The organism is Gilliamella sp. X-57, assembly GCF_057063565.1.
This window is the reverse complement of sequence record NZ_JBXSQI010000004.1, coordinates 57,672-115,342: the sequence shown is the minus strand read 5'-3', so window position 1 is coordinate 115,342 and position 57,671 is coordinate 57,672. Positions and strand designations below refer to the sequence as shown.

Below are 57,671 nucleotides of genomic sequence, written 5' to 3'. Positions count from 1 at the left end.
CACGAATGGGACAACTGGTTGGTAAAGAAGCTTCTGAACGTTTAGGTGTTAAATTTGGCATTGTCGATTTATCGTTAGCGCCAACGCCAGCCATTGGTGACTCGGTTGCCCATATTTTAGAAGAAATGGGGTTAGAAGCAGTGGGCACGCATGGCACAACGGCGGCACTAGCCATGCTTAATGATGCTGTTAAAAAAGGTGGCGTAATGGCATGTGGTCATGTTGGTGGGTTAAGTGGTGCATTTATTCCTGTTTCTGAAGATGCAGGTATGATTGATGCTGTCAATAACGGTGCACTAAATCTTGAAAAACTTGAAGCGATGACCTGTGTATGCTCTGTTGGGCTTGATATGATTGCTATTCCAGGCGATACGCCAGCTGAAACTATTTCAGCGATTATTGCTGATGAGGCTGCAATAGGGGTGATTAACCATAAAACAACCGCGATACGCATTATTCCTGCGGTGGGGTTAAAAGTTGGCGATAATATCGAATTTGGTGGCTTACTAGGTCATGCACCAGTCATGCCGGTAAGCAAATTTGGCTCATATGATTTCATCAATCGTGGTGGGCGAATTCCTGCTCCCATTCATTCATTTAAAAATTAATGTATCAATTTTTTATAATTTAGTGACTTTTCTTATTCCGTCTACACATAAAGTAGGCGGTATATCAAAAAGGTTATATTGCTTGAGGTATAAAATAATCTCAATTAATACATTATTTTATATCATAGTTCTTTTGTTCATTAACAATGATGTGATGCCAAATATGGAAGATAATATACTTTACCACTTTTTTAACAATAAACCCTCATTGATAGACTATAATGATGAATTAAAACTTATCGATATGATGATGAATTTACCTATAAGTTGGATTATTAAAAATAAAGATGAGTTCCTTTATGCACTAAACATATTATCTGACTCTTACACTATTGGTCATGGTTTTTTGCTGCAAACTAAAAAAGATGATTTGATTTTTAATCATTTTTGACAATGGTTAACTGAGGTAAATAATAAAACCGATATATCCTTATTAGGATATATTGATGATTTTTCCCCAGATGCACTAAAATTGGATGAATTTAGAAAAAATAATAAATTTGAATAAAAAATTATTTAGGAGAGATATATGGCTGAATGGTCTGGAGTTATGTATGGATTTTATACTAATAAATCCATAGATGATGTGTTTTCTGCATGGTTCAAAAAATTAGCATCAATGAATTATCAATGTGAGCGAAGTCGTTTTCGAAATGATGAATTTCTATTTTGTTATAAAAATGATGAGATGCAAAATCATCACCTTGAGTATGGCTACAATTTAGATATTAATGGTGAGGGCTGTTTTTGCATTGAGGCAAAAAGTACAAAGCTACATGGAACTGCGACTTTGTTTAAGTTTGATAATGATTCAGATTTTGAGCCTTATGATATAAATTTACATTTTCAGCATGTATTTTATTATGTGCTTGTATTGCCTGATTTAATTGAAAATTCAAGGTTTTGTCAGAATATACATCGTTTATTTACTAATATTCTTAATGAGAAAAAATAGAAAATTAACAGGTAATAAATTAAATTTTCTTATAGCACATTAAATATCCTTAACGTGTAGAAAAAGGCCGAGTTGTTGACACTTCATGATTAAAATAATTCTCTAAAAACGCATAAGACGCCTTTCAAGAAATCGTTTTATGTTGTTTACCGTATGATAATATTGAATAAATAATTTTCTATCTTGTGAATCTAACAAATGGAATACAGCTAAATCTCAATTAATCACCAAACGGTATAGAATCCTGAATATTTTTTACAAAAAATACAGCCTAAAAAGTAAATATTCCGCTTGTCGTCTTAACTTATTGTCGATATATTTTCAAATTTAACCAAAGGTTTAATGCTGTAACAGATAGTTTTATAACGTTCCATCTGACTGGTATAATGTCGATAAAAATTATATGATTATTTTGGCGCTAAAATTTCATAATAGCTTTCTTAATACCAGTAACGCATTCATTTTTATTCATGAAAATATTAGGAGTTAACATGTTTAAATCAAAATACAATGTTCCAAAAGACATTGATAAACGTATTTCAAAGTTAAAGTTAAAAATAGATTCAAATAATACTTATATTGATTTCTTGAAAAAATATAATGTAGTTGTTTTTAATACTGAGGTTAATTTTGACTACTGTATTGATTGTGATGGAGAATCATTACCCTTAGAGGTCATTTTGGGTTTTTCAAAGAAATATTATGAAGATCTCATTGAGATTAATGATACTTATTTAGATAGAATACCCGAAAATTATTTTGCCATAGCCACGCTTAATTATGGTGATCTACTTTGCTTAAGCCCAAATGGCGAAGTTTATTATTGGGATCATGAAGTTAATGATCTCTATTTTGACATGTCTGTAAAAAATGGTTATCTAGAACAAAATACTAATTTAAAGCTTGTCGCAAATTCCTTTGATGCATTTTTATCAATGATTACCAGAACAGAAATTGAAGATGATTATAATCCTGATGAAGATGAATATAATAATCCTAATATTCCTTTCCCTGATGAAGCATTAGATTCTTTCATAAAGTATCCAAAAAGTATATCAATGGCTTCACAAAACAGGCTTATTATTTATTTAAAAAAACTGGAGTTATCTGAAAAAGGGCGCGAAGTACTTGCTAAATTGAAAGAGGAAGGTTTTCTGTAACAATGACCAAGCTAGCTACATCAATCTTAGTCAAAAAAGTGGACAAGTAAAAGAATCTGAAATAGCAAACCTGAAAATAGTCGTGAATGTAACTAGGTAATATATTGAAAGTAATAAGTTGTTACTTTTATCGATAAGCTTAGGGTGTAGCTATTTCCTAAAAATTTGTATGAGTTAGTGTATTTTATCTAAGTTAGAATATAGTATTACAAAATGAAAATTACTTTAAACGGTAAAATAGGCGAACATTTAGTCACATTCGAATCTGATTTAGGTCATGGTGCTGCTCATTGGCAAGATAATAAACTATTATCTAATACTTCTTATCATATTGAATTAGAAATCAATGATTTTTTTGAGTGGGATAAAAATATAGTCCTTGCAGAAAAACATAATTGTAGTATCAATTTAATTGATAACCACATAGTTTTTAATGTAAAAGTGATATCTTGTGAGGAACAAGGTATTTTAGTTTTGTCACTTGGAAAAGATATTATTTTTATAGAAGCATCTGACAGCTGTGAAATAGGTAGCTATGTATCATTTTTTACTACTCCAGATAATGTTATGTTATACCCTATAGAACTATAATTTTTAAATAAAAGAATAACTAGATCCGTCTATTTGTCTCAGATGACTTGAGCTTGCCTATCGGATTATACCTTGCTTATAACTTGTTGCAGTTATCTGTATAAAGTAGTTATGTTGTTTATAATCTGCTATCAAATATTTTTGATTTATTTTTATATTGTGGTTGAGCATGATAGATAAATGATTATATAATTGTAGCCCCGATTTAACCGATTACGAATTAAGTAATCATGAATACATGCTTGAGGATTTCTCGTGCCTGATATGAAGCTTTTTGCTGGTAATGCCACACCCGAACTAGCAAAACGTATAGCTAATCGTCTTTATACTTCTCTTGGTGACATTGTTGTAAGCCGTTTTAGTGATGGTGAAGTTAATGTCCAAATCAATGAAAATGTCCGTGGTGAAGATGTTTTTATTATTCAATCAACTTGTGCTCCAACCAATGACAATTTAATGGAATTGCTCGTCATGATCGATGCAATGCGTCGCGCATCTGCTGGTCGTATTACTGCGGTTATTCCTTATTTTGGTTATGCAAGGCAAGATCGTCGAGTTCGTTCGGCTCGTGTGCCTATTACCGCTAAAGTTGTCGCTGATTTTTTATCAACTGTTGGTGTTGATAGGGTATTAACCGTTGATCTTCATGCAGAACAAATTCAAGGTTTTTTTGATGTGCCTGTGGATAACGTATTTGCTAGCCCAGTTATTTTAGAAGATATGTTACAACGTCAGTTTGAACGTCCAATTGTGGTATCTCCAGATATTGGTGGTGTGGTGCGTGCTCGCGCGATAGCTAAACTACTTAATGATACTGATATGGCGATTATTGATAAACGCCGTCAACGTGCAAATGAAGCTGAAGTGATGAATATTATTGGTGATGTTGCAGATAGAGATTGTATCTTAGTTGATGATATGATTGATACAGCAGGAACACTTTGTAAAGCAGCCGACGCTTTAAAAGCACGAGGAGCAAAAAGAGTGTTTGCTTATGCAACGCATCCAATTTTTTCAGGTAAAGCAGTGAGTAACATTAAAAGCAGTGCTATTGATGAAATTGTTGTTTGCGATACAATTCCATTAACGGCTGAAGTAAAAGCATTGAAAAATGTTCGCCAATTAACATTGTCAGGTATGCTTGCTGAAGCAATTCGTCGAATCAGTAATGAAGAATCGATTTCAGCTATGTTCCATCAATAATCTATTTTTTCATTGAGTTAAATGCCCCTTTTGGGGCATTTTTCACAATAAAATCAGTGACAATAAAAATATTATGACAACAATAAAACTGATAGTAGGACTTGCCAATCCCGGCAATGAATATGCAGCAACAAGGCACAACGCAGGCGCATGGTTTGTTGAACAATTGGCTCAGCGTTATAATCAATCATTAAAAAATGAACCAAAATTTTTTGGTTACACATCACGAATCAATATTTCTGGTCATGATGTGCGTTTATTAGTTCCAACTACATTTATGAATTTAAGTGGTAAGGCGGTGCAAGCTATGGCGTCATTTTACCAAATAAAACCAGAAGAAATATTAGTTGCCCATGATGAACTCGACTTGAATCCAGGTATAGCTAAACTTAAGTTTGGTGGTAGTCATGGTGGGCATAATGGGCTAAAAGATATTGCCAGCAAATTGGGTAATAATTTAAATTTTCATCGATTAAGGATTGGTATAGGTCATCCTGGTGATAAAAATAAAGTGGTAGGCTACGTTCTTAACAAACCCTCTAAACCTGAACAAGCATTGATTGATCAAGCTATTGATGAATCAGTGCGCTGTACGGATATTTTATTATCTCAAGGTGTTAATGCTGCGATGAATCAATTACACGCTTTTAAGGCTTAGTTTATTGATTTAATAACAAATGGTTAATGAATAGCTGATCGAATATTATAAAAAATCCACCCAAGATTGGGTGGATCGTCATTATCTTAGATTGTTCGATTAAGAAAAGAGATGAGTAATGTTACCGCCTTTTTCAGCGATTTTCTTCATGACTTCTTTAATTAACCATGTATTCATTGCTGCAGTATCATCAGTACTGCCAGTATAATTTAGCTCTTGTGCTAATTTTTTACGTGCATCTAAGCTACTATCTATACCGAGTAATTTTAATAAATCGACGATAGACGTTTTCCAGTTGAGTGCTTCAGGATGCTTTTTAGCTAAATTATCAAGAATCGAGGTGACATCAACATTAGTTGCGGATGTGCCTTGCTCGACCTTATCTTGAATTTGTTTTGAGCCATCTGATACTGTGTCTTTGACAGATGCTGTGATGTTTCCGACTTTATCTTTCACAGCATCAACTGCATTTTCTACTGTTGCTTGAGCGTTAGGAAATACTTTAGAAAAAATGTTATTTAAGATACCCATATTACACCTCTTAAGTTTAAACTGCTTATAAAAAACTGCTTAACTGCTTAATGATATAGATGTAGAAAATATCAAAAAACAATATAACGCTTAATAGGATAGAATGTCAAAAGAGTTATGCTTTAATAGCATTTTATGTATTACGATACAATGCTTACCAAGATGTTAATTAATGATTTTAAATATTATTCTAATATTAAGCGAATTAATTACAATCAAAAAAAGGATTATCCATCTGCAGATTTATAAAACTTTTATGAAAAAATGCCTTTAAATTGCAGTTAATCTTTTTAGTATTTCTGATAAATTTCAATCCATTATCAGTTATCTATTTTTTTTAACTGAAGTTTTGAACATCATATTAGTAAAGAAATTTTTATAAAACAGTAAATAAATTTTTTCAATAAGACTTTTGACGATAAATAGGGTAAATTATTAAACTAATACTTATTTTTAGCTTTTAGGCGAAACTTTTTTTATTGATTAAGAAAGGAGAGGAAGTCAAGATATGCGTTTTAATGAGCCACAAGTATTGACGTCAATAATAACTCAAGCCTCTTGTTTTTCTAAGATCCAAGAAAGAACTAATGCATTAAAAACATTGGCTAAAGAGGTTAACGATTTATTGCCATCCCCATTGAATCAACAATGTCGAGTGGCTAATTATCGCGAAGGCGTATTGATTTTAGAGGTAAGCACTGCTGGCTGGTTAACGAGACTGAAATATGAACAAAGTAATTTAATGTCAGAGATACGAAAAAATATCTTACCGTCTCTATCGTCTATCCAATATCAGATTAATCCGGATATTTCGGTCAAGTTGTCACATCGCCATTCTCAGACTGTTAAGTCCTCTTTAGTATCGAGTGTGATGACAGCTAAAAGTGCCATGTTTTTATATGCATTAGCGGAAAATGCACCAGATAAGTTAAAAAAACAATTGATAAAACTTGCTAACCATGCAAAATAAGTGCTGATAATTGGATTTCAATTTTATAAAATGATATATCTTGAAGATATAAGGAGTGAATAATGGATAAAGATATGCTTACTTATCTTATAATTGGATTAGTAATTGGTTTTATTATTGGTTTTATTTTTGTAAGCGTTATTAGCCCTAAGGCTCGTAAATATACCAAAGTTAAACATGAGCTAGAACAAACAAAAGATGAATTAATAGCGCAAAAACAAATGATTGCTAAACATTTTTCTCATAGTGCTGAGATATTGGATAGTATGGCTAAAGATTTTCGCCGCCTTTATCAACATATGGCTGAAAATTCTAGTCAATTTATTGATGGCGATAAAGCCGCATCTTTGGATTTTGATTCCAACTCTGATTCAGATGAAACAAAAGAAATGATACTTGATAAGCAGCCTAGAGATTATTCCGATAATTCTTCTGGTTTATTTAAAGCGGATGAACACAAATCTTAACTACTATGGTTTTATTCGCCGTTTCCTAATGGTCAAGCAATTTTATAGAGATTAAATTTTTGTGAAAGCGAGAGTTATAAGATGATTAATTCATTAAAACAACAAAAAAAATTATTAAGTATTATGGCGTTAAGTATAGGATTAAGTTTAGCATCACATCCCGATGCTTATGCTTCTTTTCCTCCTACCTCAACCGACAGTAATACACAGCAGCCAAGTTTGGCACCTATGCTCGAAACGGTATTACCATCAGTTGTTAGTATTAAGGTTGAGGGTACTACGCAAATGCAAAATAATATGCCAGAAGAATTTAGACGTTTTTTTGGTTACCCTGATAGTCAATCAAGAGTGTTTACAGGTCTAGGCTCTGGTGTGATTATTGATGCTGAAAAAGGTTATGTTGTGACGAATAATCATGTTATTGATAGTGCCGATAAAATCACGGTTGCTCTTAATGATGGACATGAATATAAAGCAAAGCTAATCGGTAAAGATCCACAAAGTGATATAGCATTGCTTAAACTTGATGATGCAAAAAAATTAACGGCGATTAAATTGGCTGATTCTGATAATTTGCGGGTTGGTGATTATACTGTTGCTATTGGTAACCCATTTGGTATTGGTCAGACTGTTACTTCGGGGATTATTTCAGCTTTGGCTCGCAGTGGGCTTAATATGAATGGTTTTGAAAATTTTATTCAAACAGATGCTTCAATTAACCAAGGAAACTCTGGTGGAGCACTTGTTAATTTAAATGGTGAACTCGTTGGTATTAATACTGCGATTATTGCGCCAAATGGTGGTAATGTTGGGATTGGCTTTGCAATTCCTAGTAATATGGTAAAAAGTTTAACATCGCAGCTTATTGAGTTTGGTGAGGTCAAACGTGGTGTGCTTGGCATCAAAGGTAATGAACTGACATCGGATATAGCGAAAGCATTTGATGTTGATGTTCAAAAAGGTGCTTTCGTTAGTGAAGTGATTGAAAATTCAGCCGCACAAGCTGCAGGAATTAAATCTGGCGATATTATTATTTCAATGGACGGTAAACCCGTTGATAGTTTTGCTGAATTACGTGCAAAAATTGCCACAACTGGTGCTGGGCGAACTGTAAAATTAGGCTTAATTCGAGATGGTAAACAAATGTCTGTTGAGGTAAAACTCAAAAATAGCGATGAGGCAGTAACCGAAGCAAAATCATTGCATACTGCTCTTGATGGTGCAACACTTAGTAATGGTGAAATAAAAGGTCAAAAAGGTGTTTTAATTGAAAAGATTGCTAAAAATTCACCTGCTTCTCGACTTAGCTTACAAGAGGGAGATCTGATTACTGGCGTTAACAAAGGACGAGTAACTAATATTGCAGAACTTCGCAAAATCATTGATAGTAATCCGTCTGTTATTGCGCTTAATATAGTACGAGGAGATAGCCGAATTTATCTCATTTTAAGATAATTTTTTTCAAACTAGAAGATAATTTAACTCTATTTCGTCGATGCTTTGGCGTCGGCGAAAAACAGTGATTTTAACACTTTTGTATATATGCTAAAATCGTTGCTATATCTAATTACTATCATCTGACGGCAATGCTTAAAAAATTTTTATGGCCAATATTAATCGGTGTAGTTTTAGCCGTTGCGTTATTAATTATTTTTCCTTCATTACGAAACGGAAAGCAATTGCATTTTTTTGTTTCTATTTTCAGTAACGAACCTTTAAGTTATTCTGATGCCGTAAAAACTGCAGCGCCCGCAGTAGTTAATATTTATAGTCGCTCAATTAATTCTGTTTCTCAAGAATCACAAGATAGTCCAATTACTCCACTTGGTTCAGGGGTAATAATGAGTGAACAGGGATATATTGTTACTAATTATCACGTTGTTGAAGATGCAGAGCAAATTATTGTTGCACTGCAAGATGGACGAATTTTTGAGGCTTTATCGGTAGGCTCTGATAAACTTGTTGATCTTGCCGTATTAAAAATAGAAGCCTCTAATATTCCAACTATTACCATTAATCCTCAGCGTGAACCGAAGATTGGTGATGTGGTTTTAGCGATAGGTAATCCTTACAATATAGGGCAAACTATCACACAAGGTATTATTAGTGCTACAGGTCGCGATGGGCTAAGTCCATATAGAAGACAGAATTTTATTCAAACTGATGCATCAATAAATCACGGTAATTCTGGAGGAGCACTAGTTAATACTAAAGGTGAATTAATGGGAATTAATACTCTCACCTTTGCAAAAAATTTGGGTAATGATGTTCCGGAAGGGATTGGATTTGCAATTCCGACTTCTTTAGCTGTAAAGATCATGAATAAGTTGATTCAGGATGGAAAAATTATTCGTGGTTATATCGGTATTGATGGATTAGAATTTGCGCCCACTCAAAATCCAAATGATATGCCAGTGGTATTAGGTATTTTAGTCACCAATGTTGAAGGACCTTCTTTACAAGCGGGTATACAAGCTAATGATATCTTGATTATGGTAGATAATAAGCCTGTTAAATCCATTGTTGAAACCATGGATCAAATTGCCGAGTTGAAACCGGGTATGATTGTCCCCATTATTGTATTGCGGAATGGTGAAAAGGTTGAATTACAAGTGACAATAGGGCAATTACCCGTTTAATTTGTCTTTTTATGGCTTGATTATTTAACTTTTAAGGCATATAATTTGCAACCTTATCATGTTTTTTAACACTCGTATGGTGTATAGATTTTGCTTTTAGCCATTTATATAGCGATACGAACAAACTTTAGAGGTTTATTATGAAAGAAGGTATCCATCCAGAATATACTGCAATTAATGCAACATGCTCTTGTGGTAATGTTATTAAAACTCATTCTACTATTGGTCATGATATTCATCTTGATGTATGTGGTGAGTGTCACCCATTCTATACTGGTAAACAACGTGATGTTGCAACTGGTGGACGTGTAGATAAGTTCAAACAACGTTTTGCTATGGTTGGCGGTAAAAAATAATTTTCCGAAAAACCGTATCTGAAAACCAATAGTAGTTGAAAAGGCGCATTGTGCGCCTTTTTGCTTTTTGAAAATTAATACTTTTAGTTAATAATCAATCGAATTCTGGGGTGATGCCTAAATCTTGCATCATTTTTTGAGCTTGTTTGGGAATACCGTCTTCACGATCTCTTTGTAAATCATCATCACAAGGTAAAGGTTGACCAGTATAAGCATGAAGAAAAGCTTCACACAATAATTCACTATTTGTTGCGTGACGTAAATTATTAACTTGTCTGCGAGTACGCTCATCAGTCAATATTTTTAACACTTTTAACGGAATTGATACTGTAATTTTTTTTACTTGCTCACTTTTTTTACCATGTTCAGCATAAGGGCTTATATATTCGCCATTCCATTCCATCATATTTTCACCAAATTACATCACAAATAATGTGGGCAATTCTAACGTTTTTTTTATCTTTCTGCAATCTATACACCAAGATAGTTAGACATCTAGACATGTTGACGTCTATATTCAGTGTGTTATTCTTATACAATCTATTCTTGAAGTAAGCAAAACATTATTTAGAGGAATGTTATTATGACTAGTCAAGCTAACAATTTAAACCAAGGAACAATTGCTGTTCGTGGTGGGCTCAATACTGATGATCAATATGGCAGTGTCGTACCTGTTATCACTCCATCTACATGTTATCGTTATGAAGAATTTGCTAAACCCAGGAAATTTGATTATGCGCGAAAAGCAAATCCAAGTCGGCGATTGGTGGAAGAAACAGTTGCAAAATTAGAAGGTGGTGCCGATGCTATTTTAACTAACTGTGGCATGTCAGCAATTCACCTTATTAGTGTTGCCTTATTAGCGCCAAATGACTTAGTTGTTGCCCCCCATGATTGTTATGGTGGTAGCTATCGTTTGTTTAATAGTTTGAGCGAGAAAGGTTATTTTAAGGTAAAATTTGTGGATCAGTCTGACTTGGTCGCATTACAAGAAGCATTAAGCTTACATCCCAAATTAGTTTTGATTGAGACACCAAGTAATCCATTACTGCGTGTTGTTGATATAAAAAAAATTGCGCAACAAGCGCATGATGTAGGTGCTTTGGTTTTAGTCGATAATACATTTATGACGCCTATTTTACAAAAACCATTGGAGCTTGGTGCTGATATTGTTACCCACTCTTGTACTAAATTTTTAAACGGACATTCGGATTTATTAGCAGGAATTTTAGTTTTTAAGGACCAACAACTTGCTACAGATGTTTTATGGTGGGCTAATAATATTGGTACGCTGACTTCATCATTTGATAGTTATCTTTTATTACGTGGATTACGAACCCTTGCGGCGCGTGTAAATTTACAACAAGACAATGCGCAAAAAGTTGTTGGGTTTCTTGCTAATCATCCTAAAATAGCTAAAGTATTTCATCCCTCTTTACCAACTAATCTTGGACATGATATTGCTAAAAAACAGCAGAAAGGCTTTGGTTCGTTACTCAGTTTTGAATTAGTTGGCAATGCCGATGTTATGCCGAAATTTTTAAAAGCGCTTAATATTTTTACATTGGCTCAATCACTTGGTGGAGTGGAAAGTCTTGTGTGCCATCCAGCAACAATGACTCATTCAGGTATTAGTGCCGAAGCACGAAAAACGGCTGGGATTTCAGATCAATTATTACGTATTTCGGTGGGGTTAGAAGATATTACTGATTTACTGGCTGATTTACAGCAAGCACTTGAAACAGTATAACTGATTTTTTAGATTATAATTAGGGTTGATGATATATCATGTATGTAGTTATGCTATTTTATTAATCCGTTATTAGCAATGAGTATTATCGCTATTATTTTTCTGAAATTTTGCTATCTTGTTTTCAATCGCTGTAAAAATTTCATCAATTGAATGACGTTTTGCTCTACCGCAAAGTTTTGCCGTTTCATGACAGACTAAGCATTGTCTTGGTTGGTTGTCGAATTGTGATCGTGACAGGCTTTTTTGTGTAACAATGTCAATAACATCAATATCCCATAAACGTCCTAATGGGTGATTATTTTCAATATCAATACAGTATTTTTTAAGGGAATTAGCTGAACATTTTATTGCTATAATAGCTTCTGAACCGGTGATGTAGTGATAATGATCTTCATTGATTATTGCGATGTCATTTTGAAAAAAACAGTGATGTAATGCTTTGATTGCTTCGTCAAAAAGATAACGAGCACCGCTACTATTTTTTATAGCACCTGGAATAACTAGGCTTAAGGATATGATTGGATATTTATAACATATCATTGCCTGTTTTTGGTTTTCTACTCGCTGTTCCTTGGCTAATAGCATCTGCTCAAGGTTAATTGGAGTGCCATCATCAAATTTAATTAGCATTTTTTCCACTGGATAAAATCAGTAATAGCATAACACTTTTACATGTCAGGCTATTACTTTATTAATTAAAACTAAAATTAGTCTTTAACTTCACGCACGACATCAATAACTGAACCGTCGCGGAAATGGACAATACCAACAATTTTATCTTTAAACTCGATTGGTTTTGGCTCACCAGTTAAAGATACAGCACGTTGATAAAGCTCTTCAATGCTCATAATTGGTAAATTAGCTGCTTTTAAACGTTCAGCAATTTCTGGACGGTTAGGATTAACCGCAATACCATGGTCAGTTACTAGCACATCAACGCTTTCACCAGGAGTGACTAGTGTTGTTACCTTTTTAATTACCGTTGGAATACGGCTACGAATCAGTGGTGCAACAACGATTGTTAAGTTTGCACCAGCAGCAGTATCACAGTGACCGCCAGACGCACCACGCATAACGCCGTCAGAACCAGTTAATACATTAACATTGTAATCAAGGTCAATTTCTAAAGCACTTAAAATAACAATATCAAGTTCATCAACGCTTGCACCTTTTGATGCTGGGTTCGCATAAACGTTGGTTGATACTTCAATATGATCTTTATTTTTACCTAAAGATTGTCCAGCTGTGCCATCAAAGCTTTGAGTGTCTAATAAACGTTTAACTAATCCTTTTTCATGAAGATCAACAATACTTGCTGTAATACCACCTAATGCAAATGATGCAGTGATATTTTTTGCACGCATACGATTTTCAAGGAAGCGAGTTGCCGCAGTTGACGATGCACCCGAACCAGTTTGAATTGAAAAACCATCTTTGAAATAGCCTGAATGTTCAATAACATCAGCTGCATAACGCGCGATCATCAGTTCGCGTGGATTGCTAGTGATACGTGCTGCCCCCACACTGATTTTAGTTGGATCACCCACCTCATCAACTTTAACGATATAGTCAACTTGATCTTGGCGAATACTTGCCGGATGGTTAGGATATCCAACGATATCTTCAGTTAGTAGTACCACTTTTTTAGCAAATTGCGCATCGACCATAGCATAACCGAGTGCACCACATTGTGATTTACCCGATACCCCATTAGCGTTACCTTGTTCATCAGCGGTTGATACAGCTAAAAATGCGATATCAATATTAATTTCACCACTTTGGATAAGTTTTACTCGACCACCATGAGAATGGATATGAACAGGGTTTTCCATTAAACCGTGTGAAATTGCATCGGCTAATTTACCACGTAGACCAGAAGTATAAATTTTAGTAATGACCCCTGATTCGATATGAGGTATTAAAGCCGAATTACAGCTTAATAATGAACTTGAAGCTAACGTTAAGTTTTTAATGCCTAACTTACTGATCGTTTCAACAACTTTGTTGATAACCTTATCACCTTCACGGAATGCATGGTGAAAAGAGATAGTCATACCATCACGTAATTCACATTTTTTAATTGCCTGTTCAATAGAATCACACAATTTACGCGTGTATTTAGACTCATCTTTTAAATATGGTGTTGTTGCGTTAGCATCAACAAAAGGCGTAATATTCTTGAGGTCAGGGTGCTGTTTAAGCAAATCATCAATTTTTTTGTTTATAGAAGTAGTCATTTTTCAATCCTATCAAATTTCTTTACGTACACCAGAATATTTAGCCAACTCGATAACTTTTCTAGCACGAGCAATAATCGGTGCATCAATCATTTTGCCGTTTAAGGAAATAACGCCAAGGCCTTTTCTTTCACCTTCTTCTGCTGCTTCAACTACTTTTTGAGCATGATCAACTTCAGCTGCTGTTGGAGCATACGCATTATGTAATAGTTCAATTTGTCTTGGATTGATCAGTGATTTACCGTTATATCCGAGTTTTTTGATTAGGCTAACTTCTTTTAAGAAACCTTCATCATCATTAACATTCGAATACACCACATCAAAGGCATCAATGCCAGCTACACGTGCTGCATGTAATACTGCGCAGCGAGCATAAAATAACTCAGTACCGTCGCCACGCTCAGTTTGCATATCAACAAGATAGTCAAATGCAGCTAGTGCAATACCGATTAAACGTGGAGAAGATTGAGCAATAGAAACGGCATTAACAACGCCTTGAGCAGATTCAATCGCAGCCATTAATTTAGTGCTGCCCACTTCACGCCCACACTCTTTTTCAATTCTTTCAACATGTGCTTCTAACTCATGAATATCTTCAGCGCAGTTAGTCATCGGTAAACGTACTACGTCAACACCAGCTCTTACCACTGCTTCAAGGTCTTTTAAACCAAATGGAGTATCAAGGGCGTTGATTCGTACTACTGTTTCAATTCCATGCTCTTTATAAACAGGAAGAAGCAATGTTTGTGCCACTAATAAACGTGCTGAATCTTTTTCTTTAATTGAAACCGCATCTTCAAGATCGAACATGATTGAATCAGGTTTATAAACAAATGAAGTCGATAACATTGCGGCGTTTGCACCTGGAAGAAATAGCATACTTCGACGTAATTTTTTCATAGTAATTTGCTCCAATCTAAGTTTTCTTCTTCTGCGCCACGTAATACTGCACATTGAACTCTAGCTTTAATAGCACAATCAAGTGCTCCTTTATCATCAATAATGATTAAACCGTCAGTTACATTAAGCTCATTTAAAGTTTGCTCAACAACTGCACGGATTTGATCGCCAAATTGTTTATTAACATCACTATTAATAACAATTTCAATTCCCGCGTTTGGCATGACTTTGACTAACAAATCGCTTGATTCAAGAGTCCCTGCCATGGCTTCTTTTTGTATTTTCATTTTTTACCTTTTAAAACGTATTAAATTTTAAATTTATCCAAATTAGCTGAAAGGTAATCCCATGTAGTAGATGGAACTAGCTTTTTTACCTCGTCATATCGCCCAGAGGCCAATAATTTTCTCACTAGTGAGGCCGATACTATAGTATCGCCTTCAGTTATCCGTGGAACTTCAACAACCGTGATCGCGGATTGTTTACTGACAGTGTTATCTTCAAGCCAATAAGACATGGCTTCATTATAAGCTTTAGTGACTTCATCATAAGGTTCCGTGCCAACAAATCGATAAGCGATATTTAGTGTTGGTGCAATATAATTTCGGAATATAAGCAGATCGATACCCATATAGGCTTGATCAATTTTTGCCTTATCTTTTAGAAAATAAGTCGGAAATGTTGCTCTTGAAATAATATAAGGCGAGCTAGCATGCACAGTAACATTTTTTATGTGTTTAGTACCATCTTGAACTAATTTTAAACGTGTATCAAATGAAAATTGTGATGCATTTTCATTGACGACAAAAACATGTAACCAATCACATTGGCTGGCTGCATATTGTACAAGATATTGATGACCTTTAGTAAAAGGATTGGCATTCATAACAATACTGCCAATCTTTTTTCCGTCTTTTTGTTGTGTGTGCAGTTGCTTACAATACTGTTTAATGCCAACAGGATTATTTTCCATTAAGACAGCAAGATCGGTTATTTCAACAATAGGGTAAAAGCCACATCCTTTAAAAAAATCTATATTTTCAGGCTTTGTATATAAAAAAAGGTGAAAATAGCCGCTTTCGTTAGCATATTTTATGGTGTGATCCATTAAAGTAAGATTTAGTTGATTGCCACGATAATCAGGATCAATAGCAACGCACTTTATAATATCACGATCAATCCCTGCACAAGCTACAATTTTAGCGTCAATTTTTATGACCATAAAAATGGTAACTTGTGAATCTAAATTGAGATCAGAGCGAGATAATAGTTGCTCAATTTCTTGATAATCTTGTTTTGATTTGGATATATCAACAACAGTGTAATCAGCTAAATCATACATAATGTTACCCTTTTTCTGCTACAACAGAGTTAGTTAAACGCCCAATCTTGGTAATTTCAACTTCAATAATATCCCCATCTTGCATAAACACAGGAGGGTGACGTTTTTTACCCACTCCACCAGGTGAACCAGTAAGAATGACATCTCCAGGCGATAAATGAGTAAATGTACTGATATATGAAATTAATTCAGGCACAGTATGCACAAGATTTTTGATAGAATCATGTTGCATTTGCTCGCCATTTAAATAAGTGGTTAAAGATAATTCTTTTGGATCAGGAATCTCATCACTTGTTGTAATACATGGGCCAAATGCGCCAGTGCTTGGCCAATTTTTACCAGCGGTAAACCATGTATACTGCCAGTCGCGAATAGAACCATCCATATAACAGCTATAACCTGCTACATATGATAACGCATCTTCTTGCTTAATACGAAAACCTGTTTTACCAATAATAATTGCTAATTCGCCCTCATAATCTAATTCATTAGTAATGGCTGGTTTTATAATATTGGTTTTGTGACCTGTTTGTGAGTCAGGAAAACGAACGAAAAGCGTCGGTGCGGAGCTGGTTTCATTAAATTCTGCTCGTTTTTCGGCATAGTTCATACCAACACATAAAATTTTGTTTGGATTTGGAATGACGGGTAAAAAAGTAATGTCTTGTTCATCAATGTCACTTGGGGCATCAAGATAGGTTTTGGCAATAGATAATCCTTCTTTGTCGGCAAGTAGTGATTTTAAATCGGCATATTTATCACCTAATTTTTGCTTTAAATCAACAATACCGTTGTGAGTAAGAAGACCAAAACTTGCTCTACCAGAAACAAGATAACTGACAAGCTTCATGAAAACTCCTTAAAAGCTATTTGTGTTAATTGTAAATATAAAATAAAAATAAACAACCTTAGTATAAACTAAGGTTGTTTTTTAATATGTTAAATCTATACTAAGAAATTGCCGAGAATAAGTAATGATACTGACACATTAATTGCACCACCAATACGAGTTGCAATTTGTGCAAATGGCATTAGCTCCATACGTTCTGCAGCAGTTAAGATTGCCACGTCACCAGTTCCCCCTTGGCCACTTTGACAACAAGAAATAACAGCAGCATCAACAGGATACATACCAAGTGCTTTTGACACAAAGAAACCAGTGGTCACTAAGCTCACTACTGTACAAACAATAACAATTAAGTTAGTAATAGTGAAAGCATCAACAATTCTTTCCCATGGAGTAATTGCCACACCTACTGCAAATAGAATTGGGTAAGTTACTGATGTTTGGAAAAATTTATAAACAACTTGTGAGCCACTTAATACTTTTGGTGAAACACCTGATACTAATTTAACAAAAACTGCTGCAAATAACATACCCACTGGAGCAGGAAGACCGATTAATTTGTGTCCAATCATACCAACCATATAAAGGATAGCCGCTAATAAAACACCTGAAGCAAATGTTGTAACATCTATTGCCATTTCAGGTTTAGCAGATTTTTTGTCCATTGAATCATCATCCTTAGATGCGGGTAATAATCGACCGTTACCTGTTAAGTGAGGATAAATTTTACCAATACGGTTAAGAATACCACCACAAATAATACCAGTTAAACCACCAAGCATGACAATCGGTAATACTCGACCAAGTGCATCACCTTGTTCCATACCTAAAATTGCAGCATAACCAATTGAAAGTGGAATTGCACCTTCACCTACACCACCAGCCATGATAGGTAAAACTAAGAAGAAAAATGTTTCAAATGGTGTTAAACCAAGTAAATAACCGACAGCTACACCAACAATCATACCAACAATTTCACCGCAAAGCATTGGCGCAAAGATTCTTAAGAAGCCTTGAATAAGTGTTCTCTTATCCATATTCATAATACTACCTACGATGATACAGCAGATATATAAATAAAGGATATGTGTATCTTTATAGAATTTGGTCGTTGCTTCAACAACTGGTGTAGGCAAAATACCATAATAAACAAGTGCAGATGGAATAAAAGTTGCACAGATTGCTGCTGCCCCCATTTTACCTACAATAGGTAAACGTTTACCAATTTCACCACATAAGAAACCAAAGAAAGCACAAGTAACCACCATGACCACGATTTCGCTAGGTAACTTGCCAGTTACTAACACTTCTGCACAAATAAGGATACCGGCAATAATAAATAATGGAAGTGGAATTACACCAATTTTATAGTTGTCCATAAGGCGCCACCAATTATATGGCCAACCTGTTAACTTTTCTTCAAGGGGCTTACTCGTTGATTCTTTTTGATTATGTTTATTTTCAAGTGACTTGAAATCCGCCATTTATTTTTTTCTCCAAAATGTCTTAATTTATTCGAAATTGTTGGAGTGTATCTTTACAAAAAATTAATGAAATTTTTGTGATATAAATCATAAATTAACTGTGGTTTTTATGGTTTTAAAGGCTAAATGTTTTTTAATGCTGTGTTACACTTATTAGAATTTAATTTGAAAAGTAAATGCAAAAATGCGAAAAAAAATCCCGTTATCGTTTACAACAAAGCTTTTTTTATCGCTTTTGTTTTTTTCATTGATTATTCTTGCGCTATTACAGAGCTATATTTGGAACACAACAGAAACAAATTTGTATCGAAGCTTGGGCGAAAAAGCGCAGATTCAAGCAAAAGAGTTATCTGTTTTACCAAGTTTAATTGAATATGTCAAAGAAAAAGACACAAATAAAATCGCTAATTTAATCACAGAGATATTTGAACAAAGCGATGCGAGCTATATTGTTATTGGTGATGCGAATGCCAACCGTCTATTTCACACAGCTAATAGTCCTTTACACTCCCCCATGGTTGGTGGTGATAATCAAGAGGTTCTTAACGGTAATAGTAGCATATCCATCAGTGAAGGATCTCTTGGTTTAGCATTAAGAGGCAAAGCACCGATTGTTGATCACGGTAAAATTATCGGCATTGTCTCGGTCGGTTATATGATTGATGATATTTATGCATTGCATATACAGCAATTTATACCATTTATCTTTTTTTGCTCCTTATTGTTTTTAGCGTTATTTATCTTTTCATATTGTTTTTCAAAAGCAATTAAAAAACAGATGTTTAATTTAGAGCCTAAAGCCATTGCACTATTGGTGAAAAGCCAAAAGTCGATCATGGAGTCGATTTTTGAAGGGGTTATCGCAATTGATCTTAATTATAAAATTATCAATATTAATCAATCTGCTCGTGCTATGTTAGAGATTAAGATAAGTGATGATGAGTTACATGAACATGATTTAAGAGCATTTATTAAATCAAGCGATTTTATTTATAAAAATGATAACCAAACCGAAGACATGCATGATCATATTTGTTATTTCAATAGTATTATTGTCATTGCAAGCAAAGTTCGTGTGGTCATCGATGATAAAACTCAAGGTTGGGTTATTACTTTTCGTAACTTTGATGATATTAATATATTAAGTATGCAATTAACACAAGTGACACAATATGTCGATAATTTGCGCGCATTAAGGCATGAGCATCTAAATTGGTTGGCAACATTATCGGGTTTAATTTATATGAAACGGTATGAAGAAGCGCAATCTTTTATCGCATTGCATTCTGCTGATAATCAAAGTAATTTAGATTTTATCACTACACATTTTAAGATGCCAGCTGTATGTGGTTTGTTAATTGGTAAATATGCAAAATCACATGAAATAGGTTTAAATCTACTATTTGATCCTGCATGCCAATTAAGTGTATTACCTTCACTTATCACCGAAACAGAATTTATGTCAATTTTAGGTAATTTGCTTGATAATGCCTTTAATGCCAGTTTAAAAAATGATCGTGGTGATAAAACAATTTATTTATATCTTAGTGATGCAACAGATGAAATTGTACTTGAGATCAGTGACCAAGGTTGTGGTATCGATGAAAATATTCGTGATTCAATTTTCGAACCTGGCGTCACATCTCAAGAGGGTAAAGAACATGGCATAGGTTTACATCTTGTTTCAACCTATATAAAAAAGGCCAATGGTTATATTACATTTGAAGATAATACCCCTTATGGAACAATTTTTTCTGTATTTATACCTAAACAATAGAAAGGCAACTATATGAAAGAATTTCAAGAAGATAACATTAAAGTGCTGATTGTTGAAGATGAGCCCATTTTAGCAGAGCTCAATGCCGAGTTTATTCAAAAAGATACAAGGGTCAAAGTAATCGGTATTGCTTCGAATTTATCTGAAGCTAAAATGATGGTAGAAAAATTAAAGCCAACATTGATTTTGCTCGATAATTACTTGCCTGACGGAAAAGGAATAGAATTATTTGAATATATCATCAACAATCATCTAGATTGTTATGTTATTTTTATGACAGCTGCAAGTGATATGGATACATGTAGTAAAGCAATTCGTTATGGTGCGTTTGATTATTTGATTAAACCCGTCTCTTATCAACGATTAAAGCATTCGCTTGAACGGTTTGAACTTTTTTTATATCGACAAAGCTTACAAAAACACGTCAATCAACGAAAAATTGATGAACTTTTCAATTTGCAAACCAAAGACTTTGTTAATATGAACCGACACTCAAAAGGCATTGAGGAAATCACATTACAAAAAGTGAAAGACATTTTTATGCAGAGCGAGAACGCTCTCACCGTTGATGAAATAGTAGAAAAAGCCAATATTAGCAAAACAACTGCTAGGCGATATTTAGAATATTGCGTCCAAATCAAATTATTAACAGTTGAACTTAATCATGGGAAAATTGGCCGTCCAGAAAGATTATATAGACGTTTAGGTAAATAAATAATTAAATTAAGACAATTTTTATATAGTAGCTTATTTCATATATAATTGATAATTATATAAATATGCTTATTTGTTATTTTAACTGCAAAATATTTGATGCTAGATTGAACTAACCTAGTTGTCCAGAGAGTTAAATTTTGCAGTACTAAATAATAAGGAGTAAGCGTATGTCTTTAGCTATAGGAAAGATCGTTACTAATGAAAATAATGAAATTGACAAAAATGGGGCATTTGTCCGCCAAACTAACCGTTTTGGTACACCATTTGGCGATAAACCTGGACAGTTACCCGTTGAGGCGGGTCGTTATCGTTTAATTTGGGCAGCTATTTGCCCTTGGGCACACCGATCAATGATAGCTATCAAATTATTAGGGTTAGATGATGTAATTAGTATCGGTAAAGTAAGTCCAGTTAGAACCTCTAATGGCTGGGAATTTTCGCTTGATGCCGGTGGTGTTGATCCTGTATTAGGTATTCGTTATCTACCTGAAATTTATGCTTTAACTGATCCTGAGTATGATGGCAGGGCGACAGTGCCAACCGTTGTCGATATAAAAACTGGCAAAGTTGTCAATAACGATTATTTTAAACTGACTTATTATTGGGAAACCGCATTTAAACCTTTCCATAAAACGGGTGCACCAGACCTTTATCCTGAACAATTACGAGTGGATATTGATGCACTAAACGATGTAATATTTCATGAAGTAAATAATGGCGTGTACAAAGCAGGTTTTGCTCGTTCGCAAAAAGCTTATGAAGATGCTTATCATATTGTTTTTAATCGCTTAGATAAGCTAGAACAGCGTTTGAGTCAATCACGTTATCTATTTGGTGATAAGATAACTGATTCTGATATTCGCCTCTATGTGACATTAGCTCGATTTGATGTTGCCTACTATGGCGCCTTTAAAACCAATCGTAATCGAATTATCGACTATCCTAACTTATGGGCCTATGCACGAGATCTTTATCAAATACCTGCTTTTGGTGAAACTACTGATTTTGAAGCAATAAAGAAAGGCTATTTTTTGGGTGATAATGCGCATAATCCTTATGATATTTTACCCTTAGGTCCAGATGTGAGTAATTGGCATACACCACATAACCGAGATAAACAGTTTAGTTCAAGTCACTAATTTAATTAATGGGATAATTATAATGCCAAATATATTAGATATTGGATTGATTTTTACTCAAATCCCAATGTTACTTGCTTATTTGCCCGTAACACTTTTTATTACTTTTTTCTCAATGTTACTTGGGGTAATGCTCGGTCTGATTATTGCTATCATCAAAATGAATAAAATACCGATATTATCACAAATATCAGCGGTATTTGTCTCTTTTATAAGAGGAACGCCATTATTAGTACAGCTTTATTTAAGCTTTTATGGTATTCCTATCTTATTGCGTTATATCAATTATTTTTATGACACTCACTATAATATTAATGGCATATCTCCAATGTTTTTTGTGTTAATTGCCTTTTCGTTAAACGAGGCAGCTTATAATTCAGAAACAATCCGCGCAGCATTACAGTCTGTGAATAAAGGTCAGATTGAAGCTGCGCAATCATTGGGCATGACCTATAGCCAATTGTTACGAAGAATTGTCATTCCTGAAGCCGTTATTGTGGCCTTACCTAATTTAGGTAATGCGCTAATTGGTTTACTAAAAGGCACATCATTAGCGTTTATTTGTTCAGTAACCGAAATGACCGGTCGAGGGAAAACTTTAGCTGGGCATAGTTATCGTTATTTTGAAGTTTATATTTCATTAGCATTAATTTACTGGGTATTGACCATTATTATTGAACTGATTATGAAATATTTAGAAAAGCGTTTAACCATTTCTGACAGTGTTAACACTCCAAGTTATCGCCGAGGGAAATTATTATGATTAATGTGCAAAATTTGACATTATCTTTTCATCATAATCTGATATTGAATCAACTTAACTTTCACATTCGCCCCCATGAAATTGTCGCAATTATTGGGGCATCGGGTGCTGGTAAATCAACACTTTTACGGTGTTTAAATTTATTAGAAAAACCACAACAAGGTCAGATCCGTATTGATCATTTTGAATTTGATGTCAGTTGTAGAAAAAGGCATGAAGTTGTGGCGTTTCGCCAGCAAACAGCAATGGTGTTTCAACAATTCAATTTATTTCAACAAAAAAATGCTTTAGAAAATGTTATGGAAGGGTTAATGATTGTGAAAAAATACCCAAAGGATAAAGCGCAGCAGATAGCCTATGAAAAATTGGCTCAGGTTGGTCTTGCGGAGCGAATTTATCATTATCCAAAACAGTTATCAGGTGGGCAACAGCAAAGAGTTGCAATTGCTAGGGCGTTAGCTATGGAACCGAAAGTGTTGTTGCTTGATGAACCCACCTCGGCACTAGATCTTGAACTGGTGGGTGAAGTGTTAGCAACCATCAAAATAGCCGCTAAATCAGGCATTACTATGATTTTAGTTTCTCATGAAATGAGTTTTGTACATGATATTGCAACTCGGGTGCTATTTTTAGATAAAGGTCAAATCATTGAAGATGGTTCACCGCAGCAGGTGTTTTCAAATCCAACTCAATCAAGAACGAAAGATTTTTTGGCCAGATATTATTCTGCTGGGCAAATAGATTATGAAATTTAATAAATGGAGTATAAATGAATATTATTATTCGACAACATTGTGATGGAATTAATTGGCAAGATGTCGCTGATTTACTTGCTTTTTATGGACTTAGTTCATTGGATGCTAAAACACAAGAACTAGTGTTTCGTAAGAGCTATTCCGTTGTATTTTTACTGGAAAAAAACCGAGTAGTGGGTGTTGGGCGTGCATTATCTGATGGTGTTTGTCAGGCAGCTGTATATAACATTGCATTGGCGAAACACCTACATGGACAACAGTATGGACGGCTGATTGTTGATAAACTTGTTGAGCAAGTAAAACAGTGCAATATCATCCTTTACACCCATCCACAAACCGTCGAATTTTATAAAAATTTGGGCTTTGAAGTAATGAAAACTGGCATGGCGCGTTATCAAGCCGATCATATAACTGAAATGAGACATATGGGTTTTATTTAAAATATCGATAAAAAAGAGTGCAAAAAATCCATTTGCGGTATTGAGCTAAATTTACGGGGGAATAGCTTTATGAATTACAAAAAATGGTTAAGTATTTTAGCAGTAGGGGCTTTATTTTTGACTGGTTGTGATAACCAAAATAAGGGCGAAGAAGCAAAAGGTAAAGAAACAATTATTATTGCAACATCGGGTGCACCGAGCCCTTTCACCACAGTAGATGAGAAAGGTGAGTTAATGGGATATGATATTGATGTGGTAAAAGCAATATTTGCAAAATTACCGCAATACGAGATTAGCTTTGAAATTACAGAATTTCCTTCTGTTTTAGCTGGGCTTGATGCGCAGCGTTATCAGGTAGGCGCCAATAATTATGCCATGAATGAAAAGCGCAAAGAAAAGTATTTTTATTCTGATCCTATTTTTAAAAACCAGTACGCCATTGCGGTGGCAAAAAACAGTAACGACATTAAAAACTTTGCTGATCTAAATGGCAAATCAACCGAAGTGACACCGGGACTGAATTATGCTACCGCATTAGAGCTTTATAATGAACAGCATCCCAATAATCCTGTTAAAATTGTGTATAGTGAAGCTGATTTATTGCCAGTACTGCAACATGTTGAAACTGGACAATATGATTTTCAATTAATCGATAAAGTGATGCTATCACAATTGATTAACGAACATAATCTTAATCTTAAAATAATAGAATTAAGAAAAGAAGATGCTGATCGTATTGGTTCGCCATACAGTTACTTGTTAATCAGTAAAGGAGCTAAAGGCGAACAGTTAACCAAAGATATCAATGAGGGTATCAAAAAGATCATTAGTAATGGTGAATTATCGAAAATAAGTGATCACTATTTTCGAGCTGATTATTCACCTAAATAATCAATTTTCCTATTTTTTTGTATTGATAATCGATTCTTTTATCTCATAGTAGATAAGTATCGGTTATCCTCTCATCAGGTCGAATATTTAAGCCAACATTGATGTAATGAAAAATCGAATAAAAGTCACCCATTTGTTCACATTTTGTGGAAGTTAAATATCGGGCAAGTAATTAATAGGTTGACTTTATTAAAAAAACAAAAATTAAATAAAATAAATTAGCTACCTAAACATTCTTTGACGTTTTTTTACACTGTTTCCAAAGCTTTTCACTAAAAGTCTAATCAAAACTGCTTTAGGATTCATATTATCGATAATGCCTGCCTCCTTGAGACCATTTTTATTTGTCTATTTAATATAAATATTTTTTATAACTCTAAAAAAAGATTGAAATCACACGTTGATTAAGTAAGGATAATTAACTGTGATTTTTTATACCACATTATGCATACGCATATTGTGCAACTATGCCTTTAAGGCTGATGCAATAAATAATAAGGAGTCAACATGTTTAATAAAGATATGACTATTGCCGAGTATGATAAGGAATTGTGGGATGCCATTAAAGGCGAAGAGCAGCGTCAAGAAGATCATCTTGAGCTGATCGCATCAGAAAACTATACCAGCCCACGAGTAATGCAGGCGCAAGGATCACAGCTCACCAACAAATATGCCGAAGGTTATCCAGGGAAACGTTATTATGGTGGTTGTGAATATGTTGATGTTGTTGAAAAATTAGCAATTGAACGTGCTAAGGCCTTATTTGGCGCTGATTATGCTAATGTGCAACCGCATTCAGGTTCACAGGCCAATTTTGCGGTTTATATGGCGCTGTTAAAAACTGGCGATACTGTTTTAGGTATGAATCTATCAGAAGGTGGGCATTTGACACATGGTTCGCCGGTTAGCTTTTCTGGCAAGCTTTATCATATTGTGGATTATGGCGTTGATGATTCAGGACGCATTGATTATGACAAGCTAGCTAAAACAGCTCAAGAGTCTAAACCGAAAATGATTATTGGTGGGTTTTCGGCTTATTCTGGGGTGGTGGATTGGAAACGTATGCGCGAAATTGCTGATAGTGTGGGTGCTTATTTGTTTGTGGATATGGCGCACGTTGCTGGTTTGGTTGCCGCAGGTGTTTATCCAAATCCTGTTCCTTATGCACACGTTGTGACTACAACAACCCATAAAACTCTAGGTGGTCCACGCGGTGGATTGATTTTAGCCAAAGGTGGCAGTGAAGAATTATATAAAAAGTTAAATTCGGCGGTCTTTCCTGGAGCGCAAGGTGGACCTTTAATGCATGTGATTGCCGCTAAAGCGGTAGCATTAAAAGAAGCAATGGAACCCACTTATAAAGAATATCAACAACAAGTGGTTAAAAATGCCAAAACGATGGTTGACGTGATTGTACAACGTGGCTATAAAGTGGTTTCTGGTGAAACACATAATCATCTGTTTTTAATTGATTTAGTTGATAAAAATATCACCGGTAAAGAAGCTGATGCTGCTTTGGGGAGTGCCAATATTACTGTCAATAAAAATAGTGTACCTAAAGATCCACAAAGTCCGTTTGTGACATCAGGCGTGCGTATTGGTACGCCAGCTATTACTCGCCGAGGCTTTAAAGAAGCTGAATCAAGCGATTTGGCAAATTGGATTTGTGATGTTTTAGATAATATTGATGACGAGCAAACCATTCAAGTAGTAAAAGACAAAGTTTTAGCTATTTGTCGCCGCTTGCCGGTTTATCAGCATTAATGGCTGATTAATTTCGCCGACTATTGTCGGCGAAATGGTTTGTTGGTTTTATTTGTCAATATTGGTGGTTGTGTCAGTTTTATTTTTGGTTTGTTCTTGATTATGCTGCTCGATATAGCGGTCAAGGTAACCTTCATGCCATAACCATCCCGCTGTCGCTCCAACACCAACAAGTAAAATAGCTAACCAAAAAGTAACGATCAGCTTTTGATGGCGCTGTTTCATAGGGTCATGCAAATTACGTTTTGCATTTGTTGGAAGTTCGGCTTTGCTGGTGAGTAGCCCGCCTAGCATTAAGTTGATTTTAACTTGCCCGTTAATAGCCCAGCCTGATGCTTCAAGCAGTGGTCCAAGAGTTCTTCGGCGTAATTTTAACCATGCTAAAATAACAGAAGGACCAGAAATAATCAGGAATATCCCAACAAAAAACAAAGGGAATTGCCACCAAGTGAGCGAAAAGATCGCTTGAAAAATCGAAGCTAATGCCGTGCCGATTGCTCCAACGGCTAAACCGATTGCTGCAAAAATACCGACGCTTTTGCCAATATCAAATTTATTAGCTGGGTTTTGCAATGCTTGTACACTCGATTTTTCAACATCGGCATCTTTGCTGCTTGCCCATTTGTTAATTTGTTCGGTAATACAGCGCCCAATGCGCTGATATGGTGCCAAAATCGCTTGCTGAATGCTAATTGGTTTGGTTATTATTTTAACGACATTGGCATCCCAATCGTTCCCTTCATTGTCGATAAACACACCATTGCGACCTTCAATTAATAGATCACCTTGCCCTGCGGTCATGGCAGCGGCAATCAGTTGTTTTTGCCCATGCCGTGTACATTCACAATAAAGTAGACAAAGTTCAGAATAATTTGCCATGGTTGCGTGTTTGGCGATATTATCAACTGCAACACAAAGAGTTGCACAGCGACCATCTATATAAAGATTACCTAGTTGAAAGGCAGCTCGAGTTTTTGGTGTGAAGAAGTCTGCAAAAGAGACAAAGTTAACCAGTAAACGGTAAAGATGTTTATGAAACAGGACTAATTTTTCTAACACTAGTACATCTGATGCAGATATTGGTGTTTTGTTATCTTGTTCAACCATCTGCTTAAATTCGTTGAGTAAATCATCGTTAGCTAAATTGGTAATGGCGTTATTTGACATATCTTCTAAACTGGCAAAAGGTTCAATTTCAACCGTTAATTGTGCCATTTTAGGCTTAGCGCTAATAAGGACTGTGTAAGCTTGCAAACTTTGTTGAATATCTTGCCATTCTTGCTGTGTTAGTTGATCGGGATTAGATAAGGATGACGCCACTAATGTTTTAAATCGGCTGATTTTAGCTTTCCAAAGTGGATTAAGGCCATTGACAAGATCTAGCGCATTGGTTTTATCGATTTTTGATAGTGGTAACTCGGCTAAAGCTTCGTCAGACAGTAATCCATTTTGTGTTGGTACGATATATTTTTCGTCGACGTTGAGCGCGGTTTGTGCTTGCGGTGCGTATTGTGCCAGTTCAACACGTAAAAAATAATCATCAATTTTGGGTTTTAATAGCTGGGTTAATTTCCAAATTTCGGCGGTATCTTTCCCAAATGGTGTTTGTGTGTTATTTATTTTGGTTTGCCATTGTAACCATGTTTTTAGGTTGTCGACAAAGGTAGTAGCTATGTTTAAATCAATGCCATTTTGTCCACTCATATCTTTCTGCGCACCCGTGGTTTTGATTGCCGTTTGAATAAATGCTTGCATATCAGGTGATAATTCGCTTGATGCTGGGAAGATTAAATCACCATTGTAAAGCTTGTCAGCATTGATTTTTATACATTGCTGTATGTCATCTTGCGTTAAATAATCCAACTGACTTTTATTTAAGCTTGCTAAAATGCTATCAGCGGTGACAGAGAGTTTTTTTCCTGATGGAGTTGATGTGTTAATTTGTGATAATGGGAGTGTTTCATTCATTTTTAAAATACTATCAAATGAAATAATTTTATCTCGAGTCCAACTGATGGCATCTAAAATATCAGGTATGCGAATACGTCCATCATTGTCCGAATCAAGTAGGGCTAAAGTTCGCTTATCAAAATCTAAGCCTGTTGTTGGGCAACTTAGAGCAACCCATAATTTAGGGTCTAAATCAGGTAAATTGATAATGTCATTGGCACTTTTAAATACAACTTGATCAAGTCCACCAACACGTTGAAATGTCCACATATGGCTCATAATAATCTCCATACCGAGCGAATTAATATTTTTATTAATTAATATAACAGTATTTGTGTTTTTTTATAGAATAGAACAGTAATTTCTAATATTTGTGACACCTATTAGTGTATCTTTGGTATTTGATTTAGTTACCTTTGGCAACTTTATGATAGAATAATACCTTATTACTTAATATCCAAAAAAAATCACTAATATGTCATTAATTAATCTTACCAATGCTTATCTTTCATTTAGCGATGCGCCATTGCTTGATCATATCGATATGTCTATTGAACCAAACGAGCGTGTTTGTCTTGTTGGTCGTAATGGTGCTGGCAAATCAACGTTACTTAAAGTGTTAAATAAAGAAGTGCCATTAGATGAAGGGCAAATTATTTATGAAAATAATGTGATTGTTTCACGTTTACAGCAAGATCCTCCTCGCGATGTGCAAGGCAATGTGTTTGACTTTGTGGCAGAAGGATTACACGAACAAGCACAGTTATTACGAGATTATTATGATTTGGCTCATCGCGTTGAACTCGATCCTTGCGAAAGTAACTTGGCTAAATTAGCGAAAATGCAAGAGCAGTTAGATCATCAAAATGGCTGGCAATTAGATAGTCGTATTCGTAATGTTATTTCGTCGTTATCACTTGATGGTGATGCATTGTTATCTTCACTATCAGGTGGCTGGCTTCGTAAAGCTGCATTAGCCAAGGCATTGGTTTGTCAACCATCGGTTTTATTGCTTGATGAACCAACAAACCATTTAGATATTCAAACCATAAAATGGTTGGAAGAGTTTTTGAAAAGCTTTAATGGCAGTATTGTGTTTATTTCTCATGACCGTTCGTTTATTCGCCAAATGGCAACGCGTATTATTGATTTAGATCGAGGTAAAATTGCCTCTTGGAGCGGTAACTACGATAACTATTTACTTGGTAAAGAGGAAGCATTGCGCGTTGAAGAATTGCAAAATGCTGAATTTGATAAAAAATTGGCTCAAGAAGAGGTCTGGATTCGCCAAGGTATTAAAGCACGCCGTACACGTAATGAAGGGCGAGTACGAGCATTAAAAGCAATGCGTCAAGAGTATAGTGAGCGTCGCCAAGTGATGGGCAGTGCCAAAATGCAAATTGAAGAAGCATTACGTTCAGGAAAAATCGTTTTTGAGCTTGAAAATGTGACCTATCAGATAGCAGATAAATTGCTAGTTAATGATTTTACTGTACAAGTATTACGTGGCGATAAAATAGCTCTAATTGGTCCTAATGGTATTGGTAAAACGACGTTGTTAAAACTGATGTTAGGCAATTTAGCGCCAACATCAGGTAGCGTACATTGTGGTACAAAGCTTGAAGTGGCCTATTTTGATCAATATCGATTAGAGCTTGATCCTGAAAAAAACGTGATGGATAATTTAGCTGAAGGTAAACAAGAAGTGATGGTTAATGGACGATCACGTCATATACTTGGTTATCTGCAAGATTTTTTATTCCCGCCAAAACGCGCCCGAACACCTGTTCGTGCATTATCAGGTGGGGAGCGTAATCGTTTATTGCTGGCTAAACTATTTTTAAAGCCTAGTAATTTATTAATACTTGATGAACCGACCAATGATCTGGATATTGAAACGCTGGAATTGTTAGAAGAGTTGGTTAATGATTATCAGGGAACAGTCTTACTAGTTAGTCATGATCGGCAGTTTGTTGATAATGTGGTTACCCAATGTTGGTTTTTTGAGGACAAAGGGCATATTGGTATTTATGCCGGTGGTTATGCCGATGCTCTGCAACAACAGCAACAAGCACAACCGGTTAAAGTAGCGGCAGTTAATGATGTTAAACAGCCTAAAAAAGCATTAAGCACGACGAATAACAAAAGCAATGATCAAGCCACTAAAAAGAAGGTTAAGTTGAGTTATAATGAGCAACGAGAGTTAACACAATTACCAAGCAAAATAGAACAATTAGAATTAGCTATTGCTGATTTACAAGCACAGATTGGTCAAAGTGACTTTTTTAATCAACCCCACGAGGTTACAGGTCCAATCTTACAATCTTTGACCGACAAAGAAGCCGAATTAGAATCTGCTTTTGAACGATGGGAACAGTTAGAGTCTTTAAGTAAATCATAATGTAAGAGTGTTATTTTCAGCATTATTTATTGGCGTTATATAATAAATAATGCTGTTTCTGAGCTTTAAGATTTTTATAAAATGGTTTTATTATTCCACAATTTTCTAGAACAAAGACAGAAAAATAACAACGCAATAATAACGAAAACGGCGCCAACAAAACCAATATCCTCCGTTGATAGTAAAATTAATACTTTACTACCTATAAAAGCGCCTCCGCCTATTCCAATATTGTAAATACCTGAATAAACAGATGTGGCAATATCGGTTGCATCGGGCGCTGCGTCGATGACTTTGCTTTGCATGACCATGCCAATAATGGTAATCGAAAGCCCCCAGATCAAACATTGAATGATTGCGGTATAAAGTGTGAACGAACAGACATAAAGTGATAATAAACAAGCGATCAATGACAACATAGGGATCACTAAAATGGCGGTTGGATTTTTTTCGGCGTATTTTGCAAAAATAACGCTGCCAATCATGCCAGAAAAACCGACTACTAACAATAAAGCGACGATAACATTTTGATTAAATCCGCCAACATCTTTCATAAATGGCGTAATGTAGGTATAAGCAGTGAAGTGGCCAGCAATAATAATGGCTATTAATAGATAAATGTTAAGCAGTATTGGCCGTTTTAATACCGTTGGAATATCTTTGATAGAGATAATATCCATGCTTGGTACAGTAGGTAATAAACGGAGCAGTAATATCATCACGCAAAAAGCGATACCAGCAATACATAAAAAAGTCACGCGCCAGCCAACGAGTTGCCCTATGATGGTACCAATTGGGATTCCTAGGATGGTTGCCATCGATACGCCAATAACAATAAAGCCCATTGCTTTAGCTTTTTTACCATTAGGTGCTAATCGAACTGCAAGCGGTGTTGTAATTGCCCAAAATACCGCATGAGCACAAGCAATGCCAATCCTTGCTGCCATCAGACTGTAAAAATTCCACGCAAATCCGGCTAAAATATGGCTACCAATAAATAGGCAAAATAGAAAAATTAGTAGTTTTCTTCGCTCCATTTTTGACGTTAATACTGTGAGTGGCAATGAGAATAACGAAACAGACCATGCATAAATGGTGAGTAATAATCCAGCATGAGCAACATCCATTGAAAAGCTTTCAGCAATATTAGGTAATAATCCAACAGGTACAAATTCCGTTGTATTAAAAATAAATGCCGCAAATGCAAGGCAAAGAATTGATGACCAAATACGAGATCGGTTAATACTATTATTCATGATTAAGATTATGGAGGAGGTATGTTTTTATTGGATTATAACTGAATAATTTTGTCTATTAAATAGCTGCTATCAATAAATCTTAAATTAAATCATCGCCACCACTATTGGCAGAGGATGGCGATGTATTATTGCTTTGATTTATGCTAACGCTTTAGCCGCCGCTAGGGCTTTGTCATAATTAGGTTCAGAAGACGTTTCTTTAACATATTCAACATAAGCAATTTTGTCATTTTTATCAATGACAAATACGGCTCGGGAAAGTAAGCGTAGCTCTTCAATAACAGTGCCATATTTTAAACCAAAATCCAGATCTTTATGATCAGAAGTGACTTTGACCGCATCAATGCCTTCAGCCGCACAATAGCGATTTAATGCAAAAGGTAAATCAACACTAATTGAAAATATCACGGTATCTTTTAGTTTTGCTGCTTCTACATTGAAACGGTGAACTTGGGCACTGCATACCGAAGTATCAATGGATGGAACCGAATTAATAATTCTGATTTTACCTTTAAAATCGGATAATTTAATGGGCTTCATTGCTAAATCTTGCACGATAAAATCGGGTGCTATGTCACCAACGTTGATTTTGGGACCTAACAAAGTAATAGGGGCTCCGCGCATAGTAACTTCATTAACTCTTTTTTGCATAACTGTTTCCTTTGGGGATAATAATCGTGTTGTAATAAATTTCAGTGTTGATAGGATAACGACGTTCAATGCATTAAAGTTATTGCACCTATTGGCGTTAATTCAATATAGACCCAAACAGGCTACAGAGCAATAGCATTATCATGTTTTAAGTGATGAATTAGCCAATTTCAATTATTGTTAATAGTGTTGCTATTTAATGTAATTAAATTATTTCTGTTTTGTATGTTTATTAGACAATGGTATATAATGCCATCACCTTTCTTTATTCTTATATCAACATTATGAATCAATTATTTATTACTGTCTGTTTACTGACTTTTAGTAATATTTTTATGACTTTTGCGTGGTATGGGCATTTGTGGTTTTTACATAACCAAGTTTGGCTAGTGGCAGTGTTTGCTAGCTGGGGAATTGCGTTATTTGAATATTTATTGCAAGTGCCTGCTAATCGCATTGGTTTTCAGGTTGCTAGCGCAGGCCAATTAAAGATTATTCAGGAAGTAATTAGTTTGTCTGTTTTTATCCCTTTTTCAATTTATATTTTAAAAGAGCCATTTAAGACAGACTATATTTGGGCTGGCTTGTGTCTTTTAGGTGCGGTATTTTTTATGTTCCGCGATAAGATTTTTGCTTAATTTTATGTTAAAAAACGTGATAAATATTGAGCATATTTGTTACGGTAATGCTCTAAATTAGCCTTTCAAATATTCCATATATTGCGCGCCTGATTGTTGTGATGTTATGCCAAATTAATCATAAAATATTAATAGCATTGGCTGTTGTTGACAGCCAAGCTTATTCTTTAGTTATAGCGCCTTAAATGAAATATCCGGTAAAATTGCTTCGCCTTGCCAATATAGCTCACTGGCAATGCGCCCAGCAATTTGGCAATAAAGTTGGGTAAATTCGCTATCAGGGTGGCTAATAATAGTAGGTTGTCCTGTATCGAGATCTTGGCGTAACATTTTATGAAGTGGCATTTGTCCGAGCAATTTTGTTTGATATTGCTCAGCTAAACGCTGTGCTCCACCTTCGCCAAAAATAGCTTCGTGATGACCACAATTTTCGCAAATGTGGTAACTCATGTTTTCAATAATGCCTAGTGTTGGGATGTTGACTTTATTAAACATGGTCATGCCTTTTTTGGCATCAATTAATGCGATGTCTTGCGGTGTACTGACAATGATTGCTGCCGTTACTGGAATACTTTGCGCTAGGGTTAATTGGATATCCCCAGTTCCTGGAGGCATATCAATAACCAAATAATCAAGTTCAGGCCATAATGTATCTTGTAATATTTGTAGTAATGCCTTGCTTGCCATTGGTCCACGCCATACCATGGCGCTATCTGGATCAACTAAATAACCAATAGAGTTACTGGCTAATCCGTGTGCCATAATTGGGGTCATGTGTTTATTGTCAGGTGTTAAGGGTTGCTGTTTTTCTGTGCCCAACATGGTAGGAATTGAAGGTCCATAAATATCCGCATCTAAAATACCTACGTTGGCGCCTTGTTTTTGTAAAGCTAGTGCAAGATTAACAGCTGTTGATGATTTGCCCACGCCACCTTTGCCTGAACTTATGGCGATAATATTTTTGACATTGTTAATGGCATGTTGGTCATTAGCGCGTTTTAATGTGGCAATTTTATAGTCAATGTGCCAGTTAACGTCATTAATGCCGTTAAGCTTTAGTAATTTTGGGGTGGCTATTTTTTTTAACTCGTCAAAAGCGTTTTGCCAAGCAAAGGGCATGGCTAGGTGAATAGATAAGTTTTGATTAACTAATTCGCATTTTGTTACTGCGCCAAGTTCAAGCAAATTTTTTTGTAAGGTTGAATGAGTAAAATTCTCAAGAATATTTTCTACTTCAATGTTCATTATTATTATCTCGTTGTACATTAATATTTATACTTGCTTCATTTCCCATGATCCTCCTTTAAAAAGGTGGAACATAGTCAATGGCAAAATTGTAAAAAGTATATTATTTTACATTTTCGAAAAAAGATTATTTGCCATTTACAAAGTGAATCGAGTATAGAAATTTTATCAAATTATGGCATAAATCTAGCGATAATCCCACGATTGATGTACTATTTCTGCCATTATGTAATAAAGGGTAATAAATCAACATGACAACTCAACGCAAAATATTGGTGACTTGCGCACTGCCTTATGCCAATGGTGCAATTCACTTAGGTCATATGCTTGAACATATTCAAGCTGATGTATGGGTACGTTATCAACGTATGCGTGGTAATGAGATCTATTTTATCTGTGCTGACGATGCGCATGGCACACCAATTATGCTAAAAGCACAACAACTTGGCATTACGCCTGAACAGATGATTAGTGAAGTAAAAACTGAGCATCAGCGTGATTTTGCTGGATTTAATATTAGTTATGATAATTACCATTCAACTCATAGCTCAGAAAACCGTGAAATATCAGAGCAAATTTATAAGCGTTTAAAAGCCAATGGTTATATTAAATCCAAAGTCATTTCACAGCTATTTGATCCTGAAAAACAGATGTTTTTGCCAGATCGCTTTGTAAAAGGTACTTGTCCACGTTGTAAAGCCCCAGATCAATATGGCGATAACTGTGAAGTGTGTAGTGCAACTTACAACCCGATTGATTTAATTAATCCTAAGTCTGTAGTTTCAGGGGCGACGCCAATTTTAAAAGAGTCAGAACATTTCTTTTTCGACCTGCCGGTTTTTTCAACTATGTTACAAGAGTGGATTCGCTCAGGGACACTGCAAGAGCAAGTCGCTAATAAAATGCAAGAGTGGTTTGAATCAGGCTTACAGCCGTGGGATATTAGCCGTGATGCTCCTTATTTTGGTTTTGAAATCCCCGATGCGCCAGGTAAATATTTTTATGTCTGGTTAGATGCACCAATTGGTTATATGGGCTCTTTTTTAAACTACTGCAATACACAAAATAAACCAATTTTTGATGAGTTTTGGAATAAAGATTCAAGCACTGAGCTTTATCACTTTATTGGTAAAGATATTGTTTACTTTCATAGTCTATTTTGGCCAGCAATGCTAGAGGGTAGTGAACATCGCAAACCATCGAATATTTTTGTGCATGGTTATGTGACTGTTGACGGTGCAAAAATGTCTAAATCACGAGGCACTTTTATTCAAGCAAGTACCTATTTAAAACATTTAGATCCTGATTGCTTACGCTATTATTACGCCGCTAAACTGTCACCATATATTGATGATATTGATTTAAATTTAGAAGACTTTGTGCAACGTGTAAATAGCGATTTAGTTAACAAAGTTGTTAATATTGCTTCACGTTCGGCTGGGTTTATTTATAAACGCTTTGACGGCAAATTATCGGATAATGTAGCTGAACCAGCACTTTATGCGTATTTTGTTGAAAAGTCTCAAATCATTGCTGATTATTTTGAGCAACGTGAATCAGGTAAGGCGATTCGTGAAATTATGACACTTGCTGACGAAGCTAATCGTTATATTGATGAAAAAGCGCCATGGGTGGTTGCTAAACAAGAAGGGCAAGATCAAACATTGCAAGATATTTGCTCAATGGGTATTCACCTATTCCGTATTTTAATGACCTATTTAAAACCAATAGTGCCTTCATTAGCTGAGCGAACAGAAACATTTTTAAATAGCAAATTAGAATGGAATACCATTGCTAATGCGCTAACTAGCCATAAAATTAATCAGTTTAAAGCCCTATTTAATCGTATTGATATGGATAAAATTACAGCCATGATTGAAGAAACAAAAGAGCAAGCTGCCCTAGCAACACCAGCTAAAACAAATGTTGCTGAACCTATTGCTGATACGATTAATTTTGACGATTTTGCCAAAGTTGATATGCGTGTTGCTTTAATTAAACATGCCTGTTTTGTTGAAGGATCTGATAAATTACTCCAGTTGACCCTTGATATTGGTGATGAAACCCGTAATGTGTTTTCAGGTATCAAGCAGTTTTATCCTGATCCAGAAGTGCTAATAGGGCGTTTAACCATTATGATTGCCAACTTAGCGCCTCGTAAAATGCGATTTGGTGTTTCAGAAGGTATGGTGCTTTGTGCCAGTGGTAAAGATGATGGTGACGGCGTGTACTTGTTATCGCCAGATAGTGGTGCTAAACCGGGAATGCGCATTTCGTAATTTTGATTCTTATCATGCAAAAATGCATCTTAGCAAGTTAATGTGCTTGTTAAGATGTTTTATAAAACGACGTGTTTTAGTATAACAAGTTGATCTGTTTACATTGTTGGATAAAGCAACATAATAGATAGCCATTGAAATAAAAAATATCTGAAAATTAAATTAATTGACTACGTCTCTATTTTATCGAAATTTGCAATCAAAATAACGATTGCCCAAGCTCAGTTTTTTTTAACTTCATATTTTATTGTTCTATTTAACATTGCTTGTAAATTCGTTATTTCCTTACTTTTGATTTTCTGACGGATTTCCTGAATAAGGAAATATGCTGTCTTTTAGTGAAAAAGAGAAATCATTTGTATTAATCTCACCAATCACTTTGTTGCTATCGTATAAAGCCAGTAAAAAATCGGCCATTTGCTTTGCTGTATGGTACTTGGTAAAACTTGCATCATAATTGTAGTTACTGACATTATTGGCTTTTTCACCAAATTCTGTTTTTGTCGCGGCCGGAGCTAACACCTTTGCGGTTAATTGGGCGTTAGCTTGCTTTAATTCTTGTGCTAGCCCTTCGGTAAAGGCATTGACATAGAATTTTGTTGCGCAATAGGTTACCGCATTAGGAACGAGTGTATATCCACCACGGGAGGAGATGTTTATTAGTTGTGTCCCAGATTCATTTTGATATTTACGTACATACAGTGTTGAAAAAATTGTTAGGACTTCAATATTTAAATGAAGCATTGATTCGATTTTTCCTAAATCTTGATCGCTAACACTGCCGTAATGACCAAAACCGGCATTATTAATCCATGTTTCAATAAAATAGTTGTCTAAATCATTAAAAAGGGAATAAGCGTTGATTGGTTGTGATAAATCACAAAGTTTTATAATTACTTCTAATTCTGGGGAAATTTTTGCAATTTCTTGTTGTAAAAGTGCCAAATTTTCTTGTCTTCTTGCAATAACAATAAGGTTTTTATTTCGTTTTGCAAAAGCAATAGCTGTTGCATAACCTATGCCTGAACTTGCGCCGGTTATGACGGTATATTTTTTATGTGTATTGGTCATTTTTATTTCCTCTAATATTTTAAATATCTGTATTTAATTAAAAGCATTCAAGCTATTAAAATATGATAAATATAACTTTATTCTACTGGAAGGTGGACTCATTTTGGTCTTTTATATTTTTTTATTGGTTATTTGTTTGCCATGAATTATGTGGTACTTCAACTTCTTTAGAGGCTTGAGCTAAAGCATCATTCAATCGTTGACGGCTTAAAGGTATGCAATATGCAGGCTTTGCACGTTCAAACCGCCAACTGTTTGATAAAGCGCCTACATCAACATAATCATAGCCAATACTTTCTAGAAGAGTGAAAACAATTTGTTTGGCAGCTAAGTCATCTCCAGCTATAGGAATTGCTCTTCTATCTGATTTATCATTAGGCTTTGCATCTTTAATAACATCTTTTGCGAGAATTGCATTAAAAACTTTAACTACTCTAGATTTATCAAGATGTTTAGCGACTAACTCGCTGGTTGTTGTTTCATGATTATCTAATTGTCCTAAATGACCATCGCGGGCAGGATAATAGTTAGTGGCATCAAGTACTATTTTTCCGCTGAGTAGCTTTGCAGGTAATTGTGTATAATTGATAAAAGGAATAGCAACGAGAATTATATCACCAAATTTAATGGCTTCTTCTTGGCTCCCAATTTGGCAGTTTAAGCGTGTGGCTACGCTAAATAACGTCTTTTTATCTCTAGAATTACTTAACATAACTTGATAACCTGCGCGCATAAATAATGTTGTGTAGGCTTGACTTACAAATCCTGCCCCTATAATGCCGATTTTTTTCATATATTTACCCTGTTTTTATTTGTTTACTTGATTTTCGTTATAATATTTATAAAATAAAAGATAGTAAATGGCTTTAAAATTGTTTTATTAACAACTGGAGATTGGCAATATGGATCTTTTTAGAAGTATGAAGGCTTTTGTATTGACTGTGAAGACAGGTTCATTTGCATCGGCATCTATCTCATTAAATACCTCTCCGCAAATGGTTGCGAAATATATTCTTTTTTTAGAAACTCAATTAGGGTTAAAGTTACTTAATCGAACAACACGTTCACAAAATCTTACCGAATTTGGTAAGCAGTATTATGAGCGCTGTGTGAGTATTTTAGGTGAAGTTAAAGCCACCTCTATGCTTGCGCAACAGTTTTTAGATAAACCTAGCGGTGTGCTTAGAATTAGTGCACCATTTACTTTTGGTAATTTTACTTTAGTGCCATTAATTAGTAGTTTTATGAAGTGTTATCCCCAAATTAGTGTCGATATACAGTTAAGTGATCGTTATGTCGATTTAGTTAAGGACGGTTTTGATATCGCTTTTCGGATTGGTGATTTGAGTGATTCAGGGCTTATTGCTCGTAAACTTAATCCTCATCAACTTATTTTTGCTGCCTCACCAGATTATTTAGCGCAATATGGTGTTCCATTAATACCTGATGATTTGAAAAAGCATCAATGCTTGATTTACCAATATGTGAATCAGAATAAAAAAGATCATGTTTGGCCGTTTATGATTAATGGTGAAATAGTTAATATTCCTATATCAGGGACATTTCAAAGTAATCAGACTTCAGCGTTAGCGATAGCTGCGATTGAAGGGCTAGGTATCACCATGTTGCCAGAATCTATGTTACAAGAACCAATTAAGCAGAAAAAATTATTTCCCATATTACAAAAATTTTTACCACCTGCCAAGCCGCTTAATATGCTTTATACTGCTGATCGTCAGCAACCACCAAAATTAAAAGCATTTATTGAATTTGTGTTGAATGCAATATCGTAATTAGTGTGCTTTTTATCCATAATAAAAAAGGCGATTTGCTCGCCTTTTTTAACAGTTGTAATAAAAGAACTAATAGTTATTTTATCGTCACTAACGTGCTCACTTCTTTACCTAACATATTATTTAAATAAACTAAATCGTTGGCAGTTAAGGTTCCTACTGCGTATTTTAATTGGAGTAAGCTAGTTAGGTAATTATATTTTGCATCAGATAAATTTCGTTTAGAATTGTATAGCTGGGTTGTTGCATTTAATACGTCAACAATTGTTCGAGTTCCAACTTGATAACCAGAATTAGTGGCTTCTAATGAACTTTGTGCAGAAACCACTGCTTGTTGATAAGCTTTGATTGCGCTTATTGATGATGAAATATTGTTGTATGATGAACGTACTTGATTAATTACGCCACGATTAGTACTTTCTAGTTTTTCGCTGAAACTCACGTAATTTTGTTGTGCTTGTTCAACTTTAGACATTGTTGCACCACCCGAAAAGATTGGTAGATTTACACTAACACCAACATAGTTATTTCCTGAATAAGATTTACCACCATGTGCACCAGGCGCTATGTTATTACCATACCTATCAGTTTTATTCAAATTAGTTGATGCATCTACACTTGCTGTAGGCATATGACCTGCTTGTGAAAGTTTGATCTGTTCACGTGCGATGTCTCGATTTAATTTCATTGTTAATAAATTAAGATTAGAAGCTTCGGATTGCTTTAACAATGTACTGATTTGCGTTGGGTTTTCCGTTCTAAAGGTGTTGGTGTTAACGCTTGCTAAATTAGAATAAAAACGACCGCTTACTTGACGTAAATCCTCGATCGCATTGTTTAGTTCATTTAATGCGTTAACTTGTTGTGCAACAGTTAGGTCATAGTTAGCTTGGGCATTTTGTACATCAGTAATGGCGACTAAACCGACTTGGTGTTGTTGACGAGTTTGTTCTAACTGACGTCCAATGGCTTTTTTCTGGGCATCAATAAAGCTCAATGCATCCAGTGCTTTTAGTACATTAAAATAAGCAACAGAAGTATTTAAGATTAATGTTTGACCTTGGTATTGATAAGCAATATCGGCAACACTTGCTTGTTTTTTTGTAATATCCAAGGCTTTCCAATTTGAGAAATTAAAAATGCTTTGAGATGCCGTTACTTGATATAAATTGCCACTTTTGGATTTTATACCACTGGTATCACGTCGACCATGAGTTACACCGTAAGAAGCACTTAAACCAACTTGCGGTAGTAAACTCGCTCGAGAACCTGAAATTGCCGCGTATGCTTTATTTTTTTCAGCTAATGAACTGCGCAGATCTGGGTTAGTTTCTTTTGCTTGTTCATAAACTTGAATCAAATTTTCAGCAAAGACAGATTGACTTAATGTTAAGCCAATTAAAAAGGTTAAAGTTTTTTTCATTAATCTTCTCTTTAAAAATCATTAAAATATAGTAGTATTTTTAATGGCGTAATTTTAACAGATAATTAGTATATAGTAAGCATAGTTTGCATGCCATTCGCACTTTTTATTCAAATTCATTTTAAAATCGAGAATATATATGAAAATTAAAAATAATCCGGTACATTTTGACAAAAATGATGTATTTAATCTAACTAAACGAATCTTGTATAAAGGTTTTTTTTCTTTGTTTGAATATCGCTTTCAATATCGCAAATTTGATGGCTCAATGAGCGAGGTTGTAACACGCGAAATTTTAGAACGTGGACATGCAGTTGTACTTTTAGCATATGATGCAAAACGTGATGAAGTTGTGCTAATTGAACAAATCCGGATTGCCGCTATTGAAACGCAAGATAGTCCTTGGATGCTAGAACTCATTGCAGGCATGATGGATCATGAAAATGAATCATTTGAAGAAGTAGCAAAACGTGAAGCAATGGAGGAAGCTGGAGTCGTTATTGGTCGATGTAAACCTATCATCAGTTATTTAGCATCACCCGGTGGGTTAACAGAACAATTGCATATTTTAGTGGGTGAAGTCGATTCATCAACAGCCAAAGGTATTCATGGTCTTGATGAAGAAAGCGAAGATATTAAAGTTCATGTTGTCGGTCGCAATCAAGCTTATCAATGGGTCAAAGATGGAGTGATTAACAATGCTGCATCAATTATTGCGCTTCAATGGTTAGAACTTAATTATCAGTTATTAAAAAAAGAGTGGGAATAACTTTTTTAATATTCATATTTAATTATTTCTTTCATAAAAGTGTGATCTGTTTTACACTTTTGTATAACACTAAGATTTATAATAAAAATTATGTTGCCTGTCACAATGCTTGTTTTGTTGCTGACACTATTAACCATAATTATAGATTGATAAGTAATTGGAGTGAATTTTGAGGTCATTGTTAAAACTTCCAATTCGTAATAAAAATTACGGTAAAATATTGCATATAACTGATACTCATCTTTTTGCTGATGAAGATGGTTCATTGCTTGGTATTAATTCCAATGCAAGTTTTTTAGCAGTTATCAATGAAATTGGACGTAATAATAAGCAGTTTGATTTGATTGTGGCAACTGGTGACTTTGTACAAGATGGTTCTAAAAAAGCTTATGCCCGTTTTGCCGAGCAAATAAGCAAGTTTAATACGCCTTGTGTGTGGTTAGCTGGCAATCATGATAACTATACTAGTATGCAAGATGTGTTTGCAAGTTATCAGCTGGCTGATAATAAAATAGTGTTATTGGGGGATAACTGGCTGGTTGTTTTATTAAATAGCCAAGTTGTTGGTCAAGCATATGGATTTTTACCCGAATCTGAACTTGAATTTTTACAAAATGCTTTAACTGAGCATGTTGACCGAGATGCATTAGTTTTTTTACACCATCATCCAATTAATTCTCGATGTCATTGGTTAGATCACCATATTTTAAAAAATAGTGACCAATTCGTGCAAATTATTCAAAAAAATGTTAATGTAAAGGGAATAGGTTGGGGACACATTCATCAAAAACAAGATTATGTTTGGCATCATTGTCATGCGTTTTCAACTCCTTCAACGTGTTTTCAATTTAAGCCTGAATGTTATGATTTTCAAGTATCAAGTGACGATGCGCCAGGTTGGCGAGAAATCACACTTAATGCTGATGGTTCTATCGAGAGCGAAGTTTATCGTTTAGCGGATAATCAGTTTTTACCCGACGTTTCTCAAAGTGGTTATTAACGAATAGTAATAATAGTTGCGAGCTTAAAATTAACTTAAAAATCATAGCAAAGGAGCAAAACAGTAGAACAGTCGTTCAACAATGCGTTGCCAAATTGGGCGTTGGTTCCATTTTTCAGTACTTATTTTATCTGAATGAGATAAATATTTTTGTAAGAGAATTGATAGTGACTGAGCAAATTCTGCATCATCAATTACCGCTGTAATTTCAAAATTAAGCCATAAGCTGCGCATATCCAAATTTACAGTGCCAACAAGGCTTAATTGATTATCGATTAAAACACTTTTGGTATGTAATAAGTTATCGTTGAATTGATAAAGTTTGACACCACCGTTTAATAATTCAGAAAAGAAAGCCCGGCTTGCCCATTTTACCATTAGTGAATCAATGTTTTTAGGAATAATGATGATGACTTCGACACCTCGCTGAGCTGCGGTGCATACAGCATGTAAAATATCATCAGTTGGTACTAAATAAGGTGTAGTAAAAATAATTTGTTCTTGCGCTGAATAAATTGCCGTTAATAATACTTGGTGTATCATGCTTTCCATATAACCAGGACCCGATGCGATTAATTGCATAATATGTTTTTTATCTTCTGGTGGTTCGGCAAAATCAGTGATTTGTGGTAGGGCTAAATATTTGCCTGTTTCTAGCTGCCAATCGCAGGCATATATAGCGCCCATGAGTGTTGTAACTGGACCATTTACTCTGACCATGATATCAACCCACTTGCCAACATGTTTATTTTGTTTGAAAAAACGTGGATCGACAATATTCATGCTGCCAGTATAAGTAATATAGTTATCGATAATAGCCACTTTGCGGTGTTGACGTAAGTCCAGACGTCGAAACATAAATCGAAGCAAGTTGACTTGTAAAGCTTCGACAATGATGATGCCCGCATCACGCATTCTTTTACTGGCATTAGTTTTAATAAAATGTCTGCTACCGGCAGAGTCAACCATTAATCGGCAAGTTACCCCTCGCTGTGTTGCTTGAATGAGTGCTTGCTCGACTTCGTCTGCCCGACCACCTTCATTCCAGATATAAAATACCATTTCAATATTTGACGTTGCTTGATTGATATCATCAATTAAGCGGTCAAAAATTACATTTGTTTCACTCAATAGCTCAATATGATTACCATTAATTCCATCAAGCCCTGTTTGGTGTTTACAAAGCTGGAAAATCGGCTTGCTGACTTGGCTTACGTTTTTAGTGAAGATATCTGGAAAGTCACTTAGTCGGTTAATAAACTTGGAAATCGTTGGACGCATTTTTTGCGCTCGTTTAGCTCGTTGCTGACCTAAGTGAGCTTCGCCCAATGTAAAATAAAGAAACACACCAACAAGCGGTAAGATATAAATGACTAACATCCATGCAATAACATAAGTCGTTGGTCTTCGTTTGAAGACAATTCGTAATGTTGTTGAAACAATAATCAGCCAATAAACAAGGAAGATCAAAGTGCTGATTAAAGCATGAAATGAGGTAAATTGCATATTTACTTAGCTATGAGTTAGATTCAGTTTAGCTATTGGATCTTTAGTACAATCATAATGTTGAAAAACCTCAGGTAATGGTTTGGGATTATTATGTTTATCTACTGAAACATAAGTGAATACAGCATCTGTTATGCAAAAACGTTGTGTAGTGTCAGATGTATCAATGACTTTTTTAACCCAAACTTCAATACCTATCGTGATTGATGTTTTTCCTGTTTTGATGCAACGCGCATAACAACAAACAACATCACCGACCATTGCTGGTTTGTAAAATGTAATGCTACTAGCATTAACTGTTACAACTCGATTTCTCGCGATCTCTTTTGATAAAATACCGCCAGCAAGATCCATTTGAGACATGATCCACCCACCAAAAATGTGTCCGTGAGGATTGGTATCAGCCGGCATGGCAAGCGTTCTAAGCACTAATTGACCTTTAGGGGTTGTATCTTGTGTCATGCTAAAATACTCCGTTTATTATAACTTATTGTTTATTATCTATATCTTTATTCATATTTTTGTAAATATAGATACCTGATATTAACGATAATAGTAACGATGCGGCAGGTAAAATAAATACTTTAAATATCCAAAAGAAATCATCAGTCGTGTAATAGGTTGCACCTAAACTAATGGTGCCACATAATATAAAAAAGAAGATCCATAATAAATTGAGTTTATTCCAAATAGCAGTATCAAGCTGTATTTCTTTGCCAAGCATTTTTTGAAGTAGGTTTTTTTTAAAAATAAATTGGCTAACTAATAAGGCTGTGGCAAATAAAAAATTAATAATAGTGACTTTCCATTTGATTATATTTGGGTCACGCAAATAAAGTGTAAATCCACCGAAAACCATGATCATTAGATAAGAAATCAACTCTACTTTATCTATTTTTCTATATAGAATAAGAATGAGAAGAAAACATACTGTTGCCGCGATCATTAATGCTTGAACGCCAACAAAGACATCATACATGGTTAGAAAAATAAAAAAGCATATAAGCGGAATAAAGTTTAAAAGTTGTTTCATTTAATTATTAACCTAGTACAAAAGATGAGTTGGTATATTGTAAATAAGTAAAAAGCCTATTGGAATAGGCTTATTTTTTGTGATGAAGTTCAGGATGCGCTTTACAGTTACCAGATTGACAATGCCCATAAAGATATAAACTGTGAAAAGTTAATTTTACACCATATTGTTCGGCGATTTCTTTTTGTCTCGCATTAATAATATCATCGCGAAACTCAAATACTTCGCCACAATCTAAACAAATTAAATGATCGTGATGTTGCTGTGTAGCTAGTTCGAAAACTGCTTTGCCACCCTCAAAGTTATGGCGTGTCACAATGCCTGCATCGTCAAATTGATTCAAAACACGATAAACGGTTGCAAGCCCGATTTCTTCACCCATATCAAGTAGTTTTTTATAAAGATCTTCTACTGTAATATGTTGACATGAAGGATCGCGTAATAACTCTAAAATCTTTAATCGAGGTAGTGTAACCTTTAAACCAGCGCTTTTGAGTGCCGCATTATTATCATGATTTGTCATATTACTTTCCATTAGTGATGAATAATTACTTATTATAGGAACTATATACGGTAAATAAAAGAAATCATTTTAATAGTTTAAATTTTCATTTCGGTTTTAACTTGGTTCACCCAATTGTTAATTCTTTCTTCAGTTAATTCAGGTTGACGATCTTCGTCAATCGCTAAACCAACAAAATGTGCGTCATCAACTAAACTTTTTGACGCTTCAAAACTATAACCTTCGGTTGACCAATGCCCAACAATCTTGGCTCCTTTAGGCTCAATAATATCGCGAAGTGTTCCCATGGCATCACAAAAATATTCGGCATAGTCTTCTTGATCGCCACAACCAAAAATCGCCACAGTTTTACCGTTAAAATCAATTTTTTCTAAATTAGGGAAAAAGTCATCCCAGTCTGCTTGTGATTCGCCATAGTACCAAGTTGGAATGCCAAAAAATAGATAATTGTATTGTTCAATGTTTTCTTTAGTAGCTTTTGCAATGTCAAAAAGCTCGGCGTTGTCACTACCTAAAATGAGTTGGATTTGCTTAGCTACATTTTCTGTGTTGCCAGTATCACTACCAAAAAAAATACCAACTTGTTTCATATTTGTACCTTTATTATTTTCGATATTAAAATATTCTAGAAGTATATCATTGTCACTTACTATCAGCAATAATCCTGACTAACCCTAAACATAACTTATTATTTGCTATACAATTTATTTATCTTGCATTAGAATTATCGCCTGTTTTTATATTAATTTAGGCTGTGGAATGTCTTTATGAACTTGCATGAATATCAATCTAAATATCTTTTTAAACAATATAATTTGCCCGTACCTGAGGGGTATGTTTGTAATTCAATTAATGAAGTACAAGATACGTTATCTGAATTATCTTCACAGGCAGATTCAGGCCTTTGGGTTGCTAAATGTCAAGTTCATGCCGGCGGGAGAGGTAAAGCCGGTGGCGTTATATGTACTCAAAGTTATGATGAAATAAAGCAATTTGCTGAAAAATGGTTGGGGCAGTATCTTGTTACTTATCAAACCACCGATAAAGGTCAGCCAGTTAATAAGATTTTAATTGAAAAGGCGTCTAATATTCAGAAAGAACTGTATTTAGGCGCGGTGGTCGATCGCAGTTCGAAGCGTATTGTGATTATGGCATCAACAGAAGGTGGCGTTGATATAGAAAGCGTTGCCGAAAAATCACCACACTTAATTTATAAAACTTCACTTGATCCCTTAATCGGTCCTTGTGCTTATCAAGGTCGTGAACTTGCGTTTAAATTGGGGTTAACAGGAAAATTAGTGAATCAGTTTACAAAATTATTTGTTAATTTTGCAAAACTCTTTTTAGAAAATGATGTTTCACTAGCCGAAATCAATCCGTTAGTGATTACTGATTCAGATGAGCTAGTTTGTTTAGATGCAAAAGTTGTTTTAGATGATAATGGTCTTTTTAGACACCCACACTTAAATATTTTAAGAGATACAACGCAAGAAGATGAACGTGAGTCAATCGCTGCAAAACAAGGTATTAGCTATGTATCATTAAATGGTAATATTGGTTGTATGGTAAATGGCGCAGGTCTTGCGATGGCAACGATGGATATTATTAAACTACATGGTGGAGAACCTGCTAACTTTTTGGATGTGGGAGGTGGCACGACGAAAGAGCGTGTTACTGAAGCATTTAAGTTAATATTATCTGATACAAACGTGAAAGCGATTTTAGTTAATATTTTTGGTGGTATTGTTCGTTGTGATTTAATTGCCGATGGTGTCATTAGTGCAATTGAAGAAATAGGTCTTACTGTTCCTGTTGTTGTTCGTCTTGAAGGTAATAATGCTGAGCTTGCTCGAGAAATTTTAGCGAAAAGTGAATTAAATATTATTACTGCAGAAAGTTTAACCGATGCTGCTCAAAAAATTGTCGCTGTTGCCTAATAATAGGGAGCGTGGAGAATAGTTATTATGTCAATTTTAGTTAATAAAGAAACCAAAGTTATCTGCCAAGGATTCACTGGTAGTCAAGGATCTTTCCATTCACAGCAAGCACTTGCTTATGGTACCAAGTTAGTTGGTGGCGTGACGCCAGGCAAAGGTGGTACAATTCATTTGGGTTTACCCGTTTTTAATACAGTTAAAGAAGCGGTTGAAGCAACAGGTGCAACAGCAAGTGTCATTTATGTGCCAGCCGCATTTGGTAAAGATTCGATTTTAGAAGCAATTGATGCAGGTATTAAACTCATTGTCTGTATTACTGAAGGTATCCCAACTTTAGATATGTTAGTTGTTAAAGAAAAATTAAGGCTAAATGATGTCGTAATGATTGGACCGAACTGTCCGGGGATTATTGTCCCAGATGAATGTAAAATAGGTATTATGCCAGGTCATATTCATCGAGCAGGAAAGGTGGGGATCGTTTCTCGTTCTGGAACACTAACTTATGAAGCGGTTAAACAAACAACCGATATTGGTTTAGGGCAATCTGTGTGTGTGGGTATTGGAGGTGATCCTATTCCAGGTAGCGATTTTATTTCTATTTTAGCGTTACTTGAGCAAGATCCTAAAACTGAAGTTATTGTAATGATCGGCGAGATTGGTGGGAGCGCTGAAGAAGAAGCCGCTGAATATGTTAAAAAACATGTAACTAAGCCTGTGATTGCTTATATCGCCGGTGTTTCTGCTCCATCAGGCAAACGCATGGGGCATGCAGGAGCCATTATTTCGGGTAATAAAGGCACCGCGGCGGAAAAATCTAAAGCATTGCAATCGGCAGGTATTACGGTTGTAACAAGTCTTACTGATATCGGCGATGCTGTAAAAAAACAAATTACGATATAGTTTTTTTGATGTATATCAATTATTATTTTGTAATTATCTGTGTATAATGTTCATCAATAACGTAAAAAATTTGTGAGCATTTGAGATTTAGGGAGCGTTTATGTTAGATATAGTAGAAATTTCACGTCTCCAGTTTGCACTCACTGCAATGTATCATTTTATTTTTGTACCATTAACGCTGGGTTTAGCGTTTATGCTAGCAATTATGGAAACGGTATACGTTGTTAGTGGCAAGCAAGTTTGGAAAGATATGACAAAATTCTGGGGCAAGCTGTTTGCTATCAACTTCGCTGTTGGGGTCGCAACTGGCTTGACCATGGAATTTCAATTTGGTACTAACTGGTCTTATTATTCACATTATGTGGGTGATATTTTTGGTGCGCCATTAGCCATTGAAGGTTTAATGGCATTTTTCTTAGAATCAACCATGGTAGGTTTATTCTTTTTTGGTTGGGATAGATTAAGCCGTGGTAAACATTTAATGGTAACTTGGTGTGTTGCATTCGGTTCTAATCTTTCAGCACTTTGGATCTTAGTTGCTAATGGGTGGATGCAATTCCCAGTGGGTTCTGAATTTAACCCAATTAATTCACGCATGGAAATGGCGAACTTTTTTGAGTTGATTACTAACACCGTTGCTCAATATAAATTTGTTCATACTGTTGCTGCTGGTTATTTGACCGGTGCGATCTTTGTATTAAGCATCAGCTCTTATTATTTACTAAAAAAACGGGATGTCGGATTTGCAAAACGTTCTTTTGCTGTGGCTGCTCCCTTTGGTCTTATCATGTCAATTGTAGTTGCTATTATGGGCGATGAAGCGGGGCACGAACTGACAACTGTCCAACCTGCTAAACTTGCTGCCATTGAAGCTGAATGGGAAACTCAACCAGCACCTGCATCATTCAATGTGATTGCCTTTCCGTCACAAAAGAATAAAGAAAATTTATTTGCAATAGAAATTCCTTATGCAATGGGCATAATGGCGACGCGTTCATTTGACACGCAAGTAACTGGATTAAGAGATATATTAGCGAATAACGAAACGAGAATTCGTAAAGGTATTTTAGCTTATACAAATTTAGAAAAAATCCAACAAGGCAATCAAGATCCTGACGTCCTTAAAGCATTTGAGGATAATAAAGCTGATTTAGGCTATGGTTATCTAGTTAAACGCTTTACCGATCGTGATAATTTAACTATTCCTCAAGCGACTGAAGAACATATTAAAGCTGCGACAGAGGACTCAATACCTACAGTATGGCCACTATTTTGGGCATTTAGAGTGATGGTAGGTCTAGGTGTGTTAATGATTCTTGGGACTGGATTTGCGTTATGGACAACATATAAAAATAAAATTGGTGAAAAACGTTGGTTACATCGTTTATTAGTTCTATTTTTACCGTTCCCTTGGTTAGCCTGTGAATGTGGTTGGTTTGTTGCAGAATATGGACGTCAACCTTGGGCTATTCAAGATATTTTACCAACTGGAGTGGCAAATTCATCATTAACAGCGGGTGAAGTGTTATTCACTATGGTACTTATTTGTGGGCTTTATACATTGTTCTTAGTTGCTGAATTATTCTTAATGTTTAAATTTGCTCGCTTAGGACCAAGTTCTTTGGGCACTGGCAACTATCATTATGAAAAAACACAACCGATAACAAAATAAGGCATAGGGAGTATACACAATGATTGATTACGAAATTGTACGCGTCATCTGGTGGGTGCTGATTAGTGTTGTTTTAATCGGTTTTGTTGTCACAGATGGCTTTGATATGGGCGTGGGTATTTTATTACCTTTTATCGGTAAAACAGATACGGAACGTCGTATTATGATTAATGCAATTGCGCCTCATTGGGATGGTAACCAAGTTTGGTTAATTACCGCTGGAGCGGGAATATTTGCCGCCTGGCCTATGGCCTATGCTGCGTCATTTTCTGGCTTTTATATTGCGATGATTTTAGTGCTTTGTGCGCTGTTTTTTAGACCAATTGGTTTTGATTATCGCAGTAAGCTAGAAAATTCAAAATGGCGTAATTTATGGGATGCTGGCATTTTTGCTGGTAGCTTTGTACCTGCACTCGTTTTTGGGGTCGCTTTTGGCAATTTATTAGAAGGAGTTCCATTTAGATTTGATAACTCTTATCGCGTGTTTTATGATGGTAACTTCTTTGGTTTGCTTAATCCTTTTGCATTATTGACTGGCGTTGTGAGCTTAATGTTATTTGTTGCTCATGGTGGAGCATGGTTACAAATGAAAACATCAGGTGAGCTCTATTTAAGAGCCAGAAAAGCTACACAAATCGCTAATTTAGTTATGTTAATTACATTTGTGTTAGCAGGTGTTTGGGTGGCATTTGGTATTCATGGTTATGAAGTTACTAGTGTGATTGATTATAATGCGTCATCTAATCCGCTAAGTAAAACAGTATCTACTGATGCATCGTGGTTAGCCAATTATATGAATTATCCTATTTTATGGATAGTGCCTGCTTTGGGTGTAATATTACCACTATTAACTATTCTTTTTTCTAGTTTAAATAAAAATGCATTAGTATTTATTTCATCAATATTAACCATTACGTGTGTTCTATTCACCTATGGCATTGCAACTTTCCCATTCATTATGCCTTCAAGCATTATGCCAAATGCAAGTTTGACAATATGGGATGCATCATCAAGTCAATTAACACTTAATATTATGTTTGTTGTTGTTCTTATATTTTTACCTATTGTTCTTTTTTATACCATTTGGTCATATATTAAAATGTTTGGAAGACTGGATAAAAATCATATCGAAAATAATAAACATTCTCTTTATTAAGGAACTACTATGTATTACGTTTTATGGTTTATAGGACTTATTGCTGCATGTATGCTATCCGCTGTAATTGGCTTATGGGTTGAGCGAGACAGTAGCGAAAAAGAGTCTAATAACAAATAATATGATTTAAAAAGTAATAAAAAAGAGGTGGCAAATAGCCACCTTTTTTATTTTTGGATATGCTGTTAAAAATAAATAATAAATGATAATTGTTTTCATTTGATTTTTTTCATATCATAGTGCAGCGAATTTTGTATTCAGATATAATAGTCTCAAATTTAATTAGTGCGATTTGAACATGAAACAATTTATATGGAATGCAAGAGTTTATTATGAAGACACAGATGCGGGTGGTGTCGTTTACCATGCTAGGTATCTTGCTTTTTTTGAACGAGCTAGGACAGAAATGCTAAGGCAACTTAATATTAGCCAGCAAAAGCTATTACAAGAAAGTATTGCTTTTGTGGTTAAAAAGCTGGATATTAGCTACCATTTCCCAGCTCGTTTAGATGATATGCTGACTATTAAGACTAGTGCTGAGCAAGTTCGCAAGGCGTCTATTATTTTTAAGCAGACTATTTTTAATCAAAATAACCAAGTTATCAGCACAGCGGATGTTCTTATTGCTTGTGTGAATATCACTAAGATGAAGCCATGTGGGCTTCCTGAGTTATTAGTTTTGGAGTTTATATGAATATTATTGATCTGTTTTTGCAAGCAGGTTTGTTAGTAAAATGCGTTATGCTGTTGTTACTTATTTTTTCTGTTATGTCGTGGGCTATTATATTTCAACGAACTAAAATCTTAGGTAAAGCAACGAAACAAATTGAACAATTTGATAATAGCTTTTGGGCCGCTGATGATTTAAATGTGTTATTTGATAAAGCAAAATTTAATAAAGAAGATATTAGTGGTACAGAACATATTTTCTATTCAGGTTTTAAAGAGTTTTCACGTCTATATCAAATTAACCCAAATATGGCTGAATCGGCTTTAGATGGTGCATCACGCTCTATGCGCTTAGCAATGAATCGTGAGCTTGATATTTTAGAATTGCGTATCCCTTTTTTAGGTACAGTGGGTTCTATTAGTCCATATATTGGTTTGTTTGGTACTGTCTGGGGTATTATGAATGCATTTATTTCTTTAGGCTCTGCTAAACAAGCAACATTACAAATGGTTGCACCCGGGATTGCTGAGGCATTGATTGCAACTGCAATTGGTTTATTTGCCGCTATTCCTGCGGTTCTTGCCTATAATCGCTTGTCATTAAGTGTCAACCGAATTGAACAAAGCTACCTTAACTTTATTGATGAATTTTCAGCAATTTTACAACGTCAAGCCGTTGCTGTCAGGAAATAATTATGAGTAGACGTTCACGTTATACACCTAAATCTGAAATCAATATCGTACCTTTGCTTGATGTATTATTAGTGCTAGTGCTTATTTTTATGGCAACAGCGCCAATTATTAGTCAAAGTGTTGAGGTTGATCTGCCACAAGCGTCGGAATCTAAAACGGTCTCCTCTTCAGAAAATAAACCAATCATTATTGAAGTGTCAGGTATTGGTATATATTCATTGATTATTGATCAGAACCGTCAATCTAATTTACCACAAGAACAAATTGTTGCAGAAGTTAAGCAACAGATGTCACTTAACGAAAAAGCTGTTTTTTTAGTTGGTGGCGCTAAAGATGTTCCCTATGAAGAAATTATAAAAGCGTTGAATTTATTACAATCTGCAGGTGTTAAGTCTGTAGGTTTAATGACTCAACCAATTTAAATAAAATAATATAGCAAGAAGTTTGCAATGTCTTATAAGTCAAATTCAAAATTAAGTATAGCTATTATAGTATCCATTATATTACATGTGATTTTAATTATTATTTTGGGTTACCGAGCTATGTATGATAACGATGTTAACTATGGTAGCGTTAATGGAAATGCAATTGATGCTATTATGGTTGATCCTTCCGTCATGACCGAACAATATCAAAGGCAATTAAAGGCACAGGTTAGCCAAAAACAAGCAGAACAACAAAGGCAGCAACAAGTAGATGAGCAGGCTCAAAAACTACAAGAGCAGCAGCTTGCCCAACAACAGCGACTTAAAGAGCTAGAAAAGGAGCGTTTAAAAGTTGAACAGCTACAAAGGCAAGAAGCAGAGGCTGCACAAGCTGCACAGCTAGCAAGGCAAAAAGAAGAAGAAGCTCGCAAAGTGAAAGAACAGTTAGAAGAGCAAAAAAGACAGGCTGAAAAACAGCGTTTAGAGCAACAGCAGGCTGAATTAGCAAAGCAAAAAGCAGAGCAAGAGGCTAAATTAAAAGCAGAGCGAGAATTGTTGGATAAACAACGAGAAGAAACTTTGCGTAAACAACAAGAATTGGCGAAACAAGAAGCTAAAGCTAAAGCTGAGCAAGAACTTATTGAAAAGCAACGAATTGAAAATGAACGTAAACAAGAAGAATTAAATAAGCAAAAAGAAGAACAAGCAAAAAGACAAGCCGCTGAAAAAGCCGCTGCCGAAAAAGCAAAAAAAGCCGCACAAGCTAAAAAAGATAAAGAACTTGATAATCTGCTAGGTGGATTGACATCAGGCGCACCAACTCCATCAGGTGGTGCCGCTGCTCGTAAAGGTGTTTCAGATGGAGAACTTAATAAATATAAATCTTTAGTTCAAAATGCCATCAGTAATAAGTTTATTAATCCTAACAAATTATATAGTGGTCGAAATTGTGTGTTAGATATTCAAATAGCACCTGATGGCTTATTACTTGATGTTAGTGCAAAAGGTGGTGATGACGCATTATGTCGAGAAGCGCTTGCGGCGACTAAACAAGCTGTAATTCCCAAACCTGCAAGTGGTTTTTATAATCAAGTCAAAACGATGACAATTGACTTCCAACCGAAATAATTTTTATACGCAAACACGATGTTTTCTGAAACTTTTTTACAATAAATTATCTATATCTTCAAATGTGAATATTGAAATTACATTAATCATCCCAATATATCCTCTATTCATTTCGAATCAAGTTTTTAAGTAAAAGAAGGAGCAGAACATGACAACAATTGTCAGTGTCCGTCGTGAGGGGCAAGTCGTTATTGGTGGTGATGGTCAAGTCACGTTAGGCGAACGTATTATTATGAAGGGTAATGCCCGTAAAGTTCGTCGTTTATATAATAACAAAGTGATTGCAGGTTTTGCTGGTGGTACTGCTGATGCTTTTACACTATTTGAGTTGTTTGAGCGGAAATTAGAAATGCACCAAGGGCATTTAACCAAAGCCGCTGTTGAACTAGCTAAAGATTGGCGAACAGACAGAATGTTACGCAAACTAGAAGCATTACTTGCTGTTGCTGATGAAAGTGCATCATTGATTATTACAGGTACGGGTGATGTTATCCAGCCAGAAGATGATTTAATTGCAATTGGGTCTGGCGGTCCTTATGCGCAAGCAGCGGCTCGAGCTTTACTAGATAATACCTCACTTTCTGCACACGATATCGTACAAAAATCATTGTCAATAGCGGGCGATATTTGTGTATATACCAATAACTTCCAAACTATTGAAGAACTCAATTACTAATTAACCGAATTAAAGAGAATATTATTATGTCTGAAATGACTCCTCGCGAAATTGTAAGCGAATTAAACCAACATATCATTGGACAAGATAAAGCAAAACGTTCTGTGGCTATAGCATTGCGTAATCGCTGGCGTCGGATGCAGCTAGATGAAACATTGCGTCATGAAGTTACGCCTAAAAATATACTTATGATTGGCCCAACAGGTGTTGGTAAAACGGAAATTGCAAGACGTTTAGCAAAATTAGCACATGCACCGTTTATTAAAGTCGAAGCGACTAAATTTACTGAAGTTGGTTATGTGGGTAAAGAAGTTGATTCCATTATTCGTGATTTAACCGATTCTGCGGTAAAAATGATCCGTCAACAAGCAATTGAACGCAACCGTAATAGAGCGGAAGAATTAGCAGAGGATCGGATTTTAGATGTACTTGTACCACCAGCTAAAGATGGTTGGGGACAGGTTGAGAATAATTCTGATTCAGCTGCAAGGCAAGCTTTTCGCAAAAAACTACGTGAAGGTGCACTTGATGATAAAGAGATTGAAATTGAAGTCGCAGGTGTCAATATTGGTGTTGAAATTATGGCGCCTCCAGGTATGGAGGAGATGACTAATCAGTTACAGTCAATGTTTCAAAATTTAGGTGGACAAAAAACTAAACCACGGAAAATGAAGATCAAAGATGCATTTAAACAGTTAATTGAAGAAGAAGCTGCTAAATTAGTTAATCCTGATGATCTTAAACATGAAGCTATTGAGGCAGTTGAACAAAACGGAATTGTTTTTATTGATGAGATAGATAAAGTTTGTAAACGTGGTAACTCATCAGGTCCAGATGTTTCACGTGAGGGGGTGCAACGGGATCTGTTACCATTAGTTGAAGGTTGTACTGTGTCGACTAAACATGGCTCTGTTAAAACAGATCATATCTTGTTTATTGCTTCAGGTGCTTTCCAAACAGCAAATCCATCTGATTTAATCCCTGAATTGCAAGGTCGGTTGCCTATTCGAGTTGAATTACAAGCACTAACTAGTGAAGATTTTGAGCGTATTTTAACTGAACCAAATGCTTCACTTACGGTTCAATATAAGGCGCTAATGGCTACCGAAGGTGTTAATATCGATTTTACTCCTGACGGTATTCGTAAGATTGCCGAATCAGCATGGCAAGTGAATGAGCAAAATGAAAATATTGGTGCGCGTAGATTGCATACTGTATTAGAGCGTTTGATGGAAGAAGTCTCATTTGAAGCTAGTGAACTTGATGGACAAACTGTCACAATTGATGCTAAATATGTTGGTGATCATTTAGATAAACTTGTTGCAGATGAAGATTTAAGTAAGTTTATTTTATAATCAGCTTATATCTTAGACATAAAAAAGGTGAGTTTTGCTCACCTTTTTTATTGTTACTTTCTTAGTAATTCTCCTAAGATATCGGTAGCTCTTGATTTAGACTTCGAATTATCTTTAGAATTATGATTTTCTAATTTATCGCGAAGTTTTTCTAAACGTTCTTGTAATTTATCGCTCAGAACATCGGTAACTAATTTGCCAATATCAATTTGGTAACGAAGCTTAGTAAATTGACCATAAATGCGTAGCGGTATTGTCAACTTTTGTAGTTTTGCAATAGTTTCATTTTTAGCATTCCAGCCACCTAGCATTTTTAAGTTCAAATTTATATCCAAGTCCTGTTTTAATATTCCGACTTTGCCTGAACCATCAATGATATCAAGTGTTTCAGAATTAGCAGTTAAAGTTGAAAATTCCAAATTACCTTGTTTCAAGCCAGCATTGGCCGAAATTTTATGAAATTCGGTATATTTTTTTTGATTTTCAGGTGTTATGACATCTTTTGAATATTGAGCTACAGCATTTTGGATAATACTTTGAATATTCATATTGTTGAGTCTTGCATTAGTCAC

At 35.2% G+C, this 57,671-nt stretch carries 59 protein-coding genes and 1 pseudogene (2 of these 60 cut by a window edge); 38 read left to right on the top strand and 22 right to left on the bottom strand.

The annotated features are described in order from the left end of the window. From ACYIAL_RS03425 to pth, 7 genes are all read left to right on the top strand, one after another. A protein-coding gene (locus ACYIAL_RS03425; RefSeq protein WP_483750984.1) for a DUF711 family protein crosses the window boundary here: on the top strand, positions 1 to 608 show its final stretch. It extends 748 nt beyond the left edge of the window; 608 of the gene's 1,356 nt are visible here — the last part of the coding sequence; the start codon falls outside the window, past its left edge; it ends in the stop codon at positions 606 to 608. A gap of 163 nt (positions 609 to 771) precedes the next feature. After that, positions 772 to 999, top strand: coding sequence for a hypothetical protein (locus ACYIAL_RS03420; RefSeq protein WP_483750983.1), 228 nt, complete (start codon positions 772 to 774; stop codon positions 997 to 999). 138 nt (positions 1,000 to 1,137) lie between these two features. Further along, positions 1,138 to 1,563 (top strand): hypothetical protein, encoded by a 426-nt coding sequence (locus ACYIAL_RS03415; RefSeq protein ID WP_483750982.1) that lies wholly within the window; start codon positions 1,138 to 1,140, stop codon positions 1,561 to 1,563. Positions 1,564 to 2,054: 491 nt separating this feature from the next. Further along, a complete protein-coding gene (locus ACYIAL_RS03410; RefSeq protein WP_483750981.1) occupies positions 2,055 to 2,723 on the top strand; it encodes an SMI1/KNR4 family protein in 669 nt (222 codons plus the stop codon). Positions 2,724 to 2,936: 213 nt separating this feature from the next. Further along, the gene (locus tag ACYIAL_RS03405) at positions 2,937 to 3,314 is read left to right on the top strand and encodes a hypothetical protein (RefSeq protein ID WP_483750980.1); all 378 of its coding nucleotides are present in this window, start codon (positions 2,937 to 2,939) and stop codon (positions 3,312 to 3,314) included. A gap of 255 nt (positions 3,315 to 3,569) precedes the next feature. Continuing rightward, positions 3,570 to 4,517 carry a ribose-phosphate pyrophosphokinase gene (locus ACYIAL_RS03400; protein WP_160430613.1) on the top strand — a complete coding sequence of 316 codons (948 nt, stop codon included), beginning with the start codon at positions 3,570 to 3,572 and terminating at the stop codon, positions 4,515 to 4,517. A 73-nt stretch (positions 4,518 to 4,590) separates the two neighbouring features. Next, entirely contained in the window at positions 4,591 to 5,175 is a 585-nt protein-coding gene (gene pth, locus ACYIAL_RS03395) for an aminoacyl-tRNA hydrolase (RefSeq protein WP_483750979.1), read from the top strand. 99 nt (positions 5,176 to 5,274) lie between these two features. Here pth and ACYIAL_RS03390 read toward each other — a convergent pair whose 3' ends face one another. Continuing rightward, complete coding sequence (locus ACYIAL_RS03390) at positions 5,275 to 5,706, bottom strand: DUF3597 domain-containing protein (protein ID WP_174797389.1); 432 nt, start codon at positions 5,704 to 5,706, stop codon at positions 5,275 to 5,277. 508 nt (positions 5,707 to 6,214) lie between these two features. Here ACYIAL_RS03390 and ACYIAL_RS03385 point away from each other — a divergent pair. The 5 genes from ACYIAL_RS03385 to rpmE all read left to right on the top strand — a co-directional run bounded on the left by ACYIAL_RS03385 (position 6,215) and on the right by rpmE (position 10,138). Continuing rightward, positions 6,215 to 6,676: a DUF721 domain-containing protein gene (locus ACYIAL_RS03385; RefSeq protein ID WP_483750978.1), complete on the top strand. Its 462-nt coding sequence runs from the start codon at positions 6,215 to 6,217 to the stop codon at positions 6,674 to 6,676. 62 nt (positions 6,677 to 6,738) lie between these two features. Continuing rightward, on the top strand, positions 6,739 to 7,143 hold the full coding sequence (locus tag ACYIAL_RS03380; RefSeq protein WP_174797387.1) for a Z-ring associated ZapG family protein: 405 nt from the start codon (positions 6,739 to 6,741) through the stop codon (positions 7,141 to 7,143). 81 nt (positions 7,144 to 7,224) lie between these two features. Further along, positions 7,225 to 8,598 (top strand): Do family serine endopeptidase, encoded by a 1,374-nt coding sequence (locus ACYIAL_RS03375; protein ID WP_483750977.1) that lies wholly within the window; start codon positions 7,225 to 7,227, stop codon positions 8,596 to 8,598. A 131-nt stretch (positions 8,599 to 8,729) separates the two neighbouring features. Further along, on the top strand, positions 8,730 to 9,782 hold the full coding sequence (degS, locus tag ACYIAL_RS03370) for an outer membrane-stress sensor serine endopeptidase DegS (protein ID WP_174797385.1): 1,053 nt from the start codon (positions 8,730 to 8,732) through the stop codon (positions 9,780 to 9,782). Between the two features lie 140 nt (positions 9,783 to 9,922). After that, complete coding sequence (gene rpmE / locus ACYIAL_RS03365) at positions 9,923 to 10,138, top strand: 50S ribosomal protein L31 (protein WP_065636780.1); 216 nt, start codon at positions 9,923 to 9,925, stop codon at positions 10,136 to 10,138. A gap of 94 nt (positions 10,139 to 10,232) precedes the next feature. Here rpmE and metJ read toward each other — a convergent pair whose 3' ends face one another. Next, positions 10,233 to 10,544 (bottom strand): met regulon transcriptional regulator MetJ, encoded by a 312-nt coding sequence (metJ, locus tag ACYIAL_RS03360; protein WP_065587588.1) that lies wholly within the window; start codon positions 10,542 to 10,544, stop codon positions 10,233 to 10,235. Positions 10,545 to 10,721: 177 nt separating this feature from the next. On the opposite strand from metJ, the gene metB reads away from it, so the two are divergent. Further along, on the top strand, positions 10,722 to 11,888 hold the full coding sequence (gene metB / locus ACYIAL_RS03355) for a cystathionine gamma-synthase (protein WP_174797384.1): 1,167 nt from the start codon (positions 10,722 to 10,724) through the stop codon (positions 11,886 to 11,888). A 72-nt stretch (positions 11,889 to 11,960) separates the two neighbouring features. On the opposite strand, the gene citX is transcribed toward metB, so the two are convergent. The 7 genes and pseudogenes from citX to ACYIAL_RS03320 all read right to left on the bottom strand — a co-directional run. Continuing rightward, positions 11,961 to 12,521 carry a citrate lyase holo-[acyl-carrier protein] synthase gene (gene citX / locus ACYIAL_RS03350; protein ID WP_174797383.1) on the bottom strand — a complete coding sequence of 187 codons (561 nt, stop codon included), beginning with the start codon at positions 12,519 to 12,521 and terminating at the stop codon, positions 11,961 to 11,963. Positions 12,522 to 12,598: 77 nt separating this feature from the next. Further along, complete coding sequence (gene citF, locus ACYIAL_RS03345; protein WP_065587590.1) at positions 12,599 to 14,128, bottom strand: citrate lyase subunit alpha; 1,530 nt, start codon at positions 14,126 to 14,128, stop codon at positions 12,599 to 12,601. A gap of 12 nt (positions 14,129 to 14,140) precedes the next feature. Next, positions 14,141 to 15,028, bottom strand: coding sequence for a citrate (pro-3S)-lyase subunit beta (citE, locus tag ACYIAL_RS03340; protein WP_174797382.1), 888 nt, complete (start codon positions 15,026 to 15,028; stop codon positions 14,141 to 14,143). Beyond that, positions 15,025 to 15,315, bottom strand: coding sequence for a citrate lyase acyl carrier protein (gene citD, locus ACYIAL_RS03335; RefSeq protein WP_065637374.1), 291 nt, complete (start codon positions 15,313 to 15,315; stop codon positions 15,025 to 15,027). The genes citE and citD overlap by 4 nt, the downstream gene beginning before the upstream one ends. Before the next feature lie 20 nt (positions 15,316 to 15,335). Next, positions 15,336 to 16,370, bottom strand: coding sequence for a [citrate (pro-3S)-lyase] ligase (citC, locus tag ACYIAL_RS03330; RefSeq protein WP_174797381.1), 1,035 nt, complete (start codon positions 16,368 to 16,370; stop codon positions 15,336 to 15,338). A 4-nt stretch (positions 16,371 to 16,374) separates the two neighbouring features. Then, on the bottom strand, positions 16,375 to 17,220 hold the full coding sequence (locus ACYIAL_RS03325; RefSeq protein ID WP_174797380.1) for a fumarylacetoacetate hydrolase family protein: 846 nt from the start codon (positions 17,218 to 17,220) through the stop codon (positions 16,375 to 16,377). 95 nt (positions 17,221 to 17,315) lie between these two features. Then, positions 17,316 to 18,608: pseudogene (locus ACYIAL_RS03320) on the bottom strand (2-hydroxycarboxylate transporter family protein); the annotation flags it as partial. A gap of 277 nt (positions 18,609 to 18,885) precedes the next feature. On the opposite strand from ACYIAL_RS03320, the gene ACYIAL_RS03315 reads away from it, so the two are divergent. The 8 genes from ACYIAL_RS03315 to glyA all read left to right on the top strand — a co-directional run bounded on the left by ACYIAL_RS03315 (position 18,886) and on the right by glyA (position 26,947). Next, the gene (locus ACYIAL_RS03315) at positions 18,886 to 20,478 is read left to right on the top strand and encodes an ATP-binding protein (protein ID WP_483750976.1); all 1,593 of its coding nucleotides are present in this window, start codon (positions 18,886 to 18,888) and stop codon (positions 20,476 to 20,478) included. A gap of 12 nt (positions 20,479 to 20,490) precedes the next feature. Next, the gene (locus tag ACYIAL_RS03310) at positions 20,491 to 21,192 is read left to right on the top strand and encodes a response regulator (RefSeq protein ID WP_174797377.1); all 702 of its coding nucleotides are present in this window, start codon (positions 20,491 to 20,493) and stop codon (positions 21,190 to 21,192) included. Positions 21,193 to 21,362: 170 nt separating this feature from the next. Continuing rightward, on the top strand, positions 21,363 to 22,334 hold the full coding sequence (locus ACYIAL_RS03305) for a glutathione S-transferase family protein (protein WP_174797376.1): 972 nt from the start codon (positions 21,363 to 21,365) through the stop codon (positions 22,332 to 22,334). Between the two features lie 22 nt (positions 22,335 to 22,356). Next, positions 22,357 to 23,097, top strand: a complete 741-nt coding sequence (locus tag ACYIAL_RS03300) for an amino acid ABC transporter permease (RefSeq protein WP_483750975.1) — start codon at positions 22,357 to 22,359, stop codon at positions 23,095 to 23,097. After that, a complete protein-coding gene (locus ACYIAL_RS03295; RefSeq protein ID WP_174797374.1) occupies positions 23,094 to 23,852 on the top strand; it encodes an amino acid ABC transporter ATP-binding protein in 759 nt (252 codons plus the stop codon). The genes ACYIAL_RS03300 and ACYIAL_RS03295 overlap by 4 nt, the downstream gene beginning before the upstream one ends. A gap of 14 nt (positions 23,853 to 23,866) precedes the next feature. Then, complete coding sequence (locus tag ACYIAL_RS03290) at positions 23,867 to 24,292, top strand: GNAT family N-acetyltransferase (RefSeq protein ID WP_174797373.1); 426 nt, start codon at positions 23,867 to 23,869, stop codon at positions 24,290 to 24,292. A gap of 69 nt (positions 24,293 to 24,361) precedes the next feature. Then, positions 24,362 to 25,183: a transporter substrate-binding domain-containing protein gene (locus tag ACYIAL_RS03285; RefSeq protein WP_174797372.1), complete on the top strand. Its 822-nt coding sequence runs from the start codon at positions 24,362 to 24,364 to the stop codon at positions 25,181 to 25,183. A 507-nt stretch (positions 25,184 to 25,690) separates the two neighbouring features. Further along, a complete protein-coding gene (glyA, locus tag ACYIAL_RS03280; protein ID WP_483750974.1) occupies positions 25,691 to 26,947 on the top strand; it encodes a serine hydroxymethyltransferase in 1,257 nt (418 codons plus the stop codon). Positions 26,948 to 26,995: 48 nt separating this feature from the next. Here the strand turns inward: glyA and ACYIAL_RS03275 are convergent, their stop codons facing one another. Further along, positions 26,996 to 29,176, bottom strand: coding sequence for a MerC domain-containing protein (locus ACYIAL_RS03275; RefSeq protein WP_174797370.1), 2,181 nt, complete (start codon positions 29,174 to 29,176; stop codon positions 26,996 to 26,998). A gap of 196 nt (positions 29,177 to 29,372) precedes the next feature. On the opposite strand from ACYIAL_RS03275, the gene ACYIAL_RS03270 reads away from it, so the two are divergent. Beyond that, complete coding sequence (locus ACYIAL_RS03270) at positions 29,373 to 31,298, top strand: ABC transporter ATP-binding protein (RefSeq protein WP_483750973.1); 1,926 nt, start codon at positions 29,373 to 29,375, stop codon at positions 31,296 to 31,298. Between the two features lie 74 nt (positions 31,299 to 31,372). On the opposite strand, the gene ACYIAL_RS03265 is transcribed toward ACYIAL_RS03270, so the two are convergent. Then, complete coding sequence (locus ACYIAL_RS03265) at positions 31,373 to 32,554, bottom strand: sugar transporter (protein ID WP_483750972.1); 1,182 nt, start codon at positions 32,552 to 32,554, stop codon at positions 31,373 to 31,375. A 141-nt stretch (positions 32,555 to 32,695) separates the two neighbouring features. Beyond that, a complete protein-coding gene (gene tpx, locus ACYIAL_RS03260) occupies positions 32,696 to 33,208 on the bottom strand; it encodes a thiol peroxidase (protein WP_483750971.1) in 513 nt (170 codons plus the stop codon). A 284-nt stretch (positions 33,209 to 33,492) separates the two neighbouring features. On the opposite strand from tpx, the gene ACYIAL_RS03255 reads away from it, so the two are divergent. After that, the gene (locus tag ACYIAL_RS03255; RefSeq protein WP_483750970.1) at positions 33,493 to 33,846 is read left to right on the top strand and encodes a DMT family protein; all 354 of its coding nucleotides are present in this window, start codon (positions 33,493 to 33,495) and stop codon (positions 33,844 to 33,846) included. A gap of 171 nt (positions 33,847 to 34,017) precedes the next feature. On the opposite strand, the gene apbC is transcribed toward ACYIAL_RS03255, so the two are convergent. Further along, positions 34,018 to 35,112, bottom strand: coding sequence for an iron-sulfur cluster carrier protein ApbC (gene apbC / locus ACYIAL_RS03250; RefSeq protein ID WP_483750969.1), 1,095 nt, complete (start codon positions 35,110 to 35,112; stop codon positions 34,018 to 34,020). Between the two features lie 230 nt (positions 35,113 to 35,342). Here apbC and metG point away from each other — a divergent pair, with 230 nt between their 5' ends. Further along, positions 35,343 to 37,370, top strand: a complete 2,028-nt coding sequence (metG, locus tag ACYIAL_RS03245) for a methionine--tRNA ligase (protein WP_483750968.1) — start codon at positions 35,343 to 35,345, stop codon at positions 37,368 to 37,370. 285 nt (positions 37,371 to 37,655) lie between these two features. Here metG and ACYIAL_RS03240 read toward each other — a convergent pair whose 3' ends face one another. Both ACYIAL_RS03240 and ACYIAL_RS03235 read right to left on the bottom strand, forming a co-directional pair. Then, the gene (locus ACYIAL_RS03240; protein WP_483750967.1) at positions 37,656 to 38,441 is read right to left on the bottom strand and encodes an SDR family NAD(P)-dependent oxidoreductase; all 786 of its coding nucleotides are present in this window, start codon (positions 38,439 to 38,441) and stop codon (positions 37,656 to 37,658) included. Between the two features lie 121 nt (positions 38,442 to 38,562). Then, the gene (locus tag ACYIAL_RS03235; protein WP_483750966.1) at positions 38,563 to 39,234 is read right to left on the bottom strand and encodes an NADPH-dependent F420 reductase; all 672 of its coding nucleotides are present in this window, start codon (positions 39,232 to 39,234) and stop codon (positions 38,563 to 38,565) included. A 127-nt stretch (positions 39,235 to 39,361) separates the two neighbouring features. Here ACYIAL_RS03235 and ACYIAL_RS03230 point away from each other — a divergent pair, with 127 nt between their 5' ends. After that, positions 39,362 to 40,234 carry a LysR family transcriptional regulator gene (locus ACYIAL_RS03230; protein ID WP_483750965.1) on the top strand — a complete coding sequence of 291 codons (873 nt, stop codon included), beginning with the start codon at positions 39,362 to 39,364 and terminating at the stop codon, positions 40,232 to 40,234. A gap of 76 nt (positions 40,235 to 40,310) precedes the next feature. Here the strand turns inward: ACYIAL_RS03230 and tolC are convergent, their stop codons facing one another. Continuing rightward, a complete protein-coding gene (tolC, locus tag ACYIAL_RS03225; protein WP_483750964.1) occupies positions 40,311 to 41,657 on the bottom strand; it encodes an outer membrane channel protein TolC in 1,347 nt (448 codons plus the stop codon). Between the two features lie 139 nt (positions 41,658 to 41,796). Here tolC and nudF point away from each other — a divergent pair, with 139 nt between their 5' ends. Together nudF and cpdA are read left to right on the top strand one after the other, a co-directional pair. Beyond that, positions 41,797 to 42,426 carry an ADP-ribose diphosphatase gene (nudF, locus tag ACYIAL_RS03220; RefSeq protein WP_160430088.1) on the top strand — a complete coding sequence of 210 codons (630 nt, stop codon included), beginning with the start codon at positions 41,797 to 41,799 and terminating at the stop codon, positions 42,424 to 42,426. A gap of 169 nt (positions 42,427 to 42,595) precedes the next feature. Next, positions 42,596 to 43,426 carry a 3',5'-cyclic-AMP phosphodiesterase gene (gene cpdA, locus ACYIAL_RS03215; protein WP_483750963.1) on the top strand — a complete coding sequence of 277 codons (831 nt, stop codon included), beginning with the start codon at positions 42,596 to 42,598 and terminating at the stop codon, positions 43,424 to 43,426. 42 nt (positions 43,427 to 43,468) lie between these two features. Here cpdA and cls read toward each other — a convergent pair whose 3' ends face one another. From cls to fldA, 5 genes are all read right to left on the bottom strand, one after another. Continuing rightward, the gene (gene cls, locus ACYIAL_RS03210) at positions 43,469 to 44,932 is read right to left on the bottom strand and encodes a cardiolipin synthase (protein WP_160430090.1); all 1,464 of its coding nucleotides are present in this window, start codon (positions 44,930 to 44,932) and stop codon (positions 43,469 to 43,471) included. 6 nt (positions 44,933 to 44,938) lie between these two features. Then, on the bottom strand, positions 44,939 to 45,394 hold the full coding sequence (gene yciA / locus ACYIAL_RS03205) for an acyl-CoA thioester hydrolase YciA (protein ID WP_160430091.1): 456 nt from the start codon (positions 45,392 to 45,394) through the stop codon (positions 44,939 to 44,941). A 25-nt stretch (positions 45,395 to 45,419) separates the two neighbouring features. Continuing rightward, positions 45,420 to 45,965, bottom strand: a complete 546-nt coding sequence (locus ACYIAL_RS03200; protein WP_483750962.1) for an inner membrane-spanning protein YciB — start codon at positions 45,963 to 45,965, stop codon at positions 45,420 to 45,422. Between the two features lie 70 nt (positions 45,966 to 46,035). Further along, the gene (fur, locus tag ACYIAL_RS03195; protein WP_065637350.1) at positions 46,036 to 46,488 is read right to left on the bottom strand and encodes a ferric iron uptake transcriptional regulator; all 453 of its coding nucleotides are present in this window, start codon (positions 46,486 to 46,488) and stop codon (positions 46,036 to 46,038) included. A 77-nt stretch (positions 46,489 to 46,565) separates the two neighbouring features. Continuing rightward, positions 46,566 to 47,078 (bottom strand): flavodoxin FldA, encoded by a 513-nt coding sequence (fldA, locus tag ACYIAL_RS03190; RefSeq protein ID WP_160430094.1) that lies wholly within the window; start codon positions 47,076 to 47,078, stop codon positions 46,566 to 46,568. 177 nt (positions 47,079 to 47,255) lie between these two features. On the opposite strand from fldA, the gene sucC reads away from it, so the two are divergent. The 11 genes from sucC to hslU all read left to right on the top strand — a co-directional run bounded on the left by sucC (position 47,256) and on the right by hslU (position 57,099). Further along, a complete protein-coding gene (sucC, locus tag ACYIAL_RS03185) occupies positions 47,256 to 48,425 on the top strand; it encodes an ADP-forming succinate--CoA ligase subunit beta (protein ID WP_483750961.1) in 1,170 nt (389 codons plus the stop codon). Between the two features lie 27 nt (positions 48,426 to 48,452). Beyond that, positions 48,453 to 49,325 carry a succinate--CoA ligase subunit alpha gene (gene sucD, locus ACYIAL_RS03180; RefSeq protein WP_483750960.1) on the top strand — a complete coding sequence of 291 codons (873 nt, stop codon included), beginning with the start codon at positions 48,453 to 48,455 and terminating at the stop codon, positions 49,323 to 49,325. Positions 49,326 to 49,425: 100 nt separating this feature from the next. After that, a complete protein-coding gene (locus ACYIAL_RS03175; RefSeq protein WP_483750959.1) occupies positions 49,426 to 50,997 on the top strand; it encodes a cytochrome ubiquinol oxidase subunit I in 1,572 nt (523 codons plus the stop codon). 19 nt (positions 50,998 to 51,016) lie between these two features. Continuing rightward, a complete protein-coding gene (cydB, locus tag ACYIAL_RS03170; RefSeq protein WP_483750958.1) occupies positions 51,017 to 52,153 on the top strand; it encodes a cytochrome d ubiquinol oxidase subunit II in 1,137 nt (378 codons plus the stop codon). A gap of 9 nt (positions 52,154 to 52,162) precedes the next feature. Continuing rightward, positions 52,163 to 52,273: a cytochrome bd oxidase small subunit, CydX/CbdX family gene (locus ACYIAL_RS03165; protein WP_160430099.1), complete on the top strand. Its 111-nt coding sequence runs from the start codon at positions 52,163 to 52,165 to the stop codon at positions 52,271 to 52,273. A 172-nt stretch (positions 52,274 to 52,445) separates the two neighbouring features. Further along, positions 52,446 to 52,847 (top strand): tol-pal system-associated acyl-CoA thioesterase, encoded by a 402-nt coding sequence (gene ybgC, locus ACYIAL_RS03160; RefSeq protein WP_483750957.1) that lies wholly within the window; start codon positions 52,446 to 52,448, stop codon positions 52,845 to 52,847. After that, positions 52,844 to 53,515 carry a protein TolQ gene (gene tolQ, locus ACYIAL_RS03155; protein WP_160430101.1) on the top strand — a complete coding sequence of 224 codons (672 nt, stop codon included), beginning with the start codon at positions 52,844 to 52,846 and terminating at the stop codon, positions 53,513 to 53,515. Before ybgC ends, tolQ begins: the two co-directional genes overlap by 4 nt. Positions 53,516 to 53,517: 2 nt before the next feature. Then, positions 53,518 to 53,937 carry a colicin uptake protein TolR gene (gene tolR, locus ACYIAL_RS03150; RefSeq protein ID WP_160430102.1) on the top strand — a complete coding sequence of 140 codons (420 nt, stop codon included), beginning with the start codon at positions 53,518 to 53,520 and terminating at the stop codon, positions 53,935 to 53,937. A 27-nt stretch (positions 53,938 to 53,964) separates the two neighbouring features. Beyond that, entirely contained in the window at positions 53,965 to 55,068 is a 1,104-nt protein-coding gene (gene tolA / locus ACYIAL_RS03145; protein WP_483750956.1) for a cell envelope integrity protein TolA, read from the top strand. 148 nt (positions 55,069 to 55,216) lie between these two features. After that, positions 55,217 to 55,744, top strand: a complete 528-nt coding sequence (hslV, locus tag ACYIAL_RS03140; protein WP_025316169.1) for an ATP-dependent protease subunit HslV — start codon at positions 55,217 to 55,219, stop codon at positions 55,742 to 55,744. A 26-nt stretch (positions 55,745 to 55,770) separates the two neighbouring features. After that, on the top strand, positions 55,771 to 57,099 hold the full coding sequence (hslU, locus tag ACYIAL_RS03135; protein ID WP_160430104.1) for an HslU--HslV peptidase ATPase subunit: 1,329 nt from the start codon (positions 55,771 to 55,773) through the stop codon (positions 57,097 to 57,099). Between the two features lie 53 nt (positions 57,100 to 57,152). On the opposite strand, the gene asmA is transcribed toward hslU, so the two are convergent. Beyond that, positions 57,153 to 57,671, bottom strand: partial view of an outer membrane assembly protein AsmA gene (asmA, locus tag ACYIAL_RS03130; protein WP_483750955.1) — the 3' end only. The gene runs 1,365 nt beyond the window's last position; 519 of the gene's 1,884 nt are visible here — the last part of the coding sequence; its start codon lies beyond the right edge, outside the window; its stop codon occupies positions 57,153 to 57,155.

Bases quoted from the DNA above. Each gene is read 5' to 3' on its own strand.
- hslV (WP_025316169.1), top strand. From the start codon at position 55,217: ATGACAACAATTGTCAGTGTCCGTCGTGAGGGGCAAGTCGTTATTGGT.
- yciA (WP_160430091.1), bottom strand. From the start codon at position 45,394: ATGACACAAGATACAACCCCTAAAGGTCAATTAGTGCTTAGAACGCTT.
- ACYIAL_RS03310 (WP_174797377.1), top strand. From the start codon at position 20,491: ATGAAAGAATTTCAAGAAGATAACATTAAAGTGCTGATTGTTGAAGAT.
- ACYIAL_RS03305 (WP_174797376.1), top strand. From the start codon at position 21,363: ATGTCTTTAGCTATAGGAAAGATCGTTACTAATGAAAATAATGAAATT.
- ACYIAL_RS03275 (WP_174797370.1), bottom strand. From the start codon at position 29,176: ATGAGCCATATGTGGACATTTCAACGTGTTGGTGGACTTGATCAAGTT.
- ACYIAL_RS03420 (WP_483750983.1), top strand. From the start codon at position 772: ATGGAAGATAATATACTTTACCACTTTTTTAACAATAAACCCTCATTG.
- degS (WP_174797385.1), top strand. From the start codon at position 8,730: ATGCTTAAAAAATTTTTATGGCCAATATTAATCGGTGTAGTTTTAGCC.
- ACYIAL_RS03325 (WP_174797380.1), bottom strand. From the start codon at position 17,220: ATGAAGCTTGTCAGTTATCTTGTTTCTGGTAGAGCAAGTTTTGGTCTT.
- glyA (WP_483750974.1), top strand. From the start codon at position 25,691: ATGTTTAATAAAGATATGACTATTGCCGAGTATGATAAGGAATTGTGG.
- citC (WP_174797381.1), bottom strand. From the start codon at position 16,370: ATGTATGATTTAGCTGATTACACTGTTGTTGATATATCCAAATCAAAA.
- ACYIAL_RS03285 (WP_174797372.1), top strand. From the start codon at position 24,362: ATGAATTACAAAAAATGGTTAAGTATTTTAGCAGTAGGGGCTTTATTT.
- ACYIAL_RS03270 (WP_483750973.1), top strand. From the start codon at position 29,373: ATGTCATTAATTAATCTTACCAATGCTTATCTTTCATTTAGCGATGCG.
- ACYIAL_RS03415 (WP_483750982.1), top strand. From the start codon at position 1,138: ATGGCTGAATGGTCTGGAGTTATGTATGGATTTTATACTAATAAATCC.
- ACYIAL_RS03405 (WP_483750980.1), top strand. From the start codon at position 2,937: ATGAAAATTACTTTAAACGGTAAAATAGGCGAACATTTAGTCACATTC.
- metJ (WP_065587588.1), bottom strand. From the start codon at position 10,544: ATGATGGAATGGAATGGCGAATATATAAGCCCTTATGCTGAACATGGT.
- ACYIAL_RS03300 (WP_483750975.1), top strand. From the start codon at position 22,357: ATGCCAAATATATTAGATATTGGATTGATTTTTACTCAAATCCCAATG.
- nudF (WP_160430088.1), top strand. From the start codon at position 41,797: ATGAAAATTAAAAATAATCCGGTACATTTTGACAAAAATGATGTATTT.
- ACYIAL_RS03410 (WP_483750981.1), top strand. From the start codon at position 2,055: ATGTTTAAATCAAAATACAATGTTCCAAAAGACATTGATAAACGTATT.
- ACYIAL_RS03165 (WP_160430099.1), top strand. From the start codon at position 52,163: ATGTATTACGTTTTATGGTTTATAGGACTTATTGCTGCATGTATGCTA.
- hslU (WP_160430104.1), top strand. From the start codon at position 55,771: ATGTCTGAAATGACTCCTCGCGAAATTGTAAGCGAATTAAACCAACAT.
- tpx (WP_483750971.1), bottom strand. From the start codon at position 33,208: ATGCAAAAAAGAGTTAATGAAGTTACTATGCGCGGAGCCCCTATTACT.
- ACYIAL_RS03200 (WP_483750962.1), bottom strand. From the start codon at position 45,965: ATGAAACAACTTTTAAACTTTATTCCGCTTATATGCTTTTTTATTTTT.
- pth (WP_483750979.1), top strand. From the start codon at position 4,591: ATGACAACAATAAAACTGATAGTAGGACTTGCCAATCCCGGCAATGAA.
- metG (WP_483750968.1), top strand. From the start codon at position 35,343: ATGACAACTCAACGCAAAATATTGGTGACTTGCGCACTGCCTTATGCC.
- ACYIAL_RS03290 (WP_174797373.1), top strand. From the start codon at position 23,867: ATGAATATTATTATTCGACAACATTGTGATGGAATTAATTGGCAAGAT.
- ACYIAL_RS03175 (WP_483750959.1), top strand. From the start codon at position 49,426: ATGTTAGATATAGTAGAAATTTCACGTCTCCAGTTTGCACTCACTGCA.
- ACYIAL_RS03240 (WP_483750967.1), bottom strand. From the start codon at position 38,441: ATGACCAATACACATAAAAAATATACCGTCATAACCGGCGCAAGTTCA.
- citD (WP_065637374.1), bottom strand. From the start codon at position 15,315: ATGAAAATACAAAAAGAAGCCATGGCAGGGACTCTTGAATCAAGCGAT.
- tolR (WP_160430102.1), top strand. From the start codon at position 53,518: ATGAGTAGACGTTCACGTTATACACCTAAATCTGAAATCAATATCGTA.
- cydB (WP_483750958.1), top strand. From the start codon at position 51,017: ATGATTGATTACGAAATTGTACGCGTCATCTGGTGGGTGCTGATTAGT.
- ACYIAL_RS03265 (WP_483750972.1), bottom strand. From the start codon at position 32,554: ATGAATAATAGTATTAACCGATCTCGTATTTGGTCATCAATTCTTTGC.
- citE (WP_174797382.1), bottom strand. From the start codon at position 15,028: ATGAAAAAATTACGTCGAAGTATGCTATTTCTTCCAGGTGCAAACGCC.
- cls (WP_160430090.1), bottom strand. From the start codon at position 44,932: ATGCAATTTACCTCATTTCATGCTTTAATCAGCACTTTGATCTTCCTT.
- ACYIAL_RS03315 (WP_483750976.1), top strand. From the start codon at position 18,886: ATGCGAAAAAAAATCCCGTTATCGTTTACAACAAAGCTTTTTTTATCG.
- ACYIAL_RS03390 (WP_174797389.1), bottom strand. From the start codon at position 5,706: ATGGGTATCTTAAATAACATTTTTTCTAAAGTATTTCCTAACGCTCAA.
- ACYIAL_RS03255 (WP_483750970.1), top strand. From the start codon at position 33,493: ATGAATCAATTATTTATTACTGTCTGTTTACTGACTTTTAGTAATATT.
- rpmE (WP_065636780.1), top strand. From the start codon at position 9,923: ATGAAAGAAGGTATCCATCCAGAATATACTGCAATTAATGCAACATGC.
- sucC (WP_483750961.1), top strand. From the start codon at position 47,256: ATGAACTTGCATGAATATCAATCTAAATATCTTTTTAAACAATATAAT.
- metB (WP_174797384.1), top strand. From the start codon at position 10,722: ATGACTAGTCAAGCTAACAATTTAAACCAAGGAACAATTGCTGTTCGT.
- ACYIAL_RS03295 (WP_174797374.1), top strand. From the start codon at position 23,094: ATGATTAATGTGCAAAATTTGACATTATCTTTTCATCATAATCTGATA.
- tolA (WP_483750956.1), top strand. From the start codon at position 53,965: ATGTCTTATAAGTCAAATTCAAAATTAAGTATAGCTATTATAGTATCC.
- fldA (WP_160430094.1), bottom strand. From the start codon at position 47,078: ATGAAACAAGTTGGTATTTTTTTTGGTAGTGATACTGGCAACACAGAA.
- ACYIAL_RS03230 (WP_483750965.1), top strand. From the start codon at position 39,362: ATGAAGGCTTTTGTATTGACTGTGAAGACAGGTTCATTTGCATCGGCA.
- citF (WP_065587590.1), bottom strand. From the start codon at position 14,128: ATGACTACTTCTATAAACAAAAAAATTGATGATTTGCTTAAACAGCAC.
- apbC (WP_483750969.1), bottom strand. From the start codon at position 35,112: ATGTACAACGAGATAATAATAATGAACATTGAAGTAGAAAATATTCTT.
- ACYIAL_RS03375 (WP_483750977.1), top strand. From the start codon at position 7,225: ATGATTAATTCATTAAAACAACAAAAAAAATTATTAAGTATTATGGCG.
- fur (WP_065637350.1), bottom strand. From the start codon at position 46,488: ATGACAAATCATGATAATAATGCGGCACTCAAAAGCGCTGGTTTAAAG.
- citX (WP_174797383.1), bottom strand. From the start codon at position 12,521: ATGCTAATTAAATTTGATGATGGCACTCCAATTAACCTTGAGCAGATG.
- tolC (WP_483750964.1), bottom strand. From the start codon at position 41,657: ATGAAAAAAACTTTAACCTTTTTAATTGGCTTAACATTAAGTCAATCT.
- tolQ (WP_160430101.1), top strand. From the start codon at position 52,844: ATGAATATTATTGATCTGTTTTTGCAAGCAGGTTTGTTAGTAAAATGC.
- sucD (WP_483750960.1), top strand. From the start codon at position 48,453: ATGTCAATTTTAGTTAATAAAGAAACCAAAGTTATCTGCCAAGGATTC.
- ACYIAL_RS03385 (WP_483750978.1), top strand. From the start codon at position 6,215: ATGCGTTTTAATGAGCCACAAGTATTGACGTCAATAATAACTCAAGCC.
- ACYIAL_RS03235 (WP_483750966.1), bottom strand. From the start codon at position 39,234: ATGAAAAAAATCGGCATTATAGGGGCAGGATTTGTAAGTCAAGCCTAC.
- ACYIAL_RS03380 (WP_174797387.1), top strand. From the start codon at position 6,739: ATGGATAAAGATATGCTTACTTATCTTATAATTGGATTAGTAATTGGT.